The organism is Sphingomonas changbaiensis NBRC 104936 (genome assembly GCF_000974765.1).
Classification (GTDB): domain Bacteria; phylum Pseudomonadota; class Alphaproteobacteria; order Sphingomonadales; family Sphingomonadaceae; genus Sphingomonas_B; species Sphingomonas_B changbaiensis.
The window spans coordinates 1-55,910 of record NZ_BBWU01000039.1 but is presented as its reverse complement, the minus strand read 5'-3'; the positions used below and the strand labels follow the sequence as shown (position 1 = coordinate 55,910).

The 55,910-nt window shown below is 66.5% G+C and carries 50 protein-coding genes and 1 pseudogene (1 of these 51 running past the window's edge); 29 read left to right on the top strand and 22 right to left on the bottom strand.

Annotated features, from left to right (window positions below; all coding sequences use genetic code 11):
- The 4 genes from SCH01S_RS09565 to SCH01S_RS09550 form a co-directional block, all read right to left on the bottom strand.
- Positions 1-141, bottom strand: partial view of a hemolysin family protein gene (locus SCH01S_RS09565; protein WP_046348575.1) — the 5' end (the start) only. It extends 1,155 nt beyond the left edge of the window; only the first 141 of its 1,296 coding nucleotides appear in the window; it begins with the start codon at positions 139-141; its stop codon lies off the left edge, out of view.
- 202 nt (positions 142-343) lie between these two features.
- Positions 344-1,981 (bottom strand): alkaline phosphatase D family protein, encoded by a 1,638-nt coding sequence (locus tag SCH01S_RS09560; RefSeq protein WP_046348574.1) that lies wholly within the window; start codon positions 1,979-1,981, stop codon positions 344-346.
- Positions 1,981-3,141 (bottom strand): aminotransferase class V-fold PLP-dependent enzyme, encoded by a 1,161-nt coding sequence (locus tag SCH01S_RS09555; RefSeq protein ID WP_046348573.1) that lies wholly within the window; start codon positions 3,139-3,141, stop codon positions 1,981-1,983. The genes SCH01S_RS09560 and SCH01S_RS09555 overlap by 1 nt, the downstream gene beginning before the upstream one ends.
- Before the next feature lie 151 nt (positions 3,142-3,292).
- Positions 3,293-4,081: a tryptophan 2,3-dioxygenase gene (locus tag SCH01S_RS09550; RefSeq protein ID WP_046348572.1), complete on the bottom strand. Its 789-nt coding sequence runs from the start codon at positions 4,079-4,081 to the stop codon at positions 3,293-3,295.
- 176 nt (positions 4,082-4,257) lie between these two features.
- Here SCH01S_RS09550 and SCH01S_RS09545 point away from each other — a divergent pair, with 176 nt between their 5' ends.
- Positions 4,258-4,935 (top strand): PEPxxWA-CTERM sorting domain-containing protein, encoded by a 678-nt coding sequence (locus SCH01S_RS09545; protein WP_046348571.1) that lies wholly within the window; start codon positions 4,258-4,260, stop codon positions 4,933-4,935.
- Between the two features lie 117 nt (positions 4,936-5,052).
- Positions 5,053-5,184 carry a hypothetical protein gene (locus SCH01S_RS17340; protein ID WP_281174978.1) on the top strand — a complete coding sequence of 44 codons (132 nt, stop codon included), beginning with the start codon at positions 5,053-5,055 and terminating at the stop codon, positions 5,182-5,184.
- 124 nt (positions 5,185-5,308) lie between these two features.
- Here the strand turns inward: SCH01S_RS17340 and SCH01S_RS09540 are convergent, their stop codons facing one another.
- On the bottom strand, positions 5,309-6,577 hold the full coding sequence (locus SCH01S_RS09540) for a Xaa-Pro dipeptidase (protein WP_217995431.1): 1,269 nt from the start codon (positions 6,575-6,577) through the stop codon (positions 5,309-5,311).
- Positions 6,578-6,626: 49 nt separating this feature from the next.
- On the opposite strand from SCH01S_RS09540, the gene trmB reads away from it, so the two are divergent.
- From trmB to SCH01S_RS09515, 5 genes are all read left to right on the top strand, one after another.
- Positions 6,627-7,304, top strand: a complete 678-nt coding sequence (trmB, locus tag SCH01S_RS09535; RefSeq protein ID WP_046348570.1) for a tRNA (guanosine(46)-N7)-methyltransferase TrmB — start codon at positions 6,627-6,629, stop codon at positions 7,302-7,304.
- Between the two features lie 112 nt (positions 7,305-7,416).
- Complete coding sequence (locus SCH01S_RS17180) at positions 7,417-8,097, top strand: PEPxxWA-CTERM sorting domain-containing protein (RefSeq protein WP_245612218.1); 681 nt, start codon at positions 7,417-7,419, stop codon at positions 8,095-8,097.
- Between the two features lie 206 nt (positions 8,098-8,303).
- Positions 8,304-8,567, top strand: coding sequence for a hypothetical protein (locus SCH01S_RS09525; protein ID WP_046348568.1), 264 nt, complete (start codon positions 8,304-8,306; stop codon positions 8,565-8,567).
- A gap of 13 nt (positions 8,568-8,580) precedes the next feature.
- Complete coding sequence (locus SCH01S_RS09520) at positions 8,581-9,489, top strand: MbnB/TglH/ChrH family RiPP precursor modification enzyme (protein ID WP_046348567.1); 909 nt, start codon at positions 8,581-8,583, stop codon at positions 9,487-9,489.
- The gene (locus SCH01S_RS09515; protein ID WP_046348566.1) at positions 9,486-9,962 is read left to right on the top strand and encodes a hypothetical protein; all 477 of its coding nucleotides are present in this window, start codon (positions 9,486-9,488) and stop codon (positions 9,960-9,962) included. The genes SCH01S_RS09520 and SCH01S_RS09515 overlap by 4 nt, the downstream gene beginning before the upstream one ends.
- Here SCH01S_RS09515 and SCH01S_RS09510 read toward each other — a convergent pair.
- Positions 9,946-11,091, bottom strand: a complete 1,146-nt coding sequence (locus SCH01S_RS09510) for a PQQ-dependent sugar dehydrogenase (protein ID WP_046348565.1) — start codon at positions 11,089-11,091, stop codon at positions 9,946-9,948. The two genes, SCH01S_RS09515 and SCH01S_RS09510, sit on opposite strands and share 17 nt — an antisense overlap.
- Positions 11,092-11,285: 194 nt before the next feature.
- Between SCH01S_RS09510 and rimP the strand changes: the two genes are divergently transcribed.
- The 8 genes from rimP to SCH01S_RS09470 all read left to right on the top strand — a co-directional run bounded on the left by rimP (position 11,286) and on the right by SCH01S_RS09470 (position 21,164).
- The gene (gene rimP, locus SCH01S_RS09505; protein WP_046348564.1) at positions 11,286-11,810 is read left to right on the top strand and encodes a ribosome maturation protein RimP; all 525 of its coding nucleotides are present in this window, start codon (positions 11,286-11,288) and stop codon (positions 11,808-11,810) included.
- Positions 11,811-11,819: 9 nt separating this feature from the next.
- On the top strand, positions 11,820-13,418 hold the full coding sequence (gene nusA / locus SCH01S_RS09500) for a transcription termination factor NusA (RefSeq protein WP_046348563.1): 1,599 nt from the start codon (positions 11,820-11,822) through the stop codon (positions 13,416-13,418).
- A gap of 58 nt (positions 13,419-13,476) precedes the next feature.
- Positions 13,477-14,223, top strand: a complete 747-nt coding sequence (locus tag SCH01S_RS09495; protein ID WP_046348695.1) for a DUF448 domain-containing protein — start codon at positions 13,477-13,479, stop codon at positions 14,221-14,223.
- Positions 14,216-16,765 (top strand): translation initiation factor IF-2, encoded by a 2,550-nt coding sequence (gene infB, locus SCH01S_RS09490; protein ID WP_046348562.1) that lies wholly within the window; start codon positions 14,216-14,218, stop codon positions 16,763-16,765. The genes SCH01S_RS09495 and infB overlap by 8 nt, the downstream gene beginning before the upstream one ends.
- Positions 16,766-17,093: 328 nt before the next feature.
- Complete coding sequence (rbfA, locus tag SCH01S_RS09485; protein ID WP_046348561.1) at positions 17,094-17,492, top strand: 30S ribosome-binding factor RbfA; 399 nt, start codon at positions 17,094-17,096, stop codon at positions 17,490-17,492.
- A 74-nt stretch (positions 17,493-17,566) separates the two neighbouring features.
- Positions 17,567-19,615, top strand: coding sequence for an alpha/beta hydrolase family protein (locus SCH01S_RS09480; RefSeq protein WP_052733884.1), 2,049 nt, complete (start codon positions 17,567-17,569; stop codon positions 19,613-19,615).
- Positions 19,616-19,633: 18 nt separating this feature from the next.
- Complete coding sequence (locus tag SCH01S_RS09475) at positions 19,634-20,497, top strand: dienelactone hydrolase family protein (RefSeq protein WP_046348560.1); 864 nt, start codon at positions 19,634-19,636, stop codon at positions 20,495-20,497.
- A 46-nt stretch (positions 20,498-20,543) separates the two neighbouring features.
- The gene (locus SCH01S_RS09470; protein ID WP_046348559.1) at positions 20,544-21,164 is read left to right on the top strand and encodes a glutathione S-transferase family protein; all 621 of its coding nucleotides are present in this window, start codon (positions 20,544-20,546) and stop codon (positions 21,162-21,164) included.
- Between the two features lie 153 nt (positions 21,165-21,317).
- Here SCH01S_RS09470 and SCH01S_RS09465 read toward each other — a convergent pair whose 3' ends face one another.
- The 4 genes from SCH01S_RS09465 to SCH01S_RS09450 all read right to left on the bottom strand — a co-directional run bounded on the left by SCH01S_RS09465 (position 21,318) and on the right by SCH01S_RS09450 (position 25,921).
- Positions 21,318-23,342, bottom strand: coding sequence for a M13 family metallopeptidase (locus tag SCH01S_RS09465; protein ID WP_046348558.1), 2,025 nt, complete (start codon positions 23,340-23,342; stop codon positions 21,318-21,320).
- 78 nt (positions 23,343-23,420) lie between these two features.
- Positions 23,421-24,785: a sensor histidine kinase gene (locus SCH01S_RS09460; protein ID WP_245612217.1), complete on the bottom strand. Its 1,365-nt coding sequence runs from the start codon at positions 24,783-24,785 to the stop codon at positions 23,421-23,423.
- Positions 24,786-24,957: 172 nt separating this feature from the next.
- On the bottom strand, positions 24,958-25,623 hold the full coding sequence (locus SCH01S_RS09455) for a response regulator transcription factor (RefSeq protein ID WP_046348557.1): 666 nt from the start codon (positions 25,621-25,623) through the stop codon (positions 24,958-24,960).
- Positions 25,624-25,633: 10 nt separating this feature from the next.
- Positions 25,634-25,921 (bottom strand): hypothetical protein, encoded by a 288-nt coding sequence (locus tag SCH01S_RS09450; protein WP_369385541.1) that lies wholly within the window; start codon positions 25,919-25,921, stop codon positions 25,634-25,636.
- A 95-nt stretch (positions 25,922-26,016) separates the two neighbouring features.
- Here SCH01S_RS09450 and SCH01S_RS09445 point away from each other — a divergent pair.
- Positions 26,017-27,784, top strand: a pseudogene (locus SCH01S_RS09445) (ABC-F family ATP-binding cassette domain-containing protein).
- Here the strand turns inward: SCH01S_RS09445 and SCH01S_RS09440 are convergent.
- On the bottom strand, positions 27,781-28,026 hold the full coding sequence (locus tag SCH01S_RS09440) for a glutaredoxin domain-containing protein (RefSeq protein ID WP_046348555.1): 246 nt from the start codon (positions 28,024-28,026) through the stop codon (positions 27,781-27,783). The pseudogene SCH01S_RS09445 and the gene SCH01S_RS09440 sit on opposite strands and share 4 nt — an antisense overlap.
- Positions 28,027-28,088: 62 nt before the next feature.
- Positions 28,089-29,891: a DUF885 domain-containing protein gene (locus tag SCH01S_RS09435; RefSeq protein WP_046348692.1), complete on the bottom strand. Its 1,803-nt coding sequence runs from the start codon at positions 29,889-29,891 to the stop codon at positions 28,089-28,091.
- 128 nt (positions 29,892-30,019) lie between these two features.
- Between SCH01S_RS09435 and SCH01S_RS09430 the strand changes: the two genes are divergently transcribed.
- The gene (locus SCH01S_RS09430; RefSeq protein WP_046348554.1) at positions 30,020-30,463 is read left to right on the top strand and encodes a hemerythrin domain-containing protein; all 444 of its coding nucleotides are present in this window, start codon (positions 30,020-30,022) and stop codon (positions 30,461-30,463) included.
- Between the two features lie 265 nt (positions 30,464-30,728).
- Here SCH01S_RS09430 and SCH01S_RS09425 read toward each other — a convergent pair whose 3' ends face one another.
- Positions 30,729-31,541 carry an ATP-binding protein gene (locus SCH01S_RS09425; protein ID WP_046348691.1) on the bottom strand — a complete coding sequence of 271 codons (813 nt, stop codon included), beginning with the start codon at positions 31,539-31,541 and terminating at the stop codon, positions 30,729-30,731.
- 64 nt (positions 31,542-31,605) lie between these two features.
- Between SCH01S_RS09425 and SCH01S_RS09420 the strand changes: the two genes are divergently transcribed.
- Positions 31,606-32,658 (top strand): mannose-1-phosphate guanylyltransferase/mannose-6-phosphate isomerase, encoded by a 1,053-nt coding sequence (locus SCH01S_RS09420; protein ID WP_046348553.1) that lies wholly within the window; start codon positions 31,606-31,608, stop codon positions 32,656-32,658.
- Here SCH01S_RS09420 and SCH01S_RS09415 read toward each other — a convergent pair whose 3' ends face one another.
- Positions 32,659-33,216 carry a CC0125/CC1285 family lipoprotein gene (locus SCH01S_RS09415; RefSeq protein ID WP_046348552.1) on the bottom strand — a complete coding sequence of 186 codons (558 nt, stop codon included), beginning with the start codon at positions 33,214-33,216 and terminating at the stop codon, positions 32,659-32,661.
- A gap of 147 nt (positions 33,217-33,363) precedes the next feature.
- On the opposite strand from SCH01S_RS09415, the gene SCH01S_RS09410 reads away from it, so the two are divergent.
- Both SCH01S_RS09410 and msrB read left to right on the top strand, forming a co-directional pair.
- A complete protein-coding gene (locus SCH01S_RS09410) occupies positions 33,364-34,605 on the top strand; it encodes a cytochrome P450 (protein ID WP_046348551.1) in 1,242 nt (413 codons plus the stop codon).
- Positions 34,606-34,660: 55 nt separating this feature from the next.
- Entirely contained in the window at positions 34,661-35,152 is a 492-nt protein-coding gene (msrB, locus tag SCH01S_RS09405) for a peptide-methionine (R)-S-oxide reductase MsrB (RefSeq protein WP_046348550.1), read from the top strand.
- Between the two features lie 108 nt (positions 35,153-35,260).
- Here msrB and SCH01S_RS09400 read toward each other — a convergent pair whose 3' ends face one another.
- Positions 35,261-36,025 carry an isocitrate lyase/PEP mutase family protein gene (locus tag SCH01S_RS09400; protein ID WP_046348690.1) on the bottom strand — a complete coding sequence of 255 codons (765 nt, stop codon included), beginning with the start codon at positions 36,023-36,025 and terminating at the stop codon, positions 35,261-35,263.
- Positions 36,026-36,093: 68 nt separating this feature from the next.
- On the opposite strand from SCH01S_RS09400, the gene SCH01S_RS09395 reads away from it, so the two are divergent.
- A complete protein-coding gene (locus SCH01S_RS09395) occupies positions 36,094-36,417 on the top strand; it encodes a YbjQ family protein (RefSeq protein WP_046348549.1) in 324 nt (107 codons plus the stop codon).
- A gap of 4 nt (positions 36,418-36,421) precedes the next feature.
- The gene (locus tag SCH01S_RS09390) at positions 36,422-36,718 is read left to right on the top strand and encodes a hypothetical protein (RefSeq protein WP_046348548.1); all 297 of its coding nucleotides are present in this window, start codon (positions 36,422-36,424) and stop codon (positions 36,716-36,718) included.
- 57 nt (positions 36,719-36,775) lie between these two features.
- Here the strand turns inward: SCH01S_RS09390 and SCH01S_RS09385 are convergent, their stop codons facing one another.
- The 3 genes from SCH01S_RS09385 to SCH01S_RS09375 all read right to left on the bottom strand — a co-directional run bounded on the left by SCH01S_RS09385 (position 36,776) and on the right by SCH01S_RS09375 (position 42,095).
- Complete coding sequence (locus tag SCH01S_RS09385) at positions 36,776-37,576, bottom strand: LytR/AlgR family response regulator transcription factor (RefSeq protein ID WP_046348547.1); 801 nt, start codon at positions 37,574-37,576, stop codon at positions 36,776-36,778.
- On the bottom strand, positions 37,573-38,667 hold the full coding sequence (locus SCH01S_RS09380; RefSeq protein ID WP_046348546.1) for a sensor histidine kinase: 1,095 nt from the start codon (positions 38,665-38,667) through the stop codon (positions 37,573-37,575). The genes SCH01S_RS09385 and SCH01S_RS09380 overlap by 4 nt, the downstream gene beginning before the upstream one ends.
- An 89-nt stretch (positions 38,668-38,756) precedes the next feature.
- Complete coding sequence (locus SCH01S_RS09375; protein ID WP_046348689.1) at positions 38,757-42,095, bottom strand: TonB-dependent receptor; 3,339 nt, start codon at positions 42,093-42,095, stop codon at positions 38,757-38,759.
- Between the two features lie 200 nt (positions 42,096-42,295).
- Here SCH01S_RS09375 and queG point away from each other — a divergent pair, with 200 nt between their 5' ends.
- Positions 42,296-43,426, top strand: a complete 1,131-nt coding sequence (gene queG, locus SCH01S_RS09370) for a tRNA epoxyqueuosine(34) reductase QueG (protein WP_046348545.1) — start codon at positions 42,296-42,298, stop codon at positions 43,424-43,426.
- Between the two features lie 11 nt (positions 43,427-43,437).
- Here queG and SCH01S_RS09365 read toward each other — a convergent pair whose 3' ends face one another.
- Positions 43,438-43,911, bottom strand: coding sequence for a winged helix-turn-helix transcriptional regulator (locus tag SCH01S_RS09365; RefSeq protein ID WP_046348544.1), 474 nt, complete (start codon positions 43,909-43,911; stop codon positions 43,438-43,440).
- A 141-nt stretch (positions 43,912-44,052) separates the two neighbouring features.
- On the opposite strand from SCH01S_RS09365, the gene SCH01S_RS09360 reads away from it, so the two are divergent.
- Positions 44,053-44,385 carry a CC_3452 family protein gene (locus SCH01S_RS09360; protein ID WP_052733883.1) on the top strand — a complete coding sequence of 111 codons (333 nt, stop codon included), beginning with the start codon at positions 44,053-44,055 and terminating at the stop codon, positions 44,383-44,385.
- A gap of 119 nt (positions 44,386-44,504) precedes the next feature.
- The gene (locus SCH01S_RS09355; RefSeq protein WP_046348543.1) at positions 44,505-46,595 is read left to right on the top strand and encodes a RelA/SpoT family protein; all 2,091 of its coding nucleotides are present in this window, start codon (positions 44,505-44,507) and stop codon (positions 46,593-46,595) included.
- A gap of 61 nt (positions 46,596-46,656) precedes the next feature.
- Here the strand turns inward: SCH01S_RS09355 and SCH01S_RS17175 are convergent, their stop codons facing one another.
- The 3 genes from SCH01S_RS17175 to lnt all read right to left on the bottom strand — a co-directional run bounded on the left by SCH01S_RS17175 (position 46,657) and on the right by lnt (position 50,384).
- Positions 46,657-47,271, bottom strand: a complete 615-nt coding sequence (locus tag SCH01S_RS17175) for a PEPxxWA-CTERM sorting domain-containing protein (RefSeq protein WP_174436034.1) — start codon at positions 47,269-47,271, stop codon at positions 46,657-46,659.
- Between the two features lie 309 nt (positions 47,272-47,580).
- The gene (metK, locus tag SCH01S_RS09345; RefSeq protein WP_046348541.1) at positions 47,581-48,765 is read right to left on the bottom strand and encodes a methionine adenosyltransferase; all 1,185 of its coding nucleotides are present in this window, start codon (positions 48,763-48,765) and stop codon (positions 47,581-47,583) included.
- Positions 48,766-48,830: 65 nt separating this feature from the next.
- On the bottom strand, positions 48,831-50,384 hold the full coding sequence (gene lnt, locus SCH01S_RS09340; RefSeq protein ID WP_084689488.1) for an apolipoprotein N-acyltransferase: 1,554 nt from the start codon (positions 50,382-50,384) through the stop codon (positions 48,831-48,833).
- 55 nt (positions 50,385-50,439) lie between these two features.
- On the opposite strand from lnt, the gene SCH01S_RS09335 reads away from it, so the two are divergent.
- The 4 genes from SCH01S_RS09335 (at position 50,440) to SCH01S_RS09320 (ending at position 55,909) form a co-directional block, all read left to right on the top strand.
- Positions 50,440-51,054, top strand: coding sequence for a hypothetical protein (locus tag SCH01S_RS09335; RefSeq protein WP_046348539.1), 615 nt, complete (start codon positions 50,440-50,442; stop codon positions 51,052-51,054).
- The gene (locus tag SCH01S_RS09330; RefSeq protein ID WP_046348538.1) at positions 51,051-51,464 is read left to right on the top strand and encodes a VOC family protein; all 414 of its coding nucleotides are present in this window, start codon (positions 51,051-51,053) and stop codon (positions 51,462-51,464) included. Before SCH01S_RS09335 ends, SCH01S_RS09330 begins: the two co-directional genes overlap by 4 nt.
- A 55-nt stretch (positions 51,465-51,519) precedes the next feature.
- Positions 51,520-54,171, top strand: coding sequence for an alanine--tRNA ligase (alaS, locus tag SCH01S_RS09325; protein ID WP_046348537.1), 2,652 nt, complete (start codon positions 51,520-51,522; stop codon positions 54,169-54,171).
- Between the two features lie 163 nt (positions 54,172-54,334).
- Positions 54,335-55,909 (top strand): phytoene desaturase family protein, encoded by a 1,575-nt coding sequence (locus SCH01S_RS09320; protein WP_046348687.1) that lies wholly within the window; start codon positions 54,335-54,337, stop codon positions 55,907-55,909.
- The last annotated feature ends 1 nt before the right edge of the window (position 55,910 follow it).

Here is a 55,910-nt window from a genome sequence, read left to right as displayed (position 1 = left end):
CCCGACCTTCGCCATCGCCTGCAACCGCGCCTTGCGCGCCGAGACGATCGCCAGCTCGGACATCGCGAACAGGCCGTTCAGAACGATCAGCGCAAGGATGATCGCGACGCTGAGCCAGGGGAAGGGGTGAAGGGGCTGCATGCCGGAGGTGTAACGTCTTTAGCGGCCAAATGTGACGCGGGGCAATAATGAACCCTCTCCCTACAGGAGAGAGGGCGACTCAGCCCTGCGGGGCTGAGCGGGGAGAGGGTGCTGTGGTACGTGCCCAACCACCCTCTCCTAGCTTCGCTAGGCAACAAGTTGCCAAGCTCCGCTGTTCCTCTCCCCTCCAGGGAGAGGAAGTTCAGACGGTTTCCAACATCCTCCGTCCGGCCCGCGTCCGCATGCTGTGCGTCCGGGCGACCTGGGTCGAGCGTCCGATCACCGTGTCCATGAAGTGCCAGTCGCAGCGGGCGGCCTCGGGCGTCAGCGTGACGGTCATATAGCCGCGACCGGCCGTCGAACACCATTTGAGCTCCGGATTCGCGCGGACGAGCGCGCTCGAGATGTCGGTGGGCGGCACTTGGCGGAAGAAGGATTCATAGCCGGGCGAGGTGACGCTGTGGCCATCGAACTCGACGCCGGCGCGCTTGCCGCCTTCCGAAAGCTCGAACCCCCAGGCGTTGTGGCTGTCGCCGGCCAGGATGACCATGTCGGCATCGGCCGCCTGCGCCGAACGGAGCAGCCGCGCGCGAGCCGCCGGATAGCCGCCCCAGCTGTCGTAATCGCTGGGAAGGCCGAGCTTCGCTGCCAGTAGCGCGACCTTGACTCGCGAAGTGATGTAGTCGGGCGCGTCCGGCGAGATCCAGTTCGCGGCTTCGGGCGGCGCGACCTGACGGCCGACGATCGTGCCCACGCCCACCACCTGCCAGCGCTTCTTCGCACGAACCGAACGGCGCAAGGCTTCGTCCAGCCAATGCTCCTGCGTGGTTCCCATCATCGAGCGGGCGGGATCCGCCCAGGGGCCGTCACGAAACGCCTTCAGCGCCGCGACCGGATCGGCGGCGCCTTTCAGCGCGGCCTCGAGCGAGGGCTGCTCGCTGCGGCCGATCGTGCGCGTCTCGGTGCGGAAATAGGTGCCGAGGTCGCCGATTTCGTAAGTCTGGTACGGCTCGTCGGACACGGGCATCCACTCGCGCCACGCCTGCATCGCGGCGATTTTCCGCTCCGTATAGTCGCCTTCGCCCGGATTGTGGTTCTCCGCCCCGCCTTCCCAGCTGTCATTGGCGGTTTCGTGGTCGTCGACCGAGGCGATCATCGGCAGCCGCGCGTGCAGCGCCTGCAGGTCCGGGTCCGCGCGATAGCAGGCATAGCGGGTGCGATAGTCGACGAGGTGGATTAGCTCGTTCGCGGGCTCCAGCAGCCTCGCCGCGACCGCCTCGCGCTCGCTGGGATAGGTGCCGCGCTTATATTCGTAGAGATAGTCGCCCAGATGCACCGCCAGCTGCAGGTCATCGCGTGCGGCGGCATGGGCATAGGCGTTGAAATAGCCGAACGGCAGGTTCGCGCAGGAAAACACCGCCATCCGCCATTCGGGCACGCGGCCTTCGGGCAGCGTTCGGGTGCGGCCGACCGGAGACACCGCGCCATCCGCGCTGAAGCGGTAGAAATAGGGGCGACCCGGCTCCAGGCCCGCGACGGTCACCTTGGCGGTCCAGTCGCGCCAGGGGCCGGTGATCACGTCGCCGCCCGCCACGATCCGGCGGAAATCTTCCGTGTCCGACACTTCGGCGTGGACGTGCGCGCTGGCGCCCTGATTGGGCATGTAGCGGGTCCAGAGCAGCACCGAATCCTGGCTCGGCTCACCCGACGCGACGCCGTGGGTAAAGCCGCGGGCGGCGATCAGCTGCGCCAGCGCGGCGCTCCCGCCCGGCAGCAGCAGCGCTCCGAGGCCGAACGCGCCTCCCTTCACCAGCGAACGGCGGTCGATCGTCAGCGTCATCAGGCCCCTCCCAGTCGAAGCGCCTCTTTTGCGAAGCGCATTATGTCCTCGTCATCGTGATACAGGCCGAGCCCGATCCGCAAGACGTCGCCGCGCACGTCGGTGATGACGTCGCGCGCCATCAGCTCCGCCTGCCAGCGCTGCGCGTGCGGCGAGCGGAAGGCGAGGAAACGAGCATGGGGGCCGCCGGTCAGCGGGTTCAGCAGTTCGGCACTTTTAAGGGCTGTCCCGCGGATCGCGTGGAGCAGTTGCTCGTGCAGCCGGGCCACGTGCGCGGCGATCAGGGCCGTGGTCAGCCCCTCCGCCTCCAGCATCGCCCGCACGGCAAGGAAGCGGTAGAGGCCCGACGCGTCGAAGGTCGATCCCATGAACCGGCCGGCGTCGGGCGCGTAGCCGACCGCGCCGGGCGGCAGCGACAGGTCGTCGAACTCGGCATACCAGCCGGTATAAACCGGCCGCGACCCATAGCCCGGCGGCGCGTGCAGGAAGGCGGTGCCTTCTCCTGCCATCGCATATTTGTAGCCGCCCGCGACGTAGAAGATGCGATCGGCGACGGAGCCCAGGTCCGTCTCTACGCCCATGAACGCGTGGTAGCCGTCGACGACCACCCAGGTGCCTTCCGGCCGGGCGAGGGCGGCGAGCCGCTCGATCCCGTCGAACACATGGCCGGAGTTGAACATCACATGGCTGACGAAGATCAGATCATATTGGCCGTCTTCCGCCGCGCTCACGAACCGCTTGGCGAAGCTGTCGAACGGTTCGACAGGCACGCGCTCGACCGTCATTTCGCCCGCCGCCTCCCAGCGCGCGGACTGGCGGCGGAAGCTGTGGAACTCGCCGTCGGTCGCGAGCACCCTGAGCGGGCGCGGCCGCTCGATCGCGGAGACGAGGCGGACGATCAGCTCGTGCGTGTTGGGCGCGAAGACGATCGTGGACGGATCGGGCAGGCCAAGCTCGCCGGCGACGTCCGCCTGCGCGCGCGGCCAGAGCTCGCCCATGATCCGGTCCCATTTCCGGTCGGCAAGCTTCGCCGCATCCTCCCATGCCTGCCACTGGCCGTCATGGCTCGCGTCGGGCCAAAGGTGGTGACTGTGCGCCGCCAGATGCAGCCGCTCCGGCGCCGCATCGAAGGCGCGGCGGAAGAGGTGTTTCCAGCTCATGCCGTTCTCCTATGGGGAGAGGGCGACTCGCGGCGAAGCCGCGAGCGGGGTGAGGGGATTGAGCGTGTCCGGATAGGGCGCACCCCCTCACCCGCTCGGCGCTGGCGCGCCGAGTCGACCTCTCCCCATGGGAGAGGTGAGGCGGGGAGAGTCACAGCAGCGTCCTCAACGACCAAAGCTCAGGAAACGCCCGCTTCGCCACCGTCTCCTGCAGATACTTCACCCCCGCCGTGCCGCCGGTGCCGCGCTTGCCGCCGATGATGCGGGAGACGGTCAGCACGTGTTTGTGCCGCCAGGTCGCCATCGCGTCGTCGAGGTCGACCAGTTTCTCCGCGAGTTGATACAGGTCCCACCATCGTTCGGTATCGCGATAGACTTCGGCCCAGGCCGCCTCGACGCGCGGATCGGGCGTGTAGGGCTGCGTCCGGTCGCGATCGAGCGCTTCGGCCGGCACGTCGAAACCGGCGGCGGCGAGGGCGGCGTTGGCGTCGTCCCAGAGACTCGGTTGCTCCAGCGCCTCACGCATCGCGCGTTCGGCCTCGGGCCGCTCCTTCTGGTAATCGAGGAAGCGGCCGTCCTTCAGCCCCAGTAGATATTCCACGGTGCGAAACTGGTCCGACTGGAAGCCGGAGCTGGTGCCGAGGCCACCGCGAAATAGCGAATAGTCGCTGGGCGTCATCGTCGCGAGCACGTCCCAGCTCAGCGTCATCACCGCCTGGATGCGGGAGACGCGGGCGAGGCCCTTATAGGCCGGCACCAGCTCGCCGCCGCGCACCTGACGTTTCGCGAGCTTCAGCTCGGCGATCATCTGCTTCAGCCACAGCTCCTTGGTCTGGTGGATGATGATGAACAGCAGCTCGTCGTGGCGGTCGGACAGGGGGTGCTGGGCATGGAGCAGCTCGTCCAGGCCCAGATAGGAAGCATAGGTGACGTCGGTCATGCGGCTTCCTATCGTGCCGTAGCCGTTCCGGTAAGCCGGCAAGCGCTTCCCCTGAGTTCGCGTCCCATTATCCGCTTTCTGGATGACGCGATCGGGCGTATAATCGCAGCCGAATAGAACCCTCTCAAAAGCATGTGCGAGTCGCTTTTTTTGGCGATCGTTGGATGGGGGGTATCATGAAAAAGCATGTCATATTCGCCGCCGTCGCGCTCGCGATTTCGCCGGCGCACGCTGCGCAAGTCTTCTCCGGAAACGGCATTGGCTCGCCAGGCGCGACCATCGATCCGTTCGATGCGTCGACCCGCGGCACGCTACTGGCCTATTCGGAGACGAGCGGCGGTGCGTTCACGTTCTCGACGAAGTTCCGCTCGGCCGTCTATCGGAACACCGACGGACATCTCGACTTCTATTATCAGGTCGAGCGCACAGGCGCCGGGCCCAGCGGCAACAATGCGATCCAGAAGTTCACAGGCGCCGATTTCGGCGCGTTCGACACCTTCGCGTTTCGCGATGATTCGGACTTCGACGGACCGGGCGGCTTTTTGGCGGCTGGCAACCCTGGCACCTTCACGTCGCTGGCGAGCCGTTCGTTTGACGGCAACGTCCTCGGCGTGAACTTCGGCTCGAACAATCTCGTCGGAACCGAAAACAGCACGACTTACATTTTCCGCACCAATGCCTTTGCCTTCAAGGCGGGCACGTTCGGAGTCATAGACGGGTCGACGGTGGAGGGCCCGTCATTCGCGCCCACGGTGCCGGAACCGGCCACCTGGGCCATGATGCTGGGCGGCTTCAGCCTGCTCGGCGTCGTCGCGCGCCGCCGCCGCGCGCGGACAAATGTTGCTTACGTCTGATCGCTCAGAAATCCCCGATCGGGCGGAAAGGCTGCGCCGCTAGCCGGAAAGCTGGCGGCGCCTTCCAATTTCTCGTGACCGGCACATACTCCGCACCTCCTACAAGGGAGAGCGGACATGATCGCATGGACGCCGATGCTCGCCGCCGTCATGCCGGCTCCGGCGGAACGGGCGGCGATCTTCAAGGCCGCGGGCGAAAGGGCGGTGATCTTCGAAAATGAGGGCAAATCCTGTCGGCCGGGGAGGTAGACTCCTTCTGGTGAATCCCGTCGTCATCCCGGCCTTGAGCCGGGATCCCGCTTCTTCCTACTTTGAAAAGGTAGCGGGGCCCCGGCTCAAGGCCGGGGTGACGACAAAGGAAATGAGTTTCAACCTATCGGACGAGTTGCCCGCCCTTCATCACCGCGGAGACGTGCTCCAGCACACGGATATCGCTGAGCGGATCACCCTCGACCGCGACTATGTCGGCGAAGAACCCCGGCGCTACACGCCCCACCTTGTCCTGCCAGCCGATCAGTTCGGCGGCTGAGGTCGTGGCGGACTGGATCGCCTGCATCGGCGTCATGCCGTAGCGGACCATATAGGCGAACTGGCGGGCGTTGAGGCCGTGCGGATAGACGCCGGCGTCGGTGCCGTAGCCGATCTTCACGCCCGCCTTCACCGCCTTGGCGAAGCCCTGGCGCTGGGCTTCGGTCGTCTCGTCGTTCTTGCGCAGATATTCGGCAGGCCAGCCCTGCTTGCGGCCTTCCTCGGCGATGTAGTCGCCATTGTAGATGTCCATGACCAGCCACACGCCCCTGATCTTGGCGAGCGCGATGCCTTCGTCGTCGATCAGGCTCGCATGCTCGATCGAGTGGACGCCGCCGCGGATCGCGGCCTTGATGCCTTCCGCGCCATGGGCGTGGGCAGTCGCGTAGCTGCCGTGCGCCTTGGCGACTTCGACGGCGGCGCGCACTGCGGCCTCGTCGAGCTCGATTTGCCCCGGCTCGGTGCCGATCGCGAGCACGGCGCCGGTCGCGATCAGCTTCAGGAAATCGGCGCCGCCGGCGAAGATGCGCTCGGCCTTGTCGCGGACCTCAGCCGGCGTGCTCGCTTCGCCGAAGCGCATGTCCTCCGGCATCGTCATGCCCTTCACATTCACTTCGCCGCCGCCGCCGGGCCTGGTGATATAGGCGCCGGCGACCAGCATGCGCGGGCCGGGCACCAGGCCCTGGTTGATCGCGTCGCGCAGCGCGACGTCAGTGAAGGCGCGGTAGGTGCCGACGTCGCGAACGGTGGTGAAGCCGGCGCGGAGCGTCGTCAGCGCGTGGCTCGCGCCCAGCAGCGCAGTCGCGGCGGGCGAGGTCTTGTAGGGCAGCAGCGGATCGGACGAGTCGCCGACATCGGCCAGATGCGTGTGCAGGTCGATCAGGCCGGGCAGCACCGTGTAACGCGACCAGTCGACGATCTCGGCCCCGGCGGGTGGTGTTTTCCAGGGGGCGACTTCGGCGACCTTGTCGTCCTCGATCCGGATCATCCGGTCGCTCAGGACTTGCGCCGTGGCGGGGTCGATCAGCCGGCCGGCATGGACATAGACGGTCCGTGCCTCGGCCGGCGCGACCGCGATCAGCGCGGCCATCGCCGCCAGCATCCATTTCATCATGCTCTCCCCGCCCTTGGCTTGTGCGTGCCGTGAAGCTAGCGCGCCCCGCATGACCGATCCACTGACGATCCGCCGCCTCTACGGCCGCGCCAAGGGGCACAAGCTCCGCGCCGGGCAGGAAGAGCTGTTTGGCGAGCTGTTGCCGAAGGTGAGCGTGCCTGAGGGTCTGCTGGACGCGCCCACCCTGTTCGGCGACGACCGGCCGCTGGAGTTCGAGATCGGCTTCGGCGCGGGCGAGCATCTGGCAGCGCAGGCGGAGGCGCGGCCGGAGCATGGGTTCATCGGCTGCGAGCCGTTCCTGAACGGCGTGGTCGGCGCACTCGCCAAGATCGACGATCGCGAGCTCGACAATGTCCGCGTGCATATGGGCGATGCGCTGGACGTGCTGGAACGATTGCCGGACGCCTCGCTGGAGCGGCTCTACCTGCTCCACCCCGATCCCTGGCCCAAGGCGCGGCATGCGAAGCGGCGGATGGTCAATCACGGCCCGCTCGACCTGATCGCGGCGAAGCTGAAACCGGGCGCCGAGTTCAGGCTCGGCACCGACGACCCGGTCTATTGCCGCTGGTCGATGATGGTGATGAACCAGCGCCGCGATTTCGAATGGCAGGCGCAGACGGCCGCCGATTTCCTGGAGCGCCCCGCCGACTGGCCGCAGACGCGCTACGAGGCGAAGGCCCGGCGCAAGGGGCACGAAGTCTGGTATTTCCGCTACTTGCGCCGCTGACTTTTCGTCGCGCGCCGCGCCGGGTCCGTCGACCGATCGTTTCGTTTGGTCAACGCGCCGCTAACCGCCCCATCCGGCAAAAGCCGAACGACAAGAGATGGGGTGAAAGACAATGCGTATATTGATGGCCGCGGCGGCGGCGTTGCTTTGCACGGGTGCGGCGCAGGCGAACCTGGTCGACGATTTCAACCGCGCCGACGCGCTGACGATCGGCTACAATTATACGGTCCAGAACGGCAATTTCCGGATCAGCGGCAACAAGGCGACTACGACCAATTTCGTGTCGCTGGCGACCTATAACGGCTCCAGCTCCAGCAATGTCGGCGTCGATGCGTCGCTGCGCGGCTTCGACTCTGGCAGCTATGTCGCGCTGACCCTCGGCTACGGGTCGGCGCACAGCTATTTCATCAAGATCCAGGACAATGACGGCGACGGCTTCTTCGATCGCTATGGCTTCGATACCGGCAACAACGACCTGAACGGGCCGTTCAATGCGCTCGGCTTCGGCTTCCGGACCGCCTCGATCGACGCCAGCGTCACCGGCACGATCGCCACGCTGTCGATCCTCGCGAACGGCAACACGCTCACCTACAGCTACGATTATGGGTTTGCGCCGGGCAGCGGGCTTGCCGGCTTCGGCCTCAATCGGCTGGGCGTGGCCGACAATCTCCGCTTCGACTCCGTGCCGCCGCAGGGCGTTCCGGAACCGGCGAGCTGGGCGCTGATGATCGGCGGCTTCGGGCTGGCCGGTGCGGCGGCGCGGCGCCGGCGGCAGGCGGCCGTGCTCGCCTGATCCGCGCGATCCGGGGCCAGGGTTAAGCGACCGAACACTGCGTATCGGCGTGTCGGGAATCGATCATTCCTGATATAAGCGGATGAGCGGAGTCGCTTACCCCTGCGCCCGTTGGGACAGCCAAAGCGCAGGCGGATGAGAGTGCTCGTTTCGGCACCGGATGACGGCTGTCGAACCCCTGCGGGGGTTGGCAGAGGAACGACGTCATGGAACCCATCCTGACCGCAACGCAAAAGACGACCCATCTCGGGCGGACCGCGCAGATTTCGCTCGGCGCGAAGGGCGATCACCGTGCGGTCCGGGTCTCTCATCCCGGCAAGCTGACCCCGGATGAAATCGCCCGGATCGACACGGTGCTGATCAACGACGTCATCAAGGACCTGACCGGCTGCGCGTGCCTTTCCGGCACCATCGACGTGATCTGGGAACAGCAATTCGATCGCGTGCTCGACGTGCAGCTCGGGCATTAGAAGGAGGTCCGGCGTGGCTTCGGCCAAGCCGTCGGTCGGGTTGCTCTATAACCCGGCGGTGCCGGCCGTGCTCGACGCGGCCGGCACGCTCGTCGACCATGTCGAGGTCATTCCCGACCGGCTCTGGTACGATTTCGGCACGGGCGCGGAGCACCGCTTTTCGCACGCCCATGCGGCCATCGCGCAGCTTGGCCGTTATGCCGAACGTCACGCCGTGATCGGCCACGGCATCGGCCTGTCGCTGCCAAGCGCGATGCCGATCGACGAAGAGTTGCTGGACGAAGTCGCCGCGTCGCACCGGCATTTCGGCTATCGCTGGTACAGCGAGCATCTGAGCATGTTCCTTGCGCCCGGCGGCGCGGTGCCCAATGCGCAGGCCGGGATGGGACTGCCGGTGGTCCACGATGCGGAATTGCTGGAGATCGTGGGGCGGAAGGTGGAGCTGCTCCAGGCGGTCCTGGGCGTGCCGGTCGCGCTTGAGAACGGCACCATCTTTTCCGCCGTTCCATCGCCCGAAATGAGCGAGCCCGAATTCATGAACCGGCTGCACGCGCAGACCGGGTGCAAGATGCTGCTCGACCTGCACAATCTCTACGCGAACATGCGCAACCTCAACTGGTCGGCCCCAGCCTATCTGGATGCCCTGGATCCGGAGATCGTGATCGAGGTGCATATCGCCGGCGGGGATAAGTTGCGCGGCCATTATACGGACTCGCATTCCCGGCGCAGCCCCGCCGTGGTCTGGGACTGGCTGGCGGAATGGGGGCCGTGCTTTCCCAACCTGTCGGCGATCACGTTCGAATATCACGAATCCTACCACAAGCGGATCGGCGCGGCCGGCGTGATCGCCGAGCTGGAGAAGATGCAAGAGGTCGCCGACGACATCGCGTCCGGGCGCGAAGTTGGGGCGGAACTCGCATGACGCTCGCCCAATTCCAGCGCGCGCTGACCGATCTCACCGCGTCTCCGGCGCTGTGCCGTGCCGGCCGACGCGACCCGGACCTGCTCGCGCAGCTCTATGTCCTGACGCCGCTCGAGCAGGCGCGGCTGGGTGAGATCGTCGCGAGCGACGGCATGGAGGCGAACTGCATGATCTACCGGGCCAACCGGCTGGCGCCGATCGCGCTCAATTGTCCTGAGCTCTGCACGGCTCTGGGCGACAACCTGAACCGCCTGGTGTCGGCCTATTGGTACGCGGAGCCCACGACCAACGTGCATTTCCTGGTCGAGGCGGAGCGGTTCTGCAGTTTTCTCGTCGAGAGAGAGGATGTGCCGCCGGCCGCGCGCGATGCGCTCTCGCGCGAGCATGCGAAAGTGCGCGACCGGTTGGCGGCGACGGGCGCGCGCGCCGGCGAGGACGCGTTCGCTGCCGCGCGGGCTATGCCGCCGGCGTGAGCTTCAGCAGCCGCGCGTTTTCGCCGTCCTCCAGCAGCCATACCGTTCCCTGCGGCCCCTGGGCGACGTCGCGGATGCGCGCGCCCATGTCCCACTGGTCGGCCTTGGCGGCCTTGTCGCCGTTCAGCGTCACCCGGATCAGCGCCTGACCCGAAAGCGCGGCGATGAAGCCAGAGCCGTGCCAGCGCGGGAACAGCGATCCCGAATAGATCATGAAGCCGCCCGGCGAGATCGACGGGTTCCAGTAGAGCTTCGGCGGCTCGAACCCGTCGCCCGGATGATGATCCGGGATCGGCGAGCCGTCGTAATTGTCGCCGTTCGATACGACCGGCCAGCCGTAATTGCGGCCCGGCAGAATCATGTTGAGCTCGTCGCCGCCCTTGGGCCCCATTTCCGTCTCCCACAGCCGCCCGTCGGCAGCGAAGGCGAGGCCGTAGGGATTGCGGTGGCCGGTGCTCCAGGTCTCGGCGCGCGCGCCCTGGCCGGGAATCGGATTGAACGGCGGGACGGAGCCGTCGGGATAAAGGCGGAGGATTTTGCCGAGTTTCTGGTCCGGGTCCTGCGCCGGCGTCTTCCGCTGCCGCTCGCCGGAGGTCAGGAACAGATATTTGCCGTCGGGCGAAAAGGCGATCACCGCGCCGAACTGGCCGCCGCTGCCGTCCGATCCCTGCCGCCAGATGACGCGCATGCCATCGAGGTGGGGGCTGCCGCCATTCTCGACCAGCTTGCCCCGCGCCATTGCCAGGCTGCTGCCGTTCGGCCGCGGCTCCGAATAGGTCAGGTAGACGAAGTGGTCCTGTGCGAATTTCGGCGACAGCGCGACGTCGAGCAATCCGCCCTGATTGACGACCGCGACTTTCGGCACGCCCCCGACTTCGACCGTCTTGCCGCCGGGCGCCCACAGCTTCAGCACGCCCGGCTTTTCGGTCACCAGCAATCGCCCGTCGGGCAGGAACGCCATGGCGAACGGGCGATTGAACCGGCCCTCGACGGCGATGTCGAACGGGCGTCCGGACGCCGATGGCTGCTCCGCCTGCCCCGACGCGGCGTGGTTCTCGACGGCAGCGCCGGGCGACCCGCATCCGGATACGGCAAGCAGAAGGGTGGCACTGAACAGCGAAATGCGCATCGACGGGCTCCTCGAACGACTAACAGCCTAGCGGCCCCGCGGTTCAAGTCACCCCACTTGCACCCGCCAATCGCCCCTTGTGAGTCCGGGGCTGCGGGTCTATATCGCCACTGTTTCCTCGACATCGGTAACGGAGTTGAGGCTGGTGCCCTGCGGCGCCGGCACGGAACGGTCATGCATTTCGGAGAACCCGGTTGGCAGATATCGCCGCTCTGACGCGATTGATCGAACCCGAGGCGGCAGCGCTCGGCTTCGATCTCGTGCGCGTGCAGATGATCGGCGGCGCATCCGATCCGACGCTCCAGGTGATGGCCGAGCGGCCCGACACACGGCAGCTGACGATCGACGATTGCGCCGATCTGTCGCGCCGCCTGTCCGACATGCTCGACGAAAAGGATCCGATCAAGGATGCCTATCGGCTGGAAGTCAGCTCGCCCGGCATCGACCGGCCGCTGACCCGGCTCAAGGATTTCGAGGACTGGAAAGGACACGAGGCGCGGATCAAGCTTGCGGAGCCGATCGAAGGCCGCAAGCAGCTGACCGGCACGCTGGAAGGCGTTCAGGGCGACGTGGTCGCGATCGACGTCAACGGCTTCAAGGCCATGACCGTCCCGTTCTCCGCGATTGCGAGCGCCAAGCTGACGCTCACCGACAAGCTCATCGCGGCCACCGCGCCGCTATCCGCCGAGGGCGCGGATAAAGTTCACGTGGAAGGGTAAGACACGATTATGGCCACCTCAGCCGTTTCCGCCAACAAGGCCGAATTGATCGCGATCGCGGACTCGGTCGCTCGCGAGAAGCTGATCGACCGGGGTATCGTCATCGAGGCGATGGAAGACGCAATCCAGCGCGCGGCGAAGAACCGCTACGGCGCCGAGATGGAGATCCGCGCCAAGCTCGATCCGGCGAACGGCGACCTGCGCCTGTGGCGCGTCGTCGAAGTCGTCGAGCAGGTCGATGATCTCTACAAGCAGGTTTCGGTCGCCGATGCGCAGCGGCTGCAGAAAGGCGCGAAGATCGGCGACTATATCGTCGATCCGCTGCCGCCGATCGAGTTCGGCCGCATCCAGGCCCAGGCATCCAAGCAGATCATCTTCCAGAAGGTCCGCGAAGCCGAGCGCGAGCGCCAGTTCGAAGAGTTCAAGGACCGCGTCGGCGAGATCATCACTGGCGTCGTCAAGCGCGTCGAGTTCGGCCACATCGTCGTCGACCTGGGCCGCGCCGAGGGCGTGATCCGCCGCGATGCGCAGATCCCGCGCGAAGTCGTCCGCGTCGGCGATCGCATCCGCGCGCTGATCCTGCGCGTGATCCGCGAGAATCGCGGGCCGCAGATCTTCCTCAGCCGCGCGCATCCGGACTTCATGAAGAAGCTGTTCGCGCAGGAAGTGCCGGAAATCTACGACGGCATCATCACCATCCAGGCCGCCGCCCGCGATCCGGGCAGCCGCGCCAAGATCGGCGTGATCAGCCGCGACAGCTCGATCGATCCGGTCGGCGCCTGCGTCGGCATGAAGGGCAGCCGCGTCCAGGCGGTCGTCCAGGAAATGCAGGGCGAGAAGATCGACATCATTCCCTGGTCGCCCGACACCGCGACCTTCGTCGTGAACGCGCTGCAGCCGGCGAACGTCAGCCGCGTGGTCATCGACGAGGAAGAGGACCGGATCGAGGTGGTCGTGCCCGATGACCAGCTGAGCCTTGCGATCGGCCGCCGCGGCCAGAATGTTCGCCTGGCCAGCCAGCTCACCGGCAAGGCGATCGACATCCTGACCGAGACCGACGCCTCCGAAAAGCGCCAGCGCGAGTTCGCCGAGCGTTCGGAAACGTTCCAGACCGAGCTCGACGTGGACGAGACGCTGTCGCAGCTGTTGGTCGCGGAAGGCTTCACCAGCCTCGAGGAAGTGGCTTACATCGAGCAGGACGAGATCGCCTCGATCGAGGGTTTCGACGAGGAGCTCGCTGCCGAGCTGCAGAGCCGCGCCCAGGAAGCGCTGGAGCGTCGCGAGGAAGCGGCGCGCGCCGAGCGGCGGTCGCTGGGCGTCTCCGACGAACTCGCGACGATGCCGTACATGACCGAAGCGATGCTGGTCACGCTCGGCAAAGCCGGCATCAAGACGCTCGACGATCTGGCGGACCTTGCCACCGATGAGCTGGTCGCTAAGAAGCGCGTCGAGCCGCGCCGCCGCAACGAGGATGCGCCGAAGCGTCCGGAAGACAAGGGCGGGATCCTCGCGGATTACGGTCTGAGCGAAGAGCAGGGCAACGAGATCATCATGGCCGCACGCGCCCATTGGTTCGAGGAGGACGCTGTTGCGGAATCCTCCCAATGAACGGCCGAAGCTCAGGCTGAAGCATCCGTCTGCGGCTGAGGAGCGGGTCAAGGCGGCCATGCCGACCCGGCCCGCCAAGCCGGATAAGGATGGCCCCGAACGCAAATGCGTGCTGACCGGCGGCAAGACCGATCGCGCTGCGCTGATCCGTCTCGTGCTGTCGCCCGAGGGCGAGGTGCTGCCCGACGTCCGCGCAAAGGCGCCGGGGCGGGGGGCCTGGATCGGCGTCGACCGCGACGCGCTGCAGCGCGCGCTGGATAGCGGCAAGCTGAAGTCCGCGCTGTTTCGCGCGTTTCGGCGGCGCGACCTGACGGTTGCCGCCGATCTGGCCGACCAGATCGAGAAGCAGCTTGAGCGCGCCGCGCTCGATCGGCTGGGGCTGGAGGCGCGGGCCGGCACGATCGTCACCGGCGGCGAGCGGATCGATGCGGCCGCGCGGACGGGCAAGGCCGCGCTGCTGCTTCACGCGGCCGATGCGGGCGAGGACGGCAACCGCAAGCTCGACCAGGCGCTGCGCGTCGGCAATGACGCGGAAGGCAGCGACCTGAAAGGGCTCGTAATTGCCGCTCCGCGCACCATATTGTCGTCTGCCCTGGGTCGCGAGAACGTGGTACATGTCGCGGTGACCGACCAGGGCGCCGCCCGGCGAGTGGGTGAGGCGCTCTCCCGCTGGCACAGGTTTATCGGATTTGGGTCAGGCGAACGGCCTTGCGAAACACGTCCGCAAGGTTCAATCGCCGCTGCTGCGTCTCCGGACGCGGCGGCGACTGCTGCGAATGAAGGACTGACGACGGTTCATGAGTGATATCGACAACAAGGAAAAGCCGAAGCTGGGCGCGCGCGCGCCGCTGGGCCTGAAGCGCACGGTCGAGACCGGCAAGGTCAAGCAGAGCTTCAGCCACGGCCGATCGAACACCGTCGTCGTCGAGGTGAAGCGCCGGCGCGTGCTCGGCCGCCCGGGCGAAGCGGATGCGACGCCGACGCCGGAGCCTGAGGTCGCGAAGGCGCCCGCCGCGCCGGCTCCGGCGCCCGCGGCTCCTCAGCGCCCGGCGCCCGCTCCGGAGAGCAACCGGCCGATGACGCCGCTGGAGCGTCGCGAGCAGCAGGAGCGCCTGCTCCGCGAGGCCGAAGAAGCGCGCATGGCTGCGCTCGAAGAGACGCGCCGCCGCGAAGAACAGGCACGGACCCAGGCGACCGAAGAGGAACGCCGTCGCGCCGAAGAAAATCGCCGCGCCGAGGAAGCTGCCCGCCAGCAGGCCGAAGAAGAAGCCCGCCGCGCGCAGGAAGCGCCTGCCGCGCCGGTCGAGGAACCCGCCGCCGAGGCCAAGCCCGAAGAGCGCGCCGCATCGCCGGCTCCGGCTCCGCGTCGCTTCACGCCGGTGCAGGCCCCGCGCCGTCCCGAGCCGCCGGCCCGTCCGGCCCGTCCGGGTCCGCGCGGCGGCGACGACCGCCGCCAGTCGGGCAAGCTGACCGTCACCCGTGCCTTGTCGGACGACGAGGGCGCGCGCGCCCGTTCGCTCGCCGCGCTGAAGCGCGCGCGGGAGAAGGAGCGTCGCGCGCACATGTCGGGCTATGGCCAGCCCCAGGCCAAGCAGGTCCGCGACGTCGTGGTGCCCGAAGCGATCACGGTCGGCGAGCTCGCCAACCGCATGGCCGAGCGCGGCGCCGACCTGGTCAAGGCCCTGTTCAAAATGGGCTCGCCCGTCACGCTAACCCAGACGATCGACCAGGACACGGCCGAACTGCTCGTGACCGAGTTCGGACATCGCATCAAGCGCGTGTCGGAATCGGATATCGACATCCAGTCGACGGAGGACGTCGACGCCCCCGAGACGCTGCAGCCGCGTCCCCCGGTCGTCACGATCATGGGCCATGTCGATCACGGCAAGACCTCGCTGCTCGACGCGTTGCGCGGCACCGACGTCGCGACCGGCGAGGCGGGCGGCATCACCCAGCACATCGGCGCGTATCAGGTGACGGTGAAGGACGGGTCGAAGATCACCTTCCTCGACACGCCGGGCCACGAAGCGTTCAGCGAGATGCGCGCACGCGGTGCCAACATCACCGATATCGTGGTGCTGGTTGTGGCCGCCGATGACGGGCTACGTCCCCAGACGATCGAGGCGATCAACCACACCAAGGCAGCCGGCGTGCCGATGATCGTCGCGATCAACAAGATCGACAAGCCGGAAGCCAAGCCGCAGAAGGTCCGCGAGGAGCTGCTGCAGCACGAAGTCATCGTGGAGGATATGGGCGGCGACGTGCAGGACGTCGAAGTCTCCGCGCTCAAGAAGACCAACCTCGACGCGCTGATCGAGAAGATCCAGCTGCAGGCGGAACTGCTCGAGCTGCGCGCCAACCCCGATCGCGACGCCGAAGGCACGGTGGTCGAAGCCAAGCTCGACAAGGGTCGCGGGCCTGTCGCGACGATCCTGGTCGGTCGCGGCACGCTGCGCGTGGGCGACGTGTTCGTCGTCGGCGCCGAAAGCGGCAAGGTCCGCGCCCTGATCGACGACAAGGGCCGCAACGTGAAGGAAGCCGGCCCGTCCACGCCGGTCGAGGTGCTCGGCATCTCCGGCGTGCCGGGCGCGGGCGATCCGCTGACGGTGGTCGAAAACGAAGCCCGCGCGCGCGAAGTCGCGGCCTACCGCGCCGGGGTGATCCAGCAGAAGCGGACCACGGCAGCTCCGGCCAGCCTGGAATCGATGTTCTCGGCGCTGCGCGAAAAGCAGGCGATCGAGTATCCGGTGGTGGTCAAGGCCGACACGCAGGGCTCCGTCGAAGCGATCGTCGGCGCGTTGAACAAGATCGGCACCGAGGACATTCGTGTGCGCATCCTGTCGGCAGCCGTCGGCGGCATCACCGAAAGCGATGTGGTGCTGGCCTCGGCGAGCCGCGCACCCATCATCGGCTTCAATGTGCGCCCGAACGCCAAGGCGCGAGAGATCGCGACGCGCGACGGCGTGGCGTTCAAATATTATGACGTGATCTACAATCTGACGGATGAGATCCGCGCCGGCATGGCCGGACAGCTGGGGCCGGAAGCAATCGAGCATGTCGTCGGCCGTGCGGAAGTGCGCGAGGTGTTCAGCGCGGGCAAGCACGGCAAGGCGGCGGGTCTGCTCGTCACCGAGGGTTATATCCGCAAGGCCCTGCGCGCCCGCATCACGCGCAACGACGTCATTATCTACAACGGCGCGATCGCGTCACTGCGTCGCTTCAAGGACGATGTGGCCGAAGTCCGCGCGGGCCTTGAGTGCGGCGTCACGTTCGAGAACACGACCGACATCAAGGCGGGCGACTATCTCGAAACGTACGAAGTCGAACTGCGCGAACGGACTTTGTGATCAAGCGCGTAGCTGGCTAGGCCAGGCCTGGTCGGCTACGCCTCTCCTGCGGCCCGCCACTCGCGGCCCGTAAGGAGGTGGTTTCTATAGAAGATGAACACGTAGCTCTGGCTCTGGGCGTCGCGGCTCTTGTGGTCGCGATCCTCGGCTTGGTGGTTGAGATCATCAAGCTGACGCGCCGCTAAGGCCCGGTGAGGAGCCCGGTATGACAGTGCCGGGCTCCAATATGGTTTTGGGCCCGGGTGTGACAGCACCCGAGCCCAAGAAGGTGTATCGAAGATGACACCGTAGCGGGTTCGATATACGCCTTGAACGTTAATGAGACAAGATGCGCCACAACGCCACTCCTGAAACCCGGTCCGTCCGCCTGCTCCGCGTCGGTGAGCAGGTGCGGCATGTGCTGTCGGAGATCCTGATGCGCGGGGACGTGCACGACCCGGTGCTCGCGTCGCATAGCGTGTCGGTCACCGAAGTGCGGATGTCGCCCGACCTGCGGCACGCGACGGTGTTCGTGAAGCCGCTGCTCGGTTCGGACGAGAAGGACGTGATCGACGCGCTGAAGCGCAACGTGAAGTATCTGCGTGGCGAGGTCGCGCGGCGAGTGAATCTCAAATTCTCCGCGCAGCTCAAATTCCTTCCCGACGAGAGTTTCGACGAGGCGAGCCATATCGACGCAATCCTGCGCCGGCCCGAGGTGGCGCGCGATCTGGACGCGGGCGAGGAATAATCCCGGCGCAACCCTTGAACGGGCACCGATTCTGCGCACAGTGCAGCCTTCTTAAAACATAAAGAGGCTGCCTGATGCTCCGCCGGTTCGCGTTCCTGCCGCTGCTCGCGCTTGCGATCCCTGCTTTTTCCCAGACCACCACGGCGCCGCCCGAAGGCCCGAGCCCGATGTTTCAGGGCCGCGACCTGTTCGGTCTCGAATGGGCGAGCGATCCGCAGATCAGCCCCGACGGATCGCAGGTTGCCTATGTGCGGCGCTCGAACGACATCATGATCGATCGCGCGCGCTCGACGATCTGGCTGATCGACACGCGCACCGGCGCGCAATCGCCGCTCGCCGCGGGCACGGGATCGCACACCAGCCCCCGCTGGTCGCCCGACGGCAAGCGCCTTGCCTATGTGTCGAGCGATGGCGGCGGCTCGCCGCAGCTCTATGTCCGCTGGATGGCGACCGGGCAGACGGCGCGGATCACCGGCCTTCCCGACAGCCCTAGCGCGCTTGCCTGGTCGCCGGACGGCAGCCGCATCGCCTATCTGATGCGCGTGCCGCAGGACGCGCCCAAGCTCGGCAAGGCGCCCGGACCGAAGCCCGAGGGCGCGCAATGGGCGAAGCCGCTGGAGGTCATCACCTCCGTCCAGTACCGCACCGATGAGGGCGGCTATAACAAGCCCGGTTACGACCATATCTTCGTCGTGCCGGCGGATGGCGGCGCGCCGCGCCAGCTGACCTATGGCCAGATCGACGATGGCGGTCCGCTGAGCTGGGCGCCGGACGGCAAGACCCTCTATTTCAGCACCAACCGCAAGGCGGATTGGGAACGCCAGCCGCTCGACAGCGAAGTCTATGCGCTGAACGTGGACAGCGGGACGGTGACGCCGCTGACGGACCGGCGCGGGCCGGATCGCAGTCCGGTCATGTCGCCAGACGGGCGACACATCGCCTATATCGGCTTCGACGACAAAAGCCTCGGCTACCAGAATGCCCGCCTCTCGGTGATGGACCCGGACGGGCGCAATTCACGCGTGCTGACCGGCAACCTCGATCGCAGCATCGGCCAGGCGCGTTGGAGCGGCAACAACAGCCTGATCGTCCAGTATGACGATAATGGCCTGACCAAGCTGGCGCGCATCGGGCTCGACGGACGCATGACGCCGCTGGTCAGCGATCTTGCGGGCTCTGAGATCGACCGGCCCTATACCGGCGGCGCTTTCAGCGTCTCGCCCGAAGGCGCGGTCGCCTTCACCAGCGGCACCGCGCAGCGGCCGCCGGACGTCTCAGTCTGGAAAGGCGGCGAGCGCAAACTGACCAGCCTCAATGACAATCTGCTCGGCTCGAAGGCGCTGGCGAGCGTCCAGCCGCTGGCCGTGACCGCCGCTGACGGGCGCAAGATCGATGCCTGGCTGGTGACGCCGTCCACGCCCGCGCCGGGCGGCAAATACCCGCTGATCCTGGAAATCCATGGCGGGCCGTTTTCCGCCTATGGCCCGCACTTCTCGACCGACGACCAGCTCTATGCCGCGGCCGGCTATGCCGTGCTGTACGTCAATCCGCGCGGCTCCACCTCTTATGGCGAGGAGTTCGCGAACCTCATCCACCACAAATATCCGGGCGACGATTATGGCGACCTGATGAGCGCTGTGGATGCGGCGATCGCAGGCGGCACGGTCGATCCGAACAACCTGTTCGTGACCGGCGGATCGGGCGGGGGCGTGCTGACCGCGTGGATCGTCGGCAAGACCGACCGGTTCAAGGCGGCAGTGACCCAGAAGCCGGTGATCGACTGGGCCAGCTTTGCGCTGACCTCCGACAATCCGGCCTTCTTCTCGCGCTATTGGTTCGGCGCCTATCCGTGGGAGGATTACCAGTCCTTCTGGGCGCGTTCGCCGCTGTCGCTGGTCGGCAACGTGAAAACGCCGACAATGGTTGTGGTCGGGTCCGAGGATTACCGCACGCCCGACAGCGAGGCGGAGCAATATTATGCGGCGCTGCAGCTTCGCGGCGTACCGACGGCCTTCGTGAAGGTGCCAGGCGCCGCGCACGGCACGATCGCGGCGCGGCCGTCCCAATCGGCGGAAAAGGCGTCGGCGATCCTGGCCTGGTTCGATCGGTATCGGAGCAAATAACGCATCAGGGAGAGGGAAATGGACGAGGGTATCCGCCAGCGCGCGATCGAACTGTACGATGTCTACACCCATGAAGGCCGGGACCGCCGCGCCTTCCTTCGCGAGATGACGCTGCTGGCGGGAAGCGCGGCAGCGGCCGAGGCGCTGATCGCCGGCATTGCCGCCTCGCCCGCGGCGGCGGCGATGGTTCCGCCCGACGACAAGCGCCTCAAGACCCGCACCGATCGCTGGAACAGCGCGCCGGGGCGGACGATGAGCGCCTATGTCGCCGCGCCTGCCTCCGGGCGCAACCGGGCGACGATCGTCGTGATCCATGAGAATCGCGGACTGAATGACCATATCCGCGACGTGGCGCGCCGCGTGGCGTTGGCCGGGTATCAGGCGGTCGCGGTGGACTTGCTGGCGCCCGTCGGGGGCACGCCGCCGAACGAGGACAAGGCGCGGGAGATGATCGGCGCGCTCGACCTCGCGGCAAGTGTTCGGGACGCGCAATCGGCATTCGGCCGGTTCGCGCGCGGGCACAAGGCGGGACTCGTCGGCTTCTGCTGGGGCGGGGCAATGGTGGATCGGGTCGCGGTCGCGGGTGCCCCGGGATTGGCGGCGGCGGTGAGCTATTATGGACCGGCGCCCGACCCTTCCGAAGCGGCGCGGGTGAAGGTGCCGCTGATGATCCATTTGCCGGGGCTGGACGCCCGCGTCGCCTCGACCGTGCGGCCGTTCGTGGCGGCGCTGAAGGCCGCGCACAAGGACATCACGCTCTACGAATATCCGGGGGCGAACCACGCTTTCAACAACGACACCTCCGCCGAACGCTACAACGCCGCGGCGGCAAAGCTGGCCTGGGAACGCACGATGGCATTCTTCAGGACGAAGTTGGCTTGAGCCTTCGTTCCTGATACGTTCTCACTCGATTCGAGGGAGGACGATCATGTCGGAACAACTGACCTTCTACACGCACCCGATGTCGCGCGGGCGGATCGTACGCTGGATGCTGGAGGAAGTGGGCGCGCCCTATGAGACGGTGCTGCTCGACTATGGCTCGACCATGAAGGCGCCCGAATATCTGGCGGTCAACCCGATGGGGAAAGTGCCCGCGATCAAGCACGGCCATGTTGTCGTGACCGAGGCAGCGGCGATCTGCACTTATCTGGCCGACGCGTTTCCGGAGGCGGGACTTGCGCCGCCGTCGGGCAGCCCGGAACGCGGCGCCTTCTACCGCTGGATGTTCTTCGGCGCCGGGCCGGTCGAGACGGCGGCTTTGGTCAAGGCGCTGAACGCGACAGTGCCGGAGGACCGCGCGGCGATGGCCGGATTCGGCACCCATGCCGCGGTTGCGGACGTGCTGGAGCGGCTGGTGACCGCCAACGACTATATCCTGGGCGACCGGTTCAGCGCGGTCGATGTCTATCTCGGCGCGCAGATCGGCTGGGGCACGCAGTTCGGCACGATCGAGAAGCGGCCGGGATTCGACGCGTATCTGGGCCGGATCATGAGCCGCCCCGCGGCGCTCAGGGCCCGGGAAATCGACGACGAAGCCATGGCGGCGTGAACTGACTCCCCTCTCCCTTCAGGGGAGAGGGCGACTCGGCCCTGCGGGGCCGAGCGGGGAGAGGGTCCTGGGCGCCGTACCACATCACCCTCTCCCCGCTCGCGCCCGCAGGCGCGAGTCAACCCTCTCCCCTTGAGGGAGAGGATCGGCCTGTCACCAAACCTTGATGCGCTGATCCGGCGCCAGGTAATATTTGCTCCCCGGCTTCACGTCGAAAGCGGTGTACCAGGCATCCAGGTTGCGGACGACATAGGGCCGCCAATTGCCCGGCGTGTGCGGGTCGGTGGTCAGGATCTGCAGCAGGATCGGATCGCGGTATTTGGCGCGATAGATCTGGGCGTATCCCAGGAAGAACCGCTGGTCGCCCGTCCAGCCGTCGATCACCGGGGCAGGCTTGCCGCCCAGCGAGATTTTGTAGGCGTCATAGGCGACGTTCAGGCCCGCCAGGTCGGCCATATTCTCGCCCAAGGTCAGCTCACCGTTCACATGGGTGCCCGGCAGCGGTTCGTAGCCGTGATACTGGGCGACGACCCGGTCGGTATAGGTCTTGAATCGGGTTGCGTCCTGCTCGGTCCACCAGTCGGCGAGCTTGCCGGTCTTGTCGAACTTGCGGCCCTGGTCGTCGAAATGGTGGCTCAGCTCGTGCCCGATCACGGCGCCGATGCCGCCATAGTTGACGGCATCGTCCGCGTTCGGATCGAAGAAGGGCGGCTGCAGGATCGCGGCCGGGAACACGACTTCGTTCATCAGCGGATTGGCATAGGCATTCACCGTCATCGGGGTCATGCCCCATTCGGTGCGGTCGACCGGCTTGCCGATCTTGTCGAGATTGCGTTGATATTCGAAGCGGTTCGTGCGATCGGCGTTGCCGAAGGCATCGCCGGCCTTGATCTCCAGATTCGAATAATCGCGCCACTTGTCCGGATAGCCGATCTTTGGCGTGAAGGCGGCGAGCTTCTCGCGTGCCTGACGCTTGGTTTCGGGCGCCATCCATTCGAGCTTCTGGAGGCGCAGGTCCATCGCCGCGATCAGGTTCTTGACCAGCTGGTCGGCCTTCGCCTTGGCTTCCGGCGGGAAGTATTTGGCGACATAGAGCTGGCCGACGGCCTCGCCCATGCCGCCATTGACCATGTCCACTGCGCGCTTCCATCGCGCCTTCAACTCCGGTGTGCCGGCGAGCGTCGTTCCCTTGAACGCAAAGTCTTCGGCGACGAACGCCTTGGGCAGCACCGGCGCGGCGTTCGACAGCGTGTGGTAGGTCAGGTAATCCTGCCACACGGACAGCGGCTCCGATGCGATCAGCGCGGCGGTGCCGGTGACGGCGCTCGGCTGCGCAACGATCACCTGCGCCTGGTCCACGCCCGCGGCCTTCAGATAGGCGGCCCAATCGAGCCCCGGCATTTTCGTCGCCAGCTCGGCGGTCGCGACCGGGTTGTAGAGCTTCTCGATCTGGCGCGATTGCGCGCGGGTCCAGTGGGTCTTCGCGATCTTGGTTTCGAGGTCGAAGATGCGCTCCGCCTTCGCGTCGGCATCGGCAATCCCGGCAAGCTTCAGCATCGCGGCGATGTGCGTCTTGTACTTGGCGCGCGCGTCCACGAACTTCGGGTTGCTGTCGTCGAGATAATAGTCGCGGTCGGGCAGCCCAAGGCCGCCCTGGCCGACATAGATAGCGTATTTTGTGTTGTCCTTCAGGTCCTGCTCGACCTCCACGCCGACCGGGACGGTGACGCCGCTGCGGTTCGCGTCGCCCATCCAGGCGGCGAGCTCGGCCGGCGTCTTCAGCGCGGCGATTGCGTCGAGCTCCGGCTTGATCGGGGAGAGACCCTTCGCCTCGATCGCGGCTTCATCCATGAAGCTCGCATAGAAGTCGCCGACCTTCTGGCCGTTGCTGCCGGGCGCGCCCTTGGCCGCAGCGGCCTGCTGGATCACTTCGCGGGTGCGTTCGTCCGACAGGTTGCGCAGGATCGCGAAGCCGCCCCAGCTCGATTTGTCGGACGGAATCGGCGTCGCCGCGTCCCATTTGCCGTTCGCGTATTTGTAGAAGTCGTCGCCAGGCGCGACCGTCTTGTCCATCCCGGTCGCGTCATAGCCGAAATCGCCGAGCTGCGGCTTGCCGGCTGCGAACGCAGCCGTGGAGAGTGCCAGCGCCGCGGCGCCAAGCAGGATGCGTGATGTCATTAATATTCCCCGACTCTCAAGAGTGATGACAGAGGCTTAGCGATTTGACCCGGCCGCGCAAACGCGCAGCCGCGACATTCATCGGCGCTTGTCCGACGTTGATCGAATAGTGCTGGACCGTGCCGCCTCCGGCTCTTCCGTGGCGGCCGGCAAGCGCAGCCGGACCAGCAGTCCCCCCAGATCCTCGCTCTCTTCCAGCCCGACGGTCCCGCCATAGATTTCGGCGACGTCGCGGACGATGGCGAGGCCAAGGCCGGTGCCGGGCTTGGACGTATCCAGCCGCGCGCCGCGATCGAAGATGCGCTGGCGCTCTTCCTCGGGGATGCCGGCGCCGTCGTCCTCGATCAGGAATTCGACGAACCCCGCCTCGCCCGACACGGTCACGAACACGCTGCCGCCGCCATATTTGGCGGCGTTCTCGATCAGGTTGCCGAGCAGCTCGTCCAGGTCCTGGCGCTCGACATGAACCGACAAGTCCCTGGGGCCGGCGCGGTCGATCCGGACGTCGGGGTAGAGCCGCCCGACCGCGCGCTCCACCGCTTCCAGGCTCGGCCAGACCTCCGCCCGGCTGTGGGCATGGCCGCGCCGCCCGACCGCCCGCGCGCGGGCGAGGTGGTGGTCGACCTGGCGCCGCATCGTCTTCGCTTCCCGGCAGACTGTCTCCGGCAGGTCGGCGGCATCCGCGGTTGCGGCGTTCATGATCACGGTCAGCGGCGTCTTCAGCGCATGGGCGAGGTTGCCGGCGTGACGGCGCGCTTCCTCGGCCTGATTCTCGTTATGCTCCAGCAGCGCGTTCAGCTCCTCGACCATCGGCGCGACCTCGTTCGGCAGCGGTTCGTCGACCCGGGTCGCGGCGCCCGATCGCATGCGGGCGATCGCCTTGCGCACTTTCCTGAGCGGCAGCAGTCCGTAATAGGTCTGCAGCGCCGCCAGCGCGATCAGGCCGACGCCCAGCAAAGCGAAGCTGCGCACCAGCGTGCGGCGCAGCACGTTGATCTGGTCGTCGAGCGCGGCGCGGCTCTGCGCGACCTGAAAGCGCCACCGCACCGGCGATCCGGGCAGGATCACGTCGCGTTCGAGCACGCGCAGCGGCTCGTCGGCGAATTCCTTGCTGTCATAGGTGTGGACGTCGATGTCGTTATGCTTCTCGCCAACTTTCAGCGACCGGTCCCACAGCGAGCGCGAGCGAAACGGCTCCAGCCCGCCGCCGCTGATCTGGTAATAGAGGCCGGAGTTCGGCTCCAGGAAACGCTGGTCGCCGAGGGGCCGATTGAGCAGCACTTCGCCGGCCGGCCCGATCTCCGCCGACGCGACCATCGCGGTCAGCACGTAGTTCAGCGAATCGTCGAAATTGCGCGTGACTGCGTTCGACAGCACCCGGTCGAGCGCAAGCCCGCCGCCCAGCAGCAGCAGCGTGATCCACGCCGCCGCGATCAGGATCATCCGCCGTGCCAGCGATCCGGTGGTGCGGCGCTTCTCCTTGCTCCTCCCCGGAACGGGGAGGGGGACCGGCGAAGCCGGTGGAGGGGTCGGTTGGGCGTAAGGCTCGCTGGCGCTCGCGACCCCTCCACCACGCTGCGCGTGGTTCCCCTCCCCGTTCCGGGGAGGAGCGCGTTCAGCCATTCGGGTCTTCGAGGCTGTAGCCGAGGCCGCGGATCGTGGTGATCACGTCCTGGCCCAGCTTCTTGCGGATGCGGGTGACGAACACTTCGATGGTGTTCGAATCGCGATCGAAATCCTGGTCGTAGATGTGCTCGATCAGCTCGGTGCGGCTGACCACCTTGCCCTTGTGGTGCATCAGGTAGCTGAGCAACTTATATTCCTGGGCGGTCAGCTTGACCGGCTCGCCGGCAAGCGTGACCTTGCCTGATCGCGTGTCGAGGCGGACGTCGCCCGCATTCAGCTCGGAGCTGGAATTGCCCGACGCGCGGCGGATCAGCGCCCGCAGGCGCGCAATCAGCTCTTCGGACTGAAACGGCTTGGCGAGATAATCGTCGGCGCCCGCGTCAAGGCCGGCGACCTTGTCGGACCAGCTGTCCCGCGCCGTCAGCACCAGCACCGGCATTGCCTTGCCTTCCTTGCGCCAGCGATCGAGGACGGTCAGGCCGTCGATCTCGGGCAGGCCCAGATCGAGCACGACCACATCGTAAGTCTCGGTCGTTCCCATGAAATGCCCATCCTCGCCGTCGGTGGCGAGGTCGACCGCATAGCCTGCCCCCTCCAGCGTCTTGCGGAGCTGGGCACCGAGGCTCGGTTCGTCTTCGACGATCAAAACGCGCATTATTGTCCCCTCAAAAACCCGAACGGCCGATCACGGCCCCCGTGCGGGCATCGACATCGACCCAGATCACCGAACCCGACCGCATGAACTTCAGGCGGTAGACCCCATTGTCGAACTCCGGACCCAGGTAAGTTGATCCCCGCATATGCGGCAGCACCCGATCCTCGATCTCACGCAACGAGAGCACCCGGCCGGACTGGTGCGCCTCATACGCCCGATACTGGTCGCCGTGGCGCTGAGCCGTGGCCGGCGCGGCAAGAGCGAGCGCAACAAGCGCGACAGAAGCGATACGCATCATCCGGAACATGGGCATAGCGCGTAGGCGGAACGCTTTGAATAGCCCATGAATGCAGGCGTTGGCGGCGGTTCAGGGTTGCTGCTAGGGACGCCGCCATGCCCGCTCCTGTTTTGAGTTTCGAAGGGCTGGGCCTCGTCCAGGGGTCCGGCTGGCTGTTTCGCGATCTGGATATCTATGTCGGCGAGCGTGATCGGCTCGCGCTGATCGGCCGCAATGGCGCGGGCAAGACGACGCTGCTGAAGCTGCTCGCCGGCCGGATTGAAGCCGACGAAGGGCGCCGGACGATCGTGCCGGGCACGAACGTGGTGCTGCTGGAGCAGGAGCCGAACCTCGCCGGATTCGAGACGCTGCGAGACTATGCGGTCTCGGGCAAGGATGCGCCGGCGCTGCATGAAGTCGAAGCGATCGCGGACCAGATCGGGCTCGATCTGTCCCGCGGCGCGGCGACCGCCAGTGGCGGCGAGCGGCGGCGGGCCGCGATCGCCCGCGCGCTGGCGCAGGCGCCCGAAGTGCTGCTGCTCGACGAGCCGACCAATCATCTCGACCTGGCGGCGATCGATTGGCTGGAAAGCTGGCTGAACCGCTACACGGGCGCGTTCATCGTCATCAGTCACGACCGCACGTTTCTGACCCGGCTGACGCGGCAGACTCTCTGGCTCGACCGGGGCAGCCTCAGGCGCGCGGACATCGGCTTTGGCGGGTTCGAGGCTTGGCAGGAAAAAATCTATGCCGAGGAAGCGCGCGCGGCCGAAAAGCTCGATGCCAAGCTGAAGCTGGAGCTGCATTGGCTCCAGCGCGGCGTCACCGCGCGGCGGCGGCGCAACCAGGGGCGGCTGGAGGCGCTGAACCGGATGCGCGCGCAGCGAGCCGCGATGATGGGCCCCGCAGGCGCCGCCAAGCTCGGCATCGAAGCCGATGACGTGCGCACCAAGTCGGTCATCACGGCCGAGCACGTGACCAAGCGCTATCCCGTCACCGCGGCGGAATCCACTGAGGGCGGTTTCCGCACCATCATCAAGGACTTCAGCCTCCGCATCCAGCGCGGCGACCGGATCGGCATCGTCGGCGCGAACGGGGCGGGCAAGACGACGCTGCTGAAGCTTCTGACCGGCGAACTGGCGCCCGACGAAGGGACCGTCACGCTCGCCAGGACGCTCGACGGCGTGGTCATCGATCAGCAGCGCAGCCTCCTCGCGCCCGACAAACGCGTGCGCGACGTACTGGCGGACGGCGGCGACTGGATCGAGGTCCGGGGCACCAAGAAGCACATCCAGGGCTATCTGAAGGAGTTCCTGTTCGATCCAGGCCTCGCCGACGCGCGCGTGGGCACGCTATCGGGCGGCGAGCGCTCGCGGCTGCTTCTTGCGCGCGAGTTTGCGCGGCGGTCGAACCTGCTGGTGCTCGACGAGCCCACCAACGATCTCGATCTCGAAACGCTCGACCTGCTGCAGGAAGTCATCGCCGACTATGAGGGCACCGTGCTGATCGTCAGCCACGACCGCGACTTCCTCGACCGGACGGTGACGGTCACGCTGGGGCTGGACGGGTCCGGCAAGGTCGACATCATCGCCGGCGGCTATGCGGATTGGGAACGCAAGCGGTCCCCCCTCCCGCGAGCGGGAGGGGAACAAGAAGCTCTCCTACAAGGACCAGCGCGACTACGACCTGCTGCCCGGCCGCATCGAAGAAATCGAGGCGGCGATCGCGCGGGACGAGGCGGCGCTGGCCGATCCTGATCTCTACACCCGTGACCCGAAGCGGTTTGCGGCCCTCACCGGAGCGATCGACAAGGCGCGAGCGGAGAAGGACGCGGCCGAGCTGCGCTGGCTCGAATTGGCAGAGCGGGTCGAGGCGCTCGGCTAGCCGACGGATGCCAGATAGCGCTCCAGCGCATCGCTTCCGCCGATGCGCTCGCCATCGATGAATATCTGCGGCGTGGTCTCGACGCCGAGTTGCTGCTCCAGCGCCTCGACCTCGTCGCGCGTCCTCAGGATCCGATCGTCAACATCGAACCCTGCCGATTCCAGCATGGCTTTCGCACGCACGCCGAACGGGCAGGTGTGATCGGGCAGGACCATTCGGTACAGGATCGCCGTCTCCGCCATTCGCGCTCTCCAAGCTTGCTGAGCCCGGCCAAACGAACGGCGGAGCGAGGCGATCCATCACATCAGGCGACCGCCTTGGTGCGCTCCCGGATACGCTGCTCCAGGATCGTCAGCGGCATCGCGCCTTCCTTCAGCACTTCGTGGAAGCGCTTGATGTCGAATTTGTCGCCCAGTGTCTTCTGCGCTTCCTCGCGGGCGCGGGTCCAGGCCATGTGGCCGACCTTGTAGCTGCAGGCCTGGCCCATCTGCGTGCAATAGCGCTCCACTTCGCGCTGCGAGCGCGGGCGGGCGAAGCCGGTGGTCGCAACCATGTAGTCGGTCGCCTGCTCCCGGCTCCAGCGTTTGGTGTGGATGCCGGTGTCGACCACCAGCCGCGCCGCGCGGAACAGGAAGGACTGGAGATAGCCCGCGCGCTCCAGCGGCGAACGATAGGCGTCCAGTTCGTTCGCCAGCTGCTCGGCATAAAGCGCCCAGCCTTCCGAATAGGCCGAGAAGAAGCCGAGCTTGCGAAGCGTCGGGATATCCTTCGATTCCTGCGCGATGCTGATCTGGAGGTGATGGCCCGGCACGCCCTCGTGATAGGTGAGCGAAGGCAGCGAGTATTTCGGCCAATCGCCGGTGTCCTTCAGGTTGATGAAGTAGATCGCCGGCCTCGAGCCATCGAGTGCGGCGCGATTGTAATAGCCGTTCGACGCGCCGTCCTGGATTTCCGGCGGCACGCGGCGGATTTCGAGCGGCTGGGTCGGCAGCGTCGCAAATGCGCGCGGCAGCCGCGTGTACATGTCCTTCACGCGCTCGTTGAGGCTGGCAATCAGCGCCGCGCGGCCCTCGTCGGTGTTCGGATAGACCTGGTCGGGCGCGACGTTGAGCTTGGCAAGCCGCGCGCCCACCGATCCTTGCGTGTAGCCCGCGCCCTTCAGGATCGTGTCGAGCTCTGCGCTGATCTCCGCGACCTGCGCCAGGCCGAGCTGGTGCACCTCCTCGGGCGACATGGTCGTGGTCGTCGCCTGCTGCAGCGCCGCGGCATAGATCGCCTCGCCGTCGGGAAGCCGCCAGGCACCGTCGCCCGGCTTCGTCGTCGGGCGAAGCTGCTTGATCAGCGCAATCTGCCGGTCGAGCGCGGGATAGACTTTGCCGGACACGATTGCCGCCGCGCGCGCCTGCCAGTCGCCCGCGATCCCGGCCGCCTTCGCCCGATCGACGAGCGATTGCACCATCGTCGAGCTTTCGGCCGGCTGGCCGCGCAGCTTGCCCATCTGCCCCAGCGTCAGATCGAGCGACCAGCCGGGAGCAAGGAAGCCCCGCGCCGCCTGGACCCGCTGCTCTTCGCTGTCTTCATCGAGCACCCGCGCGAAGGCGTCGAGGCGCGACAGATAAGCCTCGCAATCCTGGCTCGTGCGGATCGTGTGGGCGGTGTTCAGGAAATCGGGGATGCTGAAATAGGCGCCGCCTTGCTGGAAGATCGGATAGGGGCGCTGGACGGAATCGATCTGGAACTTGCCCGGCGCGACGGTCTGCGTCTCGAGCGAATAGCGAACAACGTCCAGGTTGAGCTGCGCTGCAGGCGACAGGCTGGCGCGGTCTACCTTCGCAAGCGCGGCAAGCGCCACCTGGGTGCGCTGCAGGTCCCGCTGCCGTTCCGCCGCCGTCGCCGGCGAAAGCTGCCCCTTCAGCGCCGCGAGCGGACCCTTGTCGAGCCCAAGCGAGGTCGCGAGTTCGGGAGAGGTCGCGACGCGCTCCTGGAAAATGCGCTCGAACAGCGCATTCAAGGCCACATCGCCGCTCTCGGCGAAAACGATGCTCGGCGAGAAGGCAGCCCCTGCAACGGCAAGGCCGGAAGTCGTCAGAAACGTGCGGCGGTCCATGGTCATCCTCTGCTTATCTGTCGATCTACGGTTTAGCGGCCGGCCGCGGTGCCGCCACCCAGGTTCGACAAACGTCAGGCAACCGCGCCGAATGTCGCTCGTTCTGTCGCTGAAACGAGGAGACGGACATGGAAATCACCAAGGCGCTGCACACCGATCACCAGGAGCTCAAGAAGCTGATCCGGGCGGTCAACAAGAGCGAGGATGGTGCCGAGCGCGAGCGGCTGTTCACCCAATTTGCCGAGTTGCTGGTCAAGCATTCCCGGGCCGAGGAAAAGGTCGTTTACGATGCGCTGATCAAGACCGGCGAGGAGGAAGAGGAAGAGGCGGGGTATGAGGGCTATACCGAGCACGGCCTGGCGGACTCGCTGCTCGCTCAACTGAAGGGGGGCGCCGATCCGATGTCGCCGGAATGGTCGGCCCAGGCGAAAGTCATGATGGAAATCCTCGAACACCACATCAAGGAAGAGGAAGACGAAGTCTTCTCCCAGGTGAAGGAGGATTTCGACACCACCGAACGCAAGGACATGGGTGACGCGTTCGAGGCGCAGAAGGAAAAGGTGAAAGCCTAGGGTGTGTGCTCGATAGCCACGTCGGCGTGACGGGGCGTATTTTGGCCTGTGGCTAGGAGCGAGGAGGGACGCGATGTGGGACATCGCGCCCGACGAGCGAAGCCGCCACGGGCCAAAAGACGCCCCGCCCCGAAGGGGTCGCCTGGAGAGGCGCGCTGGCCGCGTCGCTTGCTTGCGCGTAGCTTCAGCTACGCGTCTGCGCCGCGCTCCTCGCCAGCGCGCCTCTCCAGGCGATCACGCTCGATGTGGCTATCGAGTACACACCCTAGAGGGATCGTCCCTCGCGTCCGGCCAACTCCGTGACGTAATGCCAGGCCACCCGGCCCGAGCGCGCGCCGCGCTGGGTGGCCCATTGCAGCGCATCCTGCGCGTCGAAGGGCAGGTCGTGGGCGGCCGCGTAGCGCTCGACGATCGCCAGATAAGTTTCCTGGTCGATCGCATGGAAGCCGAGCGCCAGGCCGAAGCGATCGGCCAGCGCTAGCCGGTCGTCGACCACGTCGCGCGGATTGATCGCGCTCTCCTGCTCCGAAATGTCGCGGGCGACGATGTGACGGCGGTTTGAGGTGACGTGCAGCCGTGCGTTCGCCGGTCGCTCCTCGGCGCCGCCTTCGAGCAGCGAGCGGAGCTGCCGCGTCTCCGGTCCGCCCGCTTCGAAGCCGATATCGTCGATGAACAGGATGAAGGCGCGCTCCGCCCGCTCGACTTCCGTGAAAAGCAGGGGGAGGGTGTCGAGCCGGTCGGCGGCGACGTCGACCAGCGCGATGTCCAGCCCCTCGCCGCGCACCGCGCCCACCACCGATTTCACCAGCGCCGACTTGCCGGTGCCCTTCGCGCCCCACAGCAGCACGTCGTGCGCGGCGTGGCCGGCGGCGAGGCGCCGCGCATTGGCGAGCAGGATCGCCTTTTGCGCGTCGATCCCGGTCAGCAGGTCGAGCGGCAGCGGCGCGAAATGCCGCGCCTCGACCAGCCCGGCGCCACGCCACAGATAGGCGGCCGCAGCCTGCGGATCGGCCGCCGCCGCGGCGGGCGGGGACATCCGCTCCAGCGCGGCGGCGATGCGGGCGAGTTCGTCGGCCATGAACCGCGCCATAGCGGCTCAGGCGTCGGCTTTCCAATCGGGGCCGATCCGCTAGGGTCATGTCATGGCCACATCGATCACGCCCGTCATCCTGTCCGGCGGTGCCGGGACCCGGCTGTGGCCGCTCTCGACGCTCGCGCAGCCGAAGCAGATGCTGACGCTGTCCGGCGAACTGACGATGCTGCAAACGACCGCCGCGCGCCTGGCCGATGCCGCGCGGTTCGCCGCGCCGATCATCGTCGCCACCGGAGCGCAGGCCGATGCGATCGAGGCGCAGCTTGCGCGCATTGGCTGCACGCCCGCCGCGCTGATCCTGGAACCGGTCGCGCGCAATACCGCCCCGGCGATCGCGCTCGCAGCAATGGCGGCGCCGGACGCGCTGCTGCTGGTCCTGCCCAGCGATCACGCGATCGGCGACCTCGGCGCCTTTCGGGAGGCGATCGACCGCGCCGCGCCGCTTGCCGAACAGGGCTGGCTGGTGACGTTCGGGATCGCCCCGGAGCGGCCGGAGACCGGATTCGGCTACATCATGCTCGGCGATCCGCTGGCCGAGGGCGTGCACAAGGTCGCGCGGTTCGTCGAAAAGCCGCCTCTCGCGGAGGCGCAGCGGATGCTGCGCGAGCGCGGTTACTCCTGGAACGCCGGCATCTTCCTGTTCCGCGCTCGCGCGTATCTTGACGCGATGGGGCTCCACGCGCCGGCGATGCGCACGTCCGTCGCCGCCGCGATAGCCGCCGCGCGCCGCGACGGTGCGCGCGTACTGCCGGACCCGGAGCGGTTCGCCGCGGCGCCGGCGGAGTCGATCGATTACGCCGTGCTCGAAAAGGCCGAGCGGGTCGCCGTGGTCCCTGTCGCAATGGGCTGGTCAGACATCGGCAGCTGGGATGCGGTGCACAGCCTCGGGGCCGCCGACGATCGCGGGACGGTTGCCACCGGCGACGTGATCGCGCTGGACACCGCCAATTGCCTGATCCGCAGCGACGGTCCTACGATCGCAGCGCTGGGCGTCTCCGATCTGATCGTCGTCGCGACGGGCGACCACGTCCTGGTCCTCCCGCGCGGCCGCAGCCAGGAGGTCAAAAGACTCCTGGACGCAATGAAGGGTCGGACCGGCTGATCAGCGCGGCGGGGGCGGCGGCTCGATCGTGGGACCCAGGTTCCGCATCACTTCCCGCGCGTCGAAGTCGCGGGCGCTCTTCGGCGGCCCCTTGAACATCGCGATTTCGGCGCTCGCTTCGAACCGGTCGATCGTCGTCACGTCCACCGAGTCAGCCCAGAACGGGTCGTAGCCATAGGGGTCCCAATAGCGCCAGCCGAACCGGCCATAATAGCGCCAGCTCGGTCCCCAATAGCCGAATGGTCCGGGCGCAAACGGCCGCGGATAGGTCTGCACCGTCGTCTGCTTGTCGGTGTTGCGATCGACCATCGTGAAGCCGTCATAGCCCTGCTGGACGGTCAGCTCGGCGGCGCGGAACAGCAGGTAATTCTCGACCCGCTGGCGCGACGTGAACTGGTTGCCGGAAAACATCACGCGGAAGCGGTTCTGCTCGATCTGCTGCTCGGAGAATCCACCGCGCACGCCGGTGGGGGCACCGAGCGGCTGGTAGGGGGTGGGCGTCGCGCAGCCGGCCAGCAAGGCGGCTGCGGCAAGCGCGGCGAACGTCAGGCGTTTCATGGGTCGCGACCTTCTCTAATTCCATTGATGACAACACGCGCGACGGGTCGCCCGTTCCATGCGATAGGTTGCATGTGAAAACGCTCTTTCGCTCCGGCGCTGGCAATGGCACTCTCCCGCACAGCAGACCGAGTCAGGAGACCGACGATGGCCACTCTCGCGCAGCCCACCCTCGAGGAAATGATCGATCCGCTGGATGTCAGCCGGGCCGAACTCTATCGGGAGCATAGGTGGCAGGAGCCGTTCCGCCGGCTGCGGGCCGAGGCGCCCGTCTATCGCTGCGAGAACTCGTCGTTCGGACCTTATTGGTCGGTGTCGACTTACAAGCCGATCGTCCATGTCGAGAGCCTGCCGGACATCTACTCGTCGTCCTGGGAATATGGCGGGATCACGCTCGCCGATCCGCAGAAGGATGCGGAGTTCATCATGCCGATGTTCATCGCGATGGACCGGCCGAAGCACAGCGAGCAGCGCCGCACCGTCTCGCCCGCCTTCACTCCGAGCGAGATCACCCGGATGGCGGAGGATGTCCGCCGCCGCACCACCGAAATCCTGGATGACTTGCCATGGGGAGAGACGTTCGACTGGGTCGACAGGGTCTCGATCGAGCTCACGACGCAGATGCTGGCGATCCTGTTCGATTTTCCCTGGGAGGACCGGCGCAAGCTGACCTTCTGGTCCGATTGGGCCGGCGACATCGAGCTCGTCCACAATGTCGACACGCGCCAGCAGCGGCTCCAGCATCTGTTCGAGTGCGCGGCCTATTTCAAGAATCTGTGGGATTCGAAAAAGGACCAGCCGCCCTCACCGGATCTCATCTCGATGATGATCCACTCCGACGCCATGAGCGACATGGCGGACAATGAATTCCTGGGAAATCTGATCCTGCTGATCGTCGGCGGCAATGACACGACCCGCAACTCGATGACCGGTGCGATCTACGGCCTGAACAAGTTCCCGGATGAGCGCGCCAAGCTGGAGAACGATCCCGGCCTGATCCCGAACGCGGTGTCGGAAATCATCCGCTGGCAGACGCCGCTGGCGCACATGCGGCGCACCGCGACGCAGGATACGGAGCTTGAAGGGCAGCAGATCAAGGCCGGCGACAAGCTGGCGCTCTGGTATATCTCGGGCAACCGCGACGAGAGCGTGTTTCCGAACGCCGACAAATTGATCGTCGATCGCGAAAACGCCCGGCGTCATCTGGCGTTCGGCTACGGCATCCATCGCTGCGTCGGCGCCCGGCTCGCCGAACTGCAGATCAGCGTGCTGCTCGAGGAAATGGCGAAGCGGCGGATGCGGGTGGAAGTGCAGGAGGAGCCCGTGCGGGTCAGCGCCTGCTTCGTGAACGGCTACCGCAAACTGCCGGTCCGGATTTCGAAATATTGAAACCGACCGGGCCGCAGCTCCGTATCTTGGCCAAATATCCGCGAGGGCCTGGATCATGATCGACCGTCGAATGCTGCTTTTCTCAGGCGCGGCTGTCGCCGGAATGGGACTGTTTGGCTTCCGGGCCGGCGCCGTCGCACCGGCAACCGACCCGCGCTTCCGCCTGACTCCCGCGCAGTGGAAGAAGCGGCTCGGCCCTGAAGCCTATGCCGTGCTGCGCGAGGAAGCGACCGAGCCGCCGGGAAGCAGTCCGTTGCTGAAGGAGCACCGCGCCGGGCTGTTCACCTGCGCCGGCTGCGGCCTGCCGGTCTATTCCTCGAAGACCAAGTTCGAGAGCGGCACCGGCTGGCCGAGCTTCTGGGCAGCAATGCCGGGCGCGACCGCGACCGCGACCGACACCAAGCTCGGCTTCGAGCGCGTCGAGGAACATTGCAAGCGCTGCGGCGGCCATCTCGGCCACATCTTCGACGATGGCCCTAAACCCACCGGCAAACGCCACTGCATCAACGGCCTCGCCCTGAAATTCGTGCCGGGCAAAGCGGCCTAAAGCCCCTCCCCTTCAGGGGAGGGGTTGGGGGTGGGGCAGGCTGGCCCTGCTCCGAGTCGATCGGACATTCCCCACCCCAACCCCCTCCCCTGAAGGGGAGGGCTAAGATCATGCAAACGCCGCCCGCGCCATTTCGGTCAGCGCAGCCATGGCCTGACGATACGGCCCCGGCCCGTGGCTGATCCGCGCGACGCCGAGCTCCGCCAGGCGCTTCTTGTCCGGCATGCCGGCAAACATCATCGCGTTGACGGGCAGTGGCGATCCTTCGCACACGCGCGCGAGCAGCCTCTCGTCGGCAAGGCCGGGCACGAAAAAGCCGCTTGCGCCGGCATCGGCATAGGCGCGGGCGCGTTCGAGTGCGTGGTCGACCGCGGCGTTGTCGTGCGCCTCCGGCTTCGCCTTCAGAAAGATGTCGGTGCGGGCGTTGATGAAGGCGGGAATGCCGGCGCGTTCGGCCTCGCGCCGCAAGGCCTCGACGCGTCTGGCCTGGTCGCGGACCGGGTGGAGACCTTCGCCGCCGATCCTCTGATCCTCGAAATTGCAGCCGATCACGCCGGCCGACAGCACGCGCCCGAAATTCGCGGCGAGCGTGCCCGGCTCGATCGCATAGCCGCCTTCAAAATCGAGCGTCACCGGCAGCTCGACCGCAGCCGCGATGCGCGCCGCGTTGGCAATCGCGAACTCCATCGGCAGCGCCTCGGCATCGGTGAAGCCCTGGGCAGCCGCCACCGACCAGCTGCCGGTTGCGATGGCCTTCGCACCTGCATCCGCGACCGCTTTGGCCGATCCCGCATCCCAGGCGTTGAACAGAATGATCGGGTTTCCGGGGATGTGCAGGCCTGCGAAAGCGCGCGCCTTCTCCGTCTGGTTCATGCGTTCTCCCTCCTCTGGCGCGTCGGCGGCCACGGGTGCATCATCGCGCCTCGCAAGGGGAGAGGCAAATGATCGTCGTCACCACTGAAAATGTCCCGGGCTTCCGCGTACGCGAAGTGAAGGGCCAATGCTTCGGCCTGGTCGTCCGCAGCCGGGGGCTGGCGGGTAATATCAGCGCCGCGCTTCGCTCGCTGATCGGCGGCGAGATCAAGGAATATACCAGCCTGCTCGAAGAGGCGCGCCGTCACGCGGTCGACAGGCTTGTCGAGAACGCCAGCGCGATGGGCGCTAATGCGATCGTGATGATGCGGTTCGATTCGTCCGAGATCGGTCAGACCATGAGCGAGATCGTCGCCTATGGCACGGCCGTCGATCTCGTGCCGGCGGAGTGACGCGATGTTGCGCGTCGCGGTCATCCTCGCCGTCGCGCTCGGCTTGCTCGGCTGCCTGGTCGCGATCGTCACGACCGCCATTCCGTTCTGGGGTCCTGCCGTGTGGCTGGCGATCGCGCTGCTGCTGATGCTGCTTGAGCGGCGCGCCTATAAGAGCCCGGAGGCAGGCGTTCCGGGGCCGCCCTGGCAGGCGACCGCGGAGCGGTTCGTCGACCCCGAAACCCACCTGCCCGTGCGCGTCTATTTCAATCCCGAAACCGGCGAGCGCCGCTATGTCGCGGACGGGGACGAACGGACCTGACGACCAGGCCGTAGCTCTGCTATCGTCGCCCCGCGATCAGCACCGGCTTTTCGTCGATCAGTGGACGAAGCGCGCGACGACGTCGCGGTAGCTGCGGCTGACTTTCACCTGCGCGCCCGAATCCAGCACCAGGAAGCATTCGCCGTTGGTATGCGGCTTCACTTGCTTGACGAGGTCGAGATTGACGATCGTCGAGCGGTGGACGCGCTGGAAACGGCGCGGATCGAGCCGCTTTTCCAGATCCTTCATCGTCTCGCGCAGTATCAGCGTGTTTTCGGCGGTGTAGATGCACATGTAATCGCCGGCCGCGTCGATCCGCTCGATATTGTCGACGTCGACGCGGAAGATCTGGCCGCGATCCTTGATGTTGATCATCTTCTCGAAGCGGCTCGCCGACGGCGCCTCGGCGCCTTCGCTGATCTCGGCGGCGGCTTCGGGCGCAACTTCGGCCAGCGCTTCGCGCAGCCGGTCGACTTCCTCGACGCCGCGCTTTTCCGCGAGCCGCTGGCGGACGCGGTCGAGCGTGGCGGCGAGCCGGTCTTCCTCGACCGGCTTCATCAGATAATCGACGGCCTGCGCCTCGAAGGCGCGGATCGCATGATCGGAATAGGCGGTCACGAACACGAACAGCGGCGGCTCGACCTCCATCAGCCCCTGGACGACGGAAAAGCCGTCAAAGCCGGGCATCTGGATGTCGAGGAAAACGAGATCGGGCTTGTTGGTCTTGATCGATCGGATCGCTTCCCGCCCGTTCGAGCAGGTATCGACAATCTCCACATCCTCGTGCGGCTCGAGCCTCAGTTGCAGGCCCTGGATGGCCAGCGGCTCGTCATCGACGAGGATCGTTCTGATGGTCATGCGGCTTCCCTCGGTTGTTCCTCGGTTTGGTACGGAATTTCGATAAGAACCTCGAACCCGCCCCCCGCACGCGCTTTCGCGTCGAACTCATGATCCTGGCCATAGGCCTGCGCCAGCCTGTCCCGAATGTTCGCCAGACCGACTCCTGTGGATTGAATGGGCCCGGAACGCTTCTCGTTCAACCCCGGCCCCGTATCGGCGACCGTGATCCGCACGCGATCGACCACCAGCCGCGCGCTGATGATGATGTCGGCGCCTTCCTCGAGCGGCGTCACCGCATATTTGATCGCGTTCTCGACCAGCGGCTGCAGCAAGAGCGACGGCAGGCGCGCCTTCAGCACGATGGGATCGACCTCGAAAATGGGCCGCAGCCGCTCCTCGAAGCGCATCTTTTCGATCTCGAGATACAGCTTCAGTGTCTCGATCTCCTGCTCGATCGTGACCTGGCCGAGCGGTTCGTTGACCAGCGTGTAGCGCATGAAGGACGACAGGCGCGACAGCATCGCATTTGCCCGCTCGGTCTGTTTCAGCAGCACCAGCGTCGAGATCGAGTTCAATGTGTTGAACAGGAAATGCGGATTGAGCTGGTAGCGCAGCATCGCCAGCTGCGCCGACGACGCTTGGCTTTCCAGCGCGCGAAGCTGGTCCGCCTGCTGTTCGACGACCAGGAAGAAGTTGATCGCGTAATAGAGCGCGGACCAGGCGCCGATCACCACGAAATCGAGGAAGATGGTGCCCAGGAACAGGCTGATCTGAAAGCCTTCGCCGGGGCGCTGGATGGTGTTGAAGATCCAGGCGTCGATCAGCGAATAGATGCCGGCCGCGGTCAGCATGCCGGCGATCGATCCGGTCCAGGTCGCGATCGGCTTGCGCCGGATCAGGTCGCGATAGAGGGCGCCCAGCACCAGCGTCAGCGAATAGCCGGTGGCGGTCGAGACCGCGACCGGCACCAGGAAGGCGAGCGTCAGGCCGTTGGCGAAGCCGGATAGCGTCCGCAGCAGGAAATAGCCGGCCCAGCCCGCCGTCTGCAGGTTCCAGAAAGCGCGGTTCTTGTCATCGAAGAACGGCTTGGCAGCTAACCCGGGGGCCATGTCTGAGGCTCTAATGCTCGCGCGCGCAAAAGAAAACCGCCGCCCGGTGGGTCCGGACGGCGGCTCTCTGTTGCTCTTCGCCGCTCGGCTTAGAAGCGGAAGCGGGCGCCGATGCGGATCGCGTAGAGCGACTGGCTCGCATAGATGGTGTCGCTCGGCGTCGCGTTCGGCAGGCTGTAGCGATACTGCGCGCAGGTCTGCCCGGTGTTCGTCGCCACCGTGCCCGGTGTGCCGGTCGGCGTCGCCGCCGTCAGACACGACACGCGCGCCGCAACCGCGGTGTACGGGAACTGGAACTCGCGGATTTGACCCCACTTGCTGTTGAGCAGGTTCGTGAAGTTCTCGATGTCCGCAAACAGCTCGAACCGCGCCTGCGACCAGAACGGCACCGGCAATTCCTGCGCGACGTGCAGGTCGATGCGTGTGAACCACTTCGAGTTGAAGGCGTTGCGCGGCGCGATCTTGCCCCGATACTTCGCCAGGCCCGACGAGTTGAAGAAGGCGTCGAGCGTCGAGGCCGTGGCCGCAGAGTCGTACGACACCAGCGGATCGTTAATGCCGGTCGGCACGTAGATCAGGTACCGCGTGTTCGAACCCGTGGTGCCGAAGATGGCGCTGCGGCCGCTGGACGTATCCTGGAACGTGTAGCTGAACGGACGGCCGATGCGGGTCTCGCCGAACAGCGACAGCGTGGTCTTGTAGTCGCCGAAGAAGGCGTGATCGAACGTCACGTCATACTTGAAGTTGTGACGCACTTCGTCGTTCGAAATGCCGTAAGCCGCGCCGTTCGCGTCGAGGAATGCGCCGTTCGCGTAGTTCGAACCCGCGGTCGACGAGGTCGCCGGCGCCTGGTCCTTGATGTTCTGGTAGGTGTAGCTCAGGCCCAGGTTCAGGCCGAAGTCGAACTCCTTACGCACCCGCGCCACGGCGACATAGCTGCGGCCCTTCTTGGTGTTGGTCAGGATGATGTCGTTCAGCGTGTCGCCGAAGGTCGTCAGGGACGTGTACCGCACCCGGCCGTCCGGCGTCCGAGCCGCCGTCGGCACGGAGCGGAGGTCGGTGAAGAACACCTGGTTGCGCACGTCCGAGTAGAACAGGTCGGCACCGAAGTCCCAGCCGCTGCCCAGCGCGCCCAGATCCGGCGTCCAGTCAGCCGACACGGTGGCGCGCCACTGCGACGGAATCTTGAAGTTCGGATCGATGGCGTTGGTCGCCGCCGCCGAGACGCCGCGCGACAGATAGTCGTTGGCCGCCGACGGAATGGTCGCGCCGTTGACGTTCGTCAGGATCGCCCTCGGGTCGAACCCGGCCGGGAATGGCGAGTTGCCGGAGTAGGTGCCGTCATTCCGCTGAATGATGTCGATCGTGTTCGACAGAATGCCGGTGTTCGAGAAGCTGTTCGACGCATAGACGTCCGGCGTGCCGCCGGCGAAGATGCCGACGCCACCGCGAACGCTGATGTCCGACGTCGGCTTGAAATCGAAACCGAAGCGCGGCTGGAACACGCCGCGGCCCGACACGAACGCCTGGTTGGTAAAGCCATAGCGCCGCGTGAAGACCGGGTTCAGCGACGGGCGGCTGCCGCTGCCGTACACGTCGTAGCGGGCGCCGTAGGACACGGTGAGAATGTCGCTCAGCTGCCAGTTATCCTGGGCGCCGAACGTCAGCGTCGTGTACTTGAACCGGGCCGAAGCGAGGTCCGGATCGGGGATCGGCGTCGCGTTGGTATAGCCGAAGCGCTGCGCGTTGCCCGCCTGGAAGTCGGCGATCGAGTCGAAATAATAAGCGCCGCTGGTGCCCCCGCGCGGGTTCGACGAGCTCAGGAATGCATTGAAGATCTTCGTGTGCTGGAACTCGCCGAAGATGCGCACGTCATGATTGTCCCGCTTCAGACGCGCCTGCAGCAGGCCGCCGAAAGTCTGGGTGTTGAGCGCGTTGGTCTGGCGGGACACGTCCGGGCCGAATGCGACCACGGCCGAGCCGGGCGCGCAGTTGACCGAAGCGCCGGCGCCGGCCGCACCCGGATTGGTCCGGTCCGAGGTCGGTGCGTCACAGACGCGGAACTCGGCAAAGCCACGGCCGAGCAGCGGGTCCTGGATGCGCTTGTAATCCTTGTAGAAGCCGCGGAACTCCGTCGAGAAGGAATCCGTCCAGTCGGAGTTCAGCTGGAACACGCCGGTGTAGAGCTGGTTGCCCTGCTTGTACGCGTTCGATGCAAGACCAAGCGACGGCGAGCTGGGATTGGCGCTCGTGTTGTTGGTCAGGATGATCGAGTCCTTCGCGTAGGTGAAGGTCACCGCCGCGCGCTGCGTGTCCGACAGGTTGGCGTCGATCTTCGCGACCAGGCGATCGTCCTTGTCGCCATTGCTGTTGACGACGCCGCCGGTGTCGTAGCCGTATTTCGACTTGGCGATCTGCGAGATCTGGTCGACCTGCGCCTGTGTCAGGTTGGGGATCGCCGTGCCGGCATTGTTGTCGGACGGACCTTCGGCGATCGGACGGGCGGCGCGGATGCGCTCGCCGGCGACCATGAAGAACAATTTGTCCTTAATGATCGGGCCCGACAGTTCGGCGCCGTAATTCTCGATCTTGAAGTTCGGGAGCACGACCTTGCCGGTCGGCACGCCCGGGCCCGGCTTGGTCTTGGTGCCGCTCAGCTCGTCGGACGAGTAGCTGTAAAAGCCGGTGCCCTGGAAGTCGTTGGTGCCGGAGCGCAGGATGACGTTGACGGTGCCGCCCTGGAAATTGCCCTCGCGCACGTCATAGGGCGCGACCTTCGTCTGGAACTGGCCGATCGCGTCGAGCGGAATCGGCGACCGGCGCGACGGCAGGCCGTCGGGGTTCAGGCCGAAATTGTCGGTGATCGGCACGCCGTCGACGGTGAAGCGGTTGAAGCGCGCATTCTGGCCGGCGAACGAGACCGCGCGGCCGCCCGACGGCGTGTCGTCCAGGCGCGCGAACGGGTCGCGGCGCATCAGGTCGCGCACGTCGCGGTTGATCGTCGCGATGCTCTCGATCTTCTCGCTGGTCAGGATGGTGGCCGGGCCCTGGCTGACGGTGCCGGCGCCGGCGACCGACGACGCGGTGACGACGATTTCCTGGCCGGCTTCGGCCAGCTCGATCGGCAGGTTATAGTCCTGCGCGACGACAGTGTAGACGTCGGTGATCTGCGCGCGGTTGCCCCCGACCGAGACGGTGTAGGGTCCGCCCGGACGCAGGCCGGAAATGACGTAGCCGCCCGACGGGGTGGTCGTCGCCGTCGTGGTGGTGCCCGACGGCACGTGAACGGCCGTGACTGTCACGCCGGCAACCGGCGCCCCGTTATCGGTGACGGTCCCGCGAATCGTTGACGTGGTTTCCTGCGCCTGGACCGCAACCGGAGCGACGAGCGCGGCGATAGCCGCGCCGATAAATAGATGATTCCGCATTGTATTCCCCATTACCGGGCCGTGTGGCCCGCCCGCGACTCTGACCAGCCGACGCTGGTGCCCTTGGCGGCGATATGTTGCGGATCGAAGACTCGCAACGGAGTCGCGAAGCCTGACCTCAACAATCTGATTTGCGTTGCAGAAAAGACACGCTGACCGGCATGTCAGCGGGCACGGCAAGCCCTATATGGCGGCGCTGAATGGCAACGGAATCGCTCCCCCAGGCATTGAAGAATGAAGCTGCGCGGATCGGCTTTGCAGCTTGCGGGATCGCGCGGGCCGATGCGGCCCCGCGCTCGGGCGAGCGGCTGCGCGCCTGGCTGGCCGACGGCGCGCACGGCGACATGATCTGGATGGAAAGCCGCGCCGACCAGCGCGCGGCGCCCGCCGGGCTCTGGCCCGACGTGCGATCGGTGATCGCGCTCGGCATGAGCTACGCGCCGGGCGGCGATCCGCTGAAGCTCGCGGCGGAACCGGAGGCGGGCCGCATTTCGGTCTATGCGCAGGGGGCCGACTATCACGATCTCGTCAAGCGCAAGCTGAAGGAGCTGGCGCGCTGGCTGGTCGCCCAGGCCGGGGGTGACCTGAAGGTCTTTGTCGACACTGCACCGGTCATGGAAAAGCCGCTGGCCGAAGCGGCGGGGCTCGGCTGGCAGGGGAAGCACACGAACTTGGTCAGCCGCGAGCATGGCAGCTGGCTGTTCCTCGGTGCGATCTTCACGACATTGGAATTGGCGCCGGATGCCGCCGGTGCCCAGCGCTGCGGCAGCTGCGATGCCTGCCAGCGCGCCTGCCCGACCGACGCCTTTCCGGCACCGTTCCGGCTCGATGCGCGGCGCTGCATTTCCTACCTGACGATCGAGCATAAAGGCCCGATCCCGCGCGCGCTGCGGAAAGGCATCGGCAATCGCATCTATGGCTGCGACGATTGCCTGGCGGTCTGTCCCTGGAACAAATTCGCCGAAGCCGGCGCCGCGAACCTTGCCTTCGCGCCCCGCGCCGAGCTGAGCGCGCCGATGCTCGCCGACCTGCTTGCCCTCGACGACGCCGGTTTCCGGCAGCTGTTCGCCGGATCGCCGATCAAGCGGATCGGCCGCGACCGCATGATGCGGAACTGTCTGGTCGCGGCAGGCAACAGCGGCGCGGCGGGGCTAGTGGAAACGGTGCGTGCGCATCTCGACGACCCGAATCCGGTCGTGCGCGGCGCAGCGGTGTGGGCGCTGGGGCGGTTGGATGAAGCAATGCTTGGCGAAGAACGGAAAAGCCGCCTGCACGAAGAGCCGGATGAAATCGTTCGCGAGGAATGGCTGCTAGCCTCGCCTTCCCTCTAGGGAGGGGATTGTCACTCTGCCGCGCGGGCTTCGAGTTCTTCGCGCCAGTGGAAGGACAGATCCTCCCATTCGAGCGCGCGGCCGTCATGCGAGAAGACGCGGACGTCCGCCACCGGCTCCAGGTCGCGCTTGTCGACCAGCACCGGGTTGGACGGGCAGCCGGTCTCCCACTTCTCACCCCATTGCCTGAGCGCGATCATCGTCGGGAGCAGGTCGACGCCCTTTTCGGTCAGGCGGTATTCGATCTTGCGCCGGTCCTCGGGGCAGGGTTGCCGGTCCAGGATGCCGACATCGACCAGCCGGCCAAGCCGGTTCGCGAGGATGTTGCGCGCGATGCCCAAGTTTGACTGAATCTCTTCGAAATGCTTGAGGCCGTTGAAGGCCGCGCGCAGGATCAGGAAAGACCAGCGTTCGCCCATCGCTTCCAGCGCCTTGGGCAGGCTGCACTCGGCCGCGATCTGCGCAAGCGGTTCTCTCAGGCCCATTCGATCCTCTTCCCGACTTCAAAACCTAACCGAAGCCGCCCCGTTCATAAAGCGGCAAAAATAATTTTCAGTTTCTAGTTGCAACCTGAAACCTATTTCAGTAGGTAGCGATTCGCAACTGAAATCGAAAAGGGACGGATCATGGTACGGATTGCAGCTTTCATCCTGTCGCTGGTCGGCTCGCTGACCCTGCTTGGCTCGGCCGCGGTCGCGCAGCCCAACAACAGCTATTACAGCGTCACGCTCGCCCAGCCGGCGGCGACCAAGACCGTCGTGCGCGACATCATCGTCAACTGCGACGGCGCGGTGTGCGCGGCCGCGCAGGGCACCAGCCGCCCGGCGATTGTCTGCGCGAGCATCGCGCGCGAGCTTGGCGCGGTGACGAGCTTCCGCGCCGGCGATCAGACGCTCGACGGCGAAGCGCTCGCCAAGTGCAACGCGAAGGCGGACACGACCAAGCTCGCCCGCCGCTGACCGTTCCGGCGGACACACCCCTCTCAGTCCGCACACCTCCGCCGGGGCCGAAAGGCTCCGGCGGTTGTTTTTTGCCGATTGCTGTTGCGTTGCGGCACCGGTTTTCCGATCTTGCCTCTGTGCTGAGGCAGTATGAATTGGTCGAGCGGGTCAAGAGTTACGATCCGGAGGCGGACGAGGCGCTGATCAACCGCGCCTATGTGTTTTCGATGCAGGCGCACGGGACGCAGAAGCGGGCATCGGGCGATCCCTATTACAGCCACCCGATCGAGGTCGCCGGCATCCTCACCGACCTGCACCTCGACGACGAGACCATCGCGACCGCGATCCTGCACGACACGATCGAGGACACCGTCGCGACTCATGAGGAGATCGAGGCGAAGTTCGGCGCCAACGTTGCGCGGCTGGTCGATGGCGTCACCAAGCTCAGCAAGATCGAGGCGCAGACCGAGAATCAGCGGGCGGCCGAGAATCTGCGCAAATTCCTGCTGGCGATGTCCGACGACATCCGCGTGTTGCTGGTGAAGCTCGCCGACCGGCTGCACAACATGCGCACGCTCCACTTCATCAAGGATGCGGAAAAGCGCCGGCGGATCGCGCGCGAGACGATGGATATCTATGCCCCGCTCGCCGAGCGGATCGGCATGTACGAGTTCATGAACGAGATGCAGACGCTCGCGTTCAAGCAGCTCGAGCCGGAAGCCTATGAATCGATCACCAAGCGGCTGCAGCAGCTGCATGAAGGCGGTGGCGACCGGATTGCGCGGATCGCGTCGGGACTAAAGCTGCTCCTGTCCAGGAACGGCATCGAAAGCGAAGTGACGGGCCGCGAAAAGCACGTCTACTCGATCTGGCGAAAGATGGCCGAGCGCCACATCAGCTTCGAGCAACTATCGGACGTGATGGCGTTCCGCGCGATCGTGCCCTCCACGCAGGACTGCTACAAGGCGCTGGGGGTGATCCACGCCCGCTGGCCGATGGTGCCGGGGCGGTTCAAGGACTATATCTCGACTCCCAAACGCAACGGCTATCGCTCGCTCCACACCAGCGTGATTCATGCCGAGAATATGCGGATCGAGATCCAGATCCGGTCGAAGGACATGCATGCGCAGGCCGAATACGGCCTTGCCGCGCACTGGGCGTACAAGCAGGCGCAGGACAGGCCGGACACCCAGGTGCGCTGGATCCGCGACCTGATCGAAATCCTCGACACCGCCGAGAGCCCGGAAGAGCTGCTCGAGCATACCCGGATGGCGATGTACCAGGACCGGATCTTCGCCTTCACGCCGAAGGGCGAGCTGATCCAGCTGCCCAAGGGCGCGACGCCGGTCGACTTCGCCTATGCCGTGCACACGGACCTCGGAGACCAGACGGTCGGCGCCAAGGTCAACGGGCGCGTCGTGCCGCTGCGCACGCCGATCGAGAATGGCGACCAGGTTCAGATCCTGAAATCGAAGGCGCAGGAGCCGCAGCCGGGCTGGCTGAACTTCGTCGTGACAGGCAAGGCGCGGGCGGCCGTGCGCCGGTTCGTCCGCCACAAAGAGCGCGACGAAATGGTCGCGCTCGGCCGCAAGCTCTACGACGAAATCGTCCAGCGGCTGCCCGCGCAGCTGGGTGAAGACGCTCTCAGGAATGCGCTGCAGCGGCTCAAGATCGCGGACGAGGCCGGCCTGATGGCAGCGGTCGCGCGCGGCACCATCACCGATGTCGAGCTGATGGAAGCGCTGATGCCGGGGTCGACCGGCGCCGACCTGAACGCCAAGCCGCCGGCGCAGCGCGAGGCGATCTCGATCAAGGGATTGACGCCGGGGGTCGCGTTCGATCTGGCGACGTGCTGCCATCCGCTGCCGGGCGACCGCATCGTCGGGCTCAGGCGACCGGACGAGGCGATCCAGGTCCACACGATCGACTGCGCGAACCTGGCGGACGGCGTCGATGCCGATTGGGTCGATCTTGCCTGGGGCGACAAGTCGGACGGTGGCACCGCGCGCCTGAACGTGGTGCTGAAGAACGAGCCGGGATCATTGGCGGTGATGAGCGGCATCTTCGGCGCTCACCAGGCCAACATCCTGAACCTGAAACTCGCGAACCGCGACGGCGCGTTCCATACGTTCCATGTCGACCTGGAAGTGCACGACCTGCACCACCTGGTCCGCATCCTCGCGGCGCTAAGGGCCGCGGATGCGGTCGCGAGCGCCGAGCGGGTCTAGCCAACGCGAAAGGGCCGACCGTCTCGCGACGGCCGGCCCCCTCCTCCTCACGGAGCTGCGTTCAGGCGACGACGCGCGCGACGCGGTTGCGGCGACGCGTGGCCGCGCCGAGCAGACCGAACCCGCCGAGCAGCATCGCCCAGGTCGCCGGTTCCGGAACCGCCGACACAGGGACCGTGACCTGGCCGAGCGTGAACACGGCAGTGTTGGAACCGCCGGGCACGCCGTCCGGATTGTTCTTCGTGGTCAGGGTGAAGAACGCATCCAGCGTCTTGCCGCTGAACGTCGAGCGGGCGCCGAGACCGTTGAAGTCGAACGGCGAGAACGGGCCGCCGGTGTTCCGGAAGTCCGGGCCGACATAGGTGAACACCAGGTTGGGGATGTTCGGATCGTCGTTGAACCCGGGCGTCACGAAGGCGCCACTTGACGTATTCTCGACACTGCCCACGACATTCGCCGAAGGCGTGAAGATCGACCCGTTAATATAGCCGCCGAAATCGAAGATGATCAGGCGATCGCCGGAGCGCACGCCTTCATCAGGTCCGAGGGTGCCCTGATAATTCCAGGTGAAGTCCCCGGGACCGTTTGTTGTCACGCTGGCAAGCGTGATAACCGCCGCACTGGCAGGACCGGCGAATGCAACCGCCGCTGCCGCGGCCAAGACCCATTTTTTCATGCTCATAACTCCCTGAGCGAACGACCCCGCTCTATTTCGAAAGCTGGCGTTAACCTTTCCAGCTGCGGGTAGAACGACGCGAGGCCAGTCCGGTTCATTCGGAATTAATGTTTATTCGCACGGTTCGTCGCGTGAGTAGGGCGGCTTATCGCTTCGACACCGTAACGACGGGGCCGGGATTCCAGCATCAGGGGTTCAGCCGCTGCGCACGGTCACCCCCCACCGGGCGCCAAAATGCCCTGAGTCGAACAGAGCCCCGCCGCACGTGCGACGGGGCTCTATTCGTGACTTTTGAGAAGGAGGGCCAGGTCAGGCGAGCGCCTGCTTCAACTGGTCGACCAGATCGGTCCGTTCCCAGGTGAAGAATTCGCCCTCGGGCTTGCGGCCGAAGTGGCCATAGGCGGCGGTCTGCAGATAGATCGGCCTGTTGAGCCCGAGATGGGTGCGAATGCCCTTGGGCGTCAGCTTCACCAGTTGCGGCAGCACTGCCTCGATCTTCGCGGCATCGACGGTGCCGGTGCCATGGGTGTCGACATAGAGCGACAGCGGCTCGGCAATGCCGATCGCGTAGCTGAGCTGGATCGTGCAGCGCCGGGCGAGGCCCGCCGCGACGATGTTCTTTGCCAGATAGCGGCTGACATAGGCGGCCGAGCGGTCGACCTTGGTCGGATCCTTGCCGCTGAACGCGCCGCCGCCGTGCGGGGCAGCGCCGCCATAGGTGTCGACGATGATCTTGCGACCGGTAAGGCCAGCGTCGCCATCCGGACCGCCGATCTCGAACAGTCCGGTCGGGTTGACGTAGATCTGGCTCTGGTCCGCGGGCATCCAGCCCTTTGGCAGCACATCCTCGAACACCGTCATCACATAATCGCGGAGCGTCCGCTGGCCGGCGTCGGTCGACAGCGCCTTCGAATGCTGGGTCGAGACGACCAGCGCGCTCGCGCCGACGGGCTTGCCGTCCTCATATTTCAGCGTGACCTGGCTCTTGGCGTCGGGCTCAAGGAAATCGACCACGCCGCCGTGCCGGTCGGCCGCCATCTTCTCGAGAATGCGGTGCGAATAATAGAGCGTCGCCGGCATCAGGTCAGGCGTCTCGTCGCAAGCGAAGCCGAACATGATGCCCTGGTCGCCGGCGCCTTCGTCCTTGTTGCCGCTTTCGTCGACCCCCTGGGCGATGTGCGCCGACTGGCCGTGCAAGTGGCAGGCGAACTCGGCGGTCTGCCAATGGAAGCCGTGCTGTTCATAGCCGATGCGCTTCACCGTATCGCGCGCGGCCTGCTCGATTTCGGCGAGCGATGGGAACCGATCCTGGTCGCAGCGCACTTCGCCGGCCAGGACGATCCGCTGCGTCGTGACCATCGTTTCGCAGGCGACGCGGGCGACCGGGTCGCGGCCGATGAACAGATCGACGACGGCATCGGAAATCTGGTCGGCGACCTTGTCCGGATGGCCTTCGGACACCGATTCGGACGTGAAGAGATAGTTGGAGCGCATCGTCGGTCCTGTGCTGGAGCAGGCGCGAAGCCCGCATATAAAGATATGTTTATGTGTGCAGGTCTCTAGCGGCGACGGATGCGGATGACAACGCCCAAAGCGACGAGTGCCAGCGCCAGCAGCGCGGGCAGAAGGTTGCCGTAGCGCGCGAACGGCGTCGGCGGCAGCGGTGCCGGCAGATGCGCGTCGAGTACGCCCTGCTTTCCGAGCCCGATCGACCCTTCGATCCTGCCATTGGGTGCAATCACTGCCGAAATGCCGGTCGGTGTCGCGCGTACGATCGTCATGCCTTCCTCGATCGCCCGCAGCCGCGCCTGCGCAAGATGCTGAGGAGGGCCCCAGCTGCCGAACCATGCGTCGTTCGACGGGTTGAACAGGAACAGCGGCCGGTGGGCCGGATCGATCACCTGGCCGGAAAAAATGATTTCATAGCAGATCTGGAACCCGATCGGGCCGACGCCGGGAATGTCGAACGTCTTCGGCCCCGGACCGGGCCAGAAATCGAGATCGCCCGGCACCAGCCGCGACAGGCCGAGCGGCGTCAGGATTGCCCGCATCGGCAGATATTCGCCGTAAGGAACCAGATGCGCCTTGTCATAGCGGGCGAGAATGCGGGTGTCGGGCGCCAGCGCGAATACGCTGTTGCGGCCGCCGATCGCGCGGCCCTGCTGGTCATATTCCAGCGCGATGCCGCCGGTGAGCAGCACGTCGCCGGGACCGAGCGCTCTGGCCAGATACCGCCGCAGCCCGGGTTCCTCGGCAAGCAGATAGCCATTGTCGATCGCCGCTTCCGGCCACAGCAGCAGCCGCGGGCTGGCGCCCGGCGGCCCGGACATCCGCACCAGCTGCTGTAGATGCGCGGCCTGGGCATCGACGTCCTGTTTCTCGTCCTGGCTGACGTTCGGCTGCACGATGCGGACGGCGAGGGGGCCCGGTGCTGCAGGATGCGGCAACAGCAGCAGCGCGAGCAGCGGCAGGGGGACGATCAAGGCTGCGCCCGCCCAGCGCCGGCGCGCGACCAGCAACGCCCCACCGGCGGCAAGGACCGTCAGGCCCGACAGCCCATAGGTGCCGACCCATTTCGTCGCCTGTGCGACCGGCAGGACCGGTACCCAGATCGCCGCCAGCGGGTTCCAGGCAAAGCCGGTGAACAGGGTTGCCCGCAGCCACTCGGTCGCGATCCAGGCGGCGGCGAGGAGGAGCGGAAACACAAGGCCGCTCGTCCCGAGCGAAGTCGAGGGGCGCTGCTCGGACTCTGGAGACGCGCCCCTCGACTGTGCTCGGGACGAGCGGGTCAGGGCGTGAGCGACAGCGGCCCCCACCGCCGGGAACACGGCCAGATACAGCGACAGCGCAACCACCGCGCCATAGCCGAACCAGTGCGGCATCGAGTCCTGGTAGGTGAAGGCGTGGGCGATCCAGTTCAGGCCGACGGTGAAATGGCCGAGCGCGAACAGCCACATCCGCCAGAAGGCGCTGCGCCAGGTCGGCGCGTCGCCGAGCAATCGGATCAGCAGCACGAGGCAAAGGATCGTGACGGGCCAGAGTTCGAGCGGCGCGAAGCCGGTCGCCGACAGCGCGCCTGCGGCCAGCGCGAGAAGCTTCGGATAACGGAGCACCGCGGCGCTATCGCGCGCCTTTGCGGCGGTTGCAATCGCGCGTAAGGATCGGGCGATGCTCAGTCTCGTCCTGGCGCTTGCCGCCGCGTCCTCGCCTCCGCCCCTCTCCGATCTGCAAGCGCGTCAGGTCCGCTGTGTCGCCGTGCTCGCGATTGTCGCCGGGGAGCAGCAGCGCCGGACAGCCTCGGCGCTGTCGCTGCCGCCGCTGGCGCGCCAGGGTGCCCGCTTCGCGCAGGTGGTCGGCGATACGCTGGTGAAGGACACCGGCCGTAGCCGGGAACAGGTGCGCGACCTGATCCTGCAGCAGGTCGCGGCGACGCAGAAGGCGGCAGGCGGGAAGGCCGAGCTGCCGATCGCTGAAGCGCAGGCCTGTGTCGAGGTGATGAACGCGGTCGCGCCGCCGCTGCCGCCGCCCAGCGCGGTCCAGTGCGCCGGGCTGCTGAAGCTTGCTGCCGACGATGTCCGCAAGCGCGAGGGGATGAGCAAGACCGCGATGGACCTGATGACGATCGCGTCCCTGCTGGAAGATCGCGCGCGCACCGAACTGCGCGACGCGGGCAAAAGCGAGGCGGAGGGCGACAAGGAGCTGACGCTGGCGCGCGAGGCGATCTCCGCCGATCCCAAGTCCGCGCCCGACATGGAAACCTGTGTGGAGCTTGCCCAGCCATGAGACCGTTTCATCTTGCGTTTCCCGTGCACGATCTCGCTGCCGCCCGATCCTTCTACGGCGGTCTGCTCGGCTGCGGGGAAGGCCGCAGCTCCGATCGGTGGATCGATTTCGACCTTTATGGCCACCAGATCGTCGCTCACCTGGACGAAGGCGCGCGATCGGCCGACACCAGTAACCCCGTCGACGGGCATGACGTGCCGGTGCCGCATTTCGGCGTGGTGCTGACGATGACTGACTGGCAGGCGCTCGCCGATCGCCTGAAGGCGGCCGGCATCGCCTTCGGCATCGAGCCGCACATTCGCTTCAAGGGCCAGCCCGGCGAGCAGGCGACGATGTTCTTCCGCGATCCCAGCGGCAACGCGCTCGAGTTCAAGGCGTTCGCTGGCGACGCAATGCTGTTCGCAACCTGAGCGGCGGCCGCGGCCCTGCTTGCTCCGCCGGGGCCGCTCCCTTACATCGCGCCGCATGAGTTCGACCAACGACATCCGGCGCAGTTTTCTCGACTATTTCGAGGGCGAGGGGCATGCGCGCGTGCCCTCGGCGCCGCTGGTGCCGCACAACGATCCGACGCTGATGTTCGTGAACGCAGGGATGGTGCCGTTCAAGAACGTGTTCACAGGCCTGGAAACGCGGCCCTATTCGACCGCGGTGAGCTCGCAGAAATGCGTGCGGGCGGGCGGCAAGCATAACGACCTGGACAATGTCGGCTACACGGCGCGCCACCATACATTCTTCGAAATGCTGGGCAATTTCTCGTTCGGCGATTATTTCAAGGAACGGGCGATCTCGCTCGCCTGGACCCTGATCACGCGCGAATGGGGGATCGATCCGAGCCGGTTGCTGGCGACCGTCTACCACACCGACGATGAGGCATTCGACCTCTGGAAGAAGATTTCCGGGCTGCCCGAGAGCCGGATCATCCGCATCCCGACCAAGGACAATTTCTGGGCAATGGGCGACAACGGCCCATGCGGTCCGTGCTCCGAAATCTTCTACGATCATGGCGAGCATATCCCCGGCGGCCCTCCCGGCAGCCCGGACGAGGACGGCGATCGCTTCACCGAGATCTGGAATCTCGTCTTCATGCAGTTTGAGCAGGAAGCGAACGAGATCGTCGGCAGCCTGCCCAAGCCCTCGATCGACACCGGCATGGGGCTGGAGCGGATCGCGGCCGTGCTGCAGGGCGTGCACGACAACTATGATACGGACACGTTCAAGGCGCTGATCGCGGAGAGCGGGGCGCTGACCGGCACTGCGACGACCGGTGCCAACCAGGCGAGCCACCGCGTGATCGCCGATCACCTTCGCGCGTCGGGCTTCCTGGTCGCGGACGGCGTGCTGCCGGCGAACGAGGGCCGTGGCTATGTGCTGCGCCGGATCATGCGCCGCGCAATGCGGCACGCGCACCTGCTGGGCGCCAAGGAACCGCTGATGCACCGGCTGGTGCCTTCGCTGGTGGCGGAAATGGGCGGCGCCTATCCGGAGCTGGTCCGCGCACAGCCGCTGATCGAGGCGACGCTGGCTCAGGAAGAGACACGCTTCCGCCAGACGCTGGCGAACGGACTGAAGCTGCTCGACGAAGCGACGGCGGCGATGAGGCCGGGCGACACGCTGCCCGGCGCGGTCGCCTTCAAACTCTACGACACGTTCGGCTTCCCCTATGACCTGACCGAGGACGCGCTGCGCGCCCAGGGCTTCGGCGTCGATCGTCTGGGCTTCGACGAGGCGATGGCCGAGCAGAAGGCGGCGGCTCGGGCCGCGTGGAAGGGGTCGGGCGCGAAGGCTTCCGAGGACGTGTGGTTCGACCTGGCCGAGGCGAACGGATCGACTGAGTTCATCGGCTATTCGGGCACGGAAGGCGAAGCCGAGGTCGTCGCGATCGTGAAGGACGGCCAGCCGGTCCAGCATGCCTCGGCCGGCGAGAAAGTCGTGCTGCTGACCAACCAGACGCCCTTTTATGCCGAAAGCGGCGGCCAGATGGGCGATGCGGGCGTCGTGACCGGCGACAAGGGCCTGCGCGCGGTCGTCGACGACACGACCAAGCCGCTCGGCCGCCTGCACGCGCATCACATGGTGATCGAGAATGGCGAGGTCGCGATCGGCGATACCGTCCATCTGGTCGTCGATGCCGAGCGGCGCGACCGCATCCGTGCGAACCACTCCGCGACGCACCTGCTGCACGCGGCGCTGCGCAAGCGGCTGGGCGGGCATGTGACCCAGAAGGGCTCGCTGGTCGCGCCGGATCGTTTCCGCTTCGATTTCTCGCACCCGTCGGCACTGAGTGCGCAGGAGATCGCCGACGTCGAGGCCGACGTGAATGCGCAGATCCGCGCAAACGAGAGTGTCTCGACCCGGCTGATGACGCCGGACGACGCGATCGCTGCCGGCGCGATGGCGCTGTTCGGCGAGAAGTATGGTGACGAAGTGCGCGTGCTGACGATGGGCCGCGACGCCTATTCGGTCGAGCTGTGCGGCGGCACTCATGTGAGCGCGACCGGCGATATCGCGCTGTTCAAGATCGTGTCGGAAAGCGCGGTGTCGTCGGGGGTGCGTCGCATCGAGGCACTGACCGGCGAGGCGGCGCGGCAATGGCTGACCGGCCGCGACGAGCGGCTGCGCGAGACGGCATCGGCGTTGAAGGCCTCGCCCGAGGAAGTGCCGGCGCGTGTTGCCGCGCTGATCGAGGAGCGGCGGCGGCTCGAGCGCGAGCTTGCCGACGCGAAGAAGGCGCTCGCGCTGGGTGGCGGCGGCAAGGCAGAGGCTGCGGGGCCGGAGCAGGTCGGCGGCCACGGCTTTATCGGCCAGGTCGTCGAGGGACTCGATCCCAAGGGCCTGCGCGGCGCGGTCGATGAGCTCAAGGCGCGCGTTGGCTCCGGCGTCGCGGTGCTGGTCGCGGTCAATGACGGCCGCGCTTCTGTCGCCGTCGGCGTGACGGACGACCTCACTGGCAAGCGCAACGCCGTCGATCTGGTCAAGCTGGCGGTTGCGGCGCTGGGCGGCCAGGGCGGCGGCGGTCGGCCCGACATGGCGCAAGGCGGCGGGCCGGACGGCGGGCAGGCGCCGGAAGCGGTTGCGGCGGTCAAGGCAGCGCTGGGGGAAATGGCGGAAGCGGCTTAGCGCCGCGGCCATTCCGTTCGACCGTCCTCACTCCGGTTTGGCCTGAGCTTGTCGAAGGCCTCCCTTCTTCTCTACTGCTAGGCCGGAAAAGAAAGGGAGGGCTTCGACAAGCTCAGCCCAAACCGAGCGAGGGATGCTTTTGCGCGCCAATTCGAAGCCTGGAATGTCGTACGACGCACTGATCATCGGCGGCGGGCATAACGGCCTGACCTGCGCCTGGTATGTCGCCCGCGCCGGCCTCAAGGTGCTGGTGGTCGAGCGCCGGCACATCGTCGGCGGCGCGGCGGTGACGGAGGAGTTCCACCCCGGCTTCCGCAACTCGACGGCGAGCTACACCGTCAGCCTGCTCCAGTCGAAAGTCATCCGCGACATGCGGCTGCACGATTGGGGCCTGCGCGTGGTGCACCGCCCGATCTCCAACTTCCTGCCGCTCGACGACAGCCATTATCTGAAGCTCGGCGGCGGGCTGGAGCGCACCCAAGCGGAGGTCGCGAAATACTCCGCGAAGGACGCGGAGACGCTGCCCGCCTATTACGATGCGCTCGACCGCATCGCCGATGTGCTGCGCGACCTGGCGCTGCAGACGCCGCCCAATGCCGGTGGCGGCTGGTTCGAGCTGCTGCGCGGCATCGGGCCGGGGCGCCGGATGGCGAAGCTGGGGCTGGAAGGCCAGCGCGACCTGCTCGACCTGTTCGTGAAGAGCGCCCGGACCTTCCTCGACGGCTGGTTCGAAAGCGATCCGATCAAGGCGGCGTTCGGTTTCGACGCGGTGGTCGGCAACTACGCCAGCCCCGACACGCCGGGATCGGCCTATGTGCTGCTCCACCACGTATTCGGCGAAGTGAACGGCGTGAAGGGCGCCTGGGGCCACGCGATCGGCGGCATGGGCGCGATCACCGGAGCCATGCGCCAGGCGTGCGAGGCGGCAGGCGTCGAGATCATGACCGATGCGCCGGTCGCGAAGGTGCTGGTCGATGGCGGCAAGGCGGTCGGCGTGGCGCTGGAGGACGGGCGCGAGCTGTTCGCCCGGCGCGTCGTCGCGAACGTCGGGCCGAAGCTCCTCTACGGGAAGCTGGTCGACGAGGCCGACCTGCCCGCCGATTTCGCGCGGCGGATGAAATCGTACAAGGCTGGCTCCGGCACCTTCCGGATGAACGTTGCGCTGTCGGAGCTGCCGCGCTTCACCTGCCTGCCGGAACCGGGCGAGCATCTGGCGAGCGGCATCGTGATCGCGCCGACGCTTGATTATATGGACCGCGCCTTCACCGATGCCCGCGCTTGTGGCTGGTCGAAGGCGCCGATCGTCGAGATGCTGATCCCCTCGACCCTCGATGACACGCTGGCGCCGAAGGGCGCGCATGTCGCGAGCCTGTTCTGCCAGCAATTCGCGCCCGAGCTGCCCGATGGCCGCAGCTGGGCCGACGAACGCGAGGCGGCGGCCGACACGATCATCGACGCTGTCGATGCCTGGGCGCCGGGCTTCAAGGCGTCCGTCGTCGGACGGCTGTCGCTGAGCCCGACGGACCTGGAGGAGCGGTTCGGGCTCGCAGGCGGCGACATCATGCACGGCGCGATGTCGCTCGATCAGCTCTATTCCGCGCGGCCGGTGCTGGGGAATGGCGCCTATGCCGGGCCGATCAAGGGCCTGTGGATGTGTGGCGCGGGCACGCATCCCGGCGGCGGCGTGACGGGTGCGCCGGGGCACAACTGCGCTCGGGAGATGCTGCGGGGTTTATAAC

What these genes read in the sequence shown, in the direction of transcription:
- SCH01S_RS09465 (WP_046348558.1), bottom strand. Translation starts at nt 23,342, where the DNA reads ATGACATCACGCATCCTGCTTGGCGCCGCGGCGCTGGCACTCTCCACG.
- SCH01S_RS09510 (WP_046348565.1), bottom strand. Translation starts at nt 11,091, where the DNA reads ATGCGCATTTCGCTGTTCAGTGCCACCCTTCTGCTTGCCGTATCCGGA.
- queG (WP_046348545.1), top strand. Translation starts at nt 42,296, where the DNA reads ATGGCAACGGAATCGCTCCCCCAGGCATTGAAGAATGAAGCTGCGCGG.
- trmB (WP_046348570.1), top strand. Translation starts at nt 6,627, where the DNA reads ATGACCGATCCACTGACGATCCGCCGCCTCTACGGCCGCGCCAAGGGG.
- SCH01S_RS09360 (WP_052733883.1), top strand. Translation starts at nt 44,053, where the DNA reads ATGGTACGGATTGCAGCTTTCATCCTGTCGCTGGTCGGCTCGCTGACC.
- SCH01S_RS09430 (WP_046348554.1), top strand. Translation starts at nt 30,020, where the DNA reads ATGGAAATCACCAAGGCGCTGCACACCGATCACCAGGAGCTCAAGAAG.
- alaS (WP_046348537.1), top strand. Translation starts at nt 51,520, where the DNA reads ATGAGTTCGACCAACGACATCCGGCGCAGTTTTCTCGACTATTTCGAG.
- SCH01S_RS09365 (WP_046348544.1), bottom strand. Translation starts at nt 43,911, where the DNA reads ATGGGCCTGAGAGAACCGCTTGCGCAGATCGCGGCCGAGTGCAGCCTG.
- SCH01S_RS09555 (WP_046348573.1), bottom strand. Translation starts at nt 3,141, where the DNA reads ATGAGCTGGAAACACCTCTTCCGCCGCGCCTTCGATGCGGCGCCGGAG.
- SCH01S_RS09560 (WP_046348574.1), bottom strand. Translation starts at nt 1,981, where the DNA reads ATGACGCTGACGATCGACCGCCGTTCGCTGGTGAAGGGAGGCGCGTTC.
- infB (WP_046348562.1), top strand. Translation starts at nt 14,216, where the DNA reads ATGAGTGATATCGACAACAAGGAAAAGCCGAAGCTGGGCGCGCGCGCG.
- SCH01S_RS09435 (WP_046348692.1), bottom strand. Translation starts at nt 29,891, where the DNA reads ATGGACCGCCGCACGTTTCTGACGACTTCCGGCCTTGCCGTTGCAGGG.
- SCH01S_RS09460 (WP_245612217.1), bottom strand. Translation starts at nt 24,785, where the DNA reads ATGATCCTGATCGCGGCGGCGTGGATCACGCTGCTGCTGCTGGGCGGC.
- SCH01S_RS09480 (WP_052733884.1), top strand. Translation starts at nt 17,567, where the DNA reads ATGCTCCGCCGGTTCGCGTTCCTGCCGCTGCTCGCGCTTGCGATCCCT.
- SCH01S_RS09320 (WP_046348687.1), top strand. Translation starts at nt 54,335, where the DNA reads ATGTCGTACGACGCACTGATCATCGGCGGCGGGCATAACGGCCTGACC.
- SCH01S_RS09395 (WP_046348549.1), top strand. Translation starts at nt 36,094, where the DNA reads ATGATCGTCGTCACCACTGAAAATGTCCCGGGCTTCCGCGTACGCGAA.
- SCH01S_RS09470 (WP_046348559.1), top strand. Translation starts at nt 20,544, where the DNA reads ATGTCGGAACAACTGACCTTCTACACGCACCCGATGTCGCGCGGGCGG.
- SCH01S_RS09440 (WP_046348555.1), bottom strand. Translation starts at nt 28,026, where the DNA reads ATGGCGGAGACGGCGATCCTGTACCGAATGGTCCTGCCCGATCACACC.
- SCH01S_RS17340 (WP_281174978.1), top strand. Translation starts at nt 5,053, where the DNA reads ATGATCGCATGGACGCCGATGCTCGCCGCCGTCATGCCGGCTCCGGCG.
- SCH01S_RS09385 (WP_046348547.1), bottom strand. Translation starts at nt 37,576, where the DNA reads ATGACCATCAGAACGATCCTCGTCGATGACGAGCCGCTGGCCATCCAG.
- SCH01S_RS17180 (WP_245612218.1), top strand. Translation starts at nt 7,417, where the DNA reads ATGCGTATATTGATGGCCGCGGCGGCGGCGTTGCTTTGCACGGGTGCG.
- SCH01S_RS09525 (WP_046348568.1), top strand. Translation starts at nt 8,304, where the DNA reads ATGGAACCCATCCTGACCGCAACGCAAAAGACGACCCATCTCGGGCGG.
- rbfA (WP_046348561.1), top strand. Translation starts at nt 17,094, where the DNA reads ATGCGCCACAACGCCACTCCTGAAACCCGGTCCGTCCGCCTGCTCCGC.
- SCH01S_RS17175 (WP_174436034.1), bottom strand. Translation starts at nt 47,271, where the DNA reads ATGAAAAAATGGGTCTTGGCCGCGGCAGCGGCGGTTGCATTCGCCGGT.
- SCH01S_RS09380 (WP_046348546.1), bottom strand. Translation starts at nt 38,667, where the DNA reads ATGGCCCCCGGGTTAGCTGCCAAGCCGTTCTTCGATGACAAGAACCGC.
- SCH01S_RS09545 (WP_046348571.1), top strand. Translation starts at nt 4,258, where the DNA reads ATGAAAAAGCATGTCATATTCGCCGCCGTCGCGCTCGCGATTTCGCCG.
- msrB (WP_046348550.1), top strand. Translation starts at nt 34,661, where the DNA reads ATGATCGACCGTCGAATGCTGCTTTTCTCAGGCGCGGCTGTCGCCGGA.
- nusA (WP_046348563.1), top strand. Translation starts at nt 11,820, where the DNA reads ATGGCCACCTCAGCCGTTTCCGCCAACAAGGCCGAATTGATCGCGATC.
- SCH01S_RS09410 (WP_046348551.1), top strand. Translation starts at nt 33,364, where the DNA reads ATGGCCACTCTCGCGCAGCCCACCCTCGAGGAAATGATCGATCCGCTG.
- SCH01S_RS09335 (WP_046348539.1), top strand. Translation starts at nt 50,440, where the DNA reads ATGCTCAGTCTCGTCCTGGCGCTTGCCGCCGCGTCCTCGCCTCCGCCC.
- SCH01S_RS09550 (WP_046348572.1), bottom strand. Translation starts at nt 4,081, where the DNA reads ATGACCGACGTCACCTATGCTTCCTATCTGGGCCTGGACGAGCTGCTC.
- SCH01S_RS09475 (WP_046348560.1), top strand. Translation starts at nt 19,634, where the DNA reads ATGGACGAGGGTATCCGCCAGCGCGCGATCGAACTGTACGATGTCTAC.
- SCH01S_RS09375 (WP_046348689.1), bottom strand. Translation starts at nt 42,095, where the DNA reads ATGCGGAATCATCTATTTATCGGCGCGGCTATCGCCGCGCTCGTCGCT.
- SCH01S_RS09390 (WP_046348548.1), top strand. Translation starts at nt 36,422, where the DNA reads ATGTTGCGCGTCGCGGTCATCCTCGCCGTCGCGCTCGGCTTGCTCGGC.
- metK (WP_046348541.1), bottom strand. Translation starts at nt 48,765, where the DNA reads ATGCGCTCCAACTATCTCTTCACGTCCGAATCGGTGTCCGAAGGCCAT.
- SCH01S_RS09495 (WP_046348695.1), top strand. Translation starts at nt 13,477, where the DNA reads ATGCCGACCCGGCCCGCCAAGCCGGATAAGGATGGCCCCGAACGCAAA.
- SCH01S_RS09415 (WP_046348552.1), bottom strand. Translation starts at nt 33,216, where the DNA reads ATGAAACGCCTGACGTTCGCCGCGCTTGCCGCAGCCGCCTTGCTGGCC.
- SCH01S_RS09420 (WP_046348553.1), top strand. Translation starts at nt 31,606, where the DNA reads ATGGCCACATCGATCACGCCCGTCATCCTGTCCGGCGGTGCCGGGACC.
- SCH01S_RS09450 (WP_369385541.1), bottom strand. Translation starts at nt 25,921, where the DNA reads ATGATGCGTATCGCTTCTGTCGCGCTTGTTGCGCTCGCTCTTGCCGCG.
- SCH01S_RS09515 (WP_046348566.1), top strand. Translation starts at nt 9,486, where the DNA reads ATGACGCTCGCCCAATTCCAGCGCGCGCTGACCGATCTCACCGCGTCT.
- SCH01S_RS09330 (WP_046348538.1), top strand. Translation starts at nt 51,051, where the DNA reads ATGAGACCGTTTCATCTTGCGTTTCCCGTGCACGATCTCGCTGCCGCC.
- SCH01S_RS09400 (WP_046348690.1), bottom strand. Translation starts at nt 36,025, where the DNA reads ATGAACCAGACGGAGAAGGCGCGCGCTTTCGCAGGCCTGCACATCCCC.
- SCH01S_RS09425 (WP_046348691.1), bottom strand. Translation starts at nt 31,541, where the DNA reads ATGGCCGACGAACTCGCCCGCATCGCCGCCGCGCTGGAGCGGATGTCC.
- SCH01S_RS09540 (WP_217995431.1), bottom strand. Translation starts at nt 6,577, where the DNA reads ATGATGAAATGGATGCTGGCGGCGATGGCCGCGCTGATCGCGGTCGCG.
- SCH01S_RS09455 (WP_046348557.1), bottom strand. Translation starts at nt 25,623, where the DNA reads ATGCGCGTTTTGATCGTCGAAGACGAACCGAGCCTCGGTGCCCAGCTC.